This is a genomic window from Sporolactobacillus sp. KGMB 08714 (assembly GCF_036598985.1).
Taxonomy (GTDB): domain Bacteria; phylum Bacillota; class Bacilli; order Bacillales; family Sporolactobacillaceae; genus Sporolactobacillus.
Window position 1 is genome coordinate 1 of sequence record NZ_JAUUBW010000022.1, and the last position, 57,671, is coordinate 57,671.

The 57,671-nt window shown below is 50.5% G+C and carries 61 protein-coding genes and 2 riboswitches; of the genes, 4 read left to right on the plus strand and 57 right to left on the minus strand.

Annotation, left to right across the window (positions count from 1 at the left end; genetic code table 11):
* Window positions 1-91: 91 nt before the first annotated feature.
* The 35 genes from Q6A92_RS10555 to Q6A92_RS10725 form a co-directional block, all read right to left on the minus strand.
* Entirely contained in the window at window positions 92-577 is a 486-nt protein-coding gene (locus Q6A92_RS10555) for a QueT transporter family protein (RefSeq protein ID WP_332238114.1), read from the minus strand.
* 11 nt (window positions 578-588) lie between these two features.
* Window positions 589-637, minus strand: a riboswitch (PreQ1 riboswitch).
* Between the two features lie 112 nt (window positions 638-749).
* Window positions 750-1,433, minus strand: coding sequence for a zinc metallopeptidase (locus Q6A92_RS10560; RefSeq protein ID WP_274399408.1), 684 nt, complete (start codon window positions 1,431-1,433; stop codon window positions 750-752).
* 77 nt (window positions 1,434-1,510) lie between these two features.
* Window positions 1,511-2,293 (minus strand): sporulation protein YpjB, encoded by a 783-nt coding sequence (locus tag Q6A92_RS10565; protein WP_332238115.1) that lies wholly within the window; start codon window positions 2,291-2,293, stop codon window positions 1,511-1,513.
* Between the two features lie 170 nt (window positions 2,294-2,463).
* Entirely contained in the window at window positions 2,464-3,000 is a 537-nt protein-coding gene (locus tag Q6A92_RS10570; RefSeq protein WP_274399406.1) for a YpiB family protein, read from the minus strand.
* 65 nt (window positions 3,001-3,065) lie between these two features.
* Window positions 3,066-4,322: a tetratricopeptide repeat protein gene (locus Q6A92_RS10575; protein WP_274399405.1), complete on the minus strand. Its 1,257-nt coding sequence runs from the start codon at window positions 4,320-4,322 to the stop codon at window positions 3,066-3,068.
* A gap of 145 nt (window positions 4,323-4,467) precedes the next feature.
* Window positions 4,468-5,775, minus strand: a complete 1,308-nt coding sequence (gene aroA, locus Q6A92_RS10580) for a 3-phosphoshikimate 1-carboxyvinyltransferase (protein WP_332238117.1) — start codon at window positions 5,773-5,775, stop codon at window positions 4,468-4,470.
* Window positions 5,776-5,787: 12 nt separating this feature from the next.
* Complete coding sequence (locus Q6A92_RS10585; RefSeq protein WP_332238119.1) at window positions 5,788-6,891, minus strand: prephenate dehydrogenase; 1,104 nt, start codon at window positions 6,889-6,891, stop codon at window positions 5,788-5,790.
* A gap of 282 nt (window positions 6,892-7,173) precedes the next feature.
* Entirely contained in the window at window positions 7,174-8,040 is an 867-nt protein-coding gene (gene trpA / locus Q6A92_RS10590) for a tryptophan synthase subunit alpha (protein ID WP_443029721.1), read from the minus strand.
* Window positions 8,041-8,045: 5 nt separating this feature from the next.
* Window positions 8,046-9,281 (minus strand): tryptophan synthase subunit beta, encoded by a 1,236-nt coding sequence (trpB, locus tag Q6A92_RS10595; protein WP_274399401.1) that lies wholly within the window; start codon window positions 9,279-9,281, stop codon window positions 8,046-8,048.
* The gene (locus Q6A92_RS10600; protein WP_332238121.1) at window positions 9,259-9,921 is read right to left on the minus strand and encodes a phosphoribosylanthranilate isomerase; all 663 of its coding nucleotides are present in this window, start codon (window positions 9,919-9,921) and stop codon (window positions 9,259-9,261) included. The genes trpB and Q6A92_RS10600 overlap by 23 nt, the downstream gene beginning before the upstream one ends.
* Window positions 9,905-10,687, minus strand: coding sequence for an indole-3-glycerol phosphate synthase TrpC (gene trpC / locus Q6A92_RS10605; RefSeq protein ID WP_332238155.1), 783 nt, complete (start codon window positions 10,685-10,687; stop codon window positions 9,905-9,907). The genes Q6A92_RS10600 and trpC overlap by 17 nt, the downstream gene beginning before the upstream one ends.
* A gap of 4 nt (window positions 10,688-10,691) precedes the next feature.
* A complete protein-coding gene (gene trpD / locus Q6A92_RS10610; RefSeq protein ID WP_332238122.1) occupies window positions 10,692-11,717 on the minus strand; it encodes an anthranilate phosphoribosyltransferase in 1,026 nt (341 codons plus the stop codon).
* Between the two features lie 296 nt (window positions 11,718-12,013).
* Complete coding sequence (aroB, locus tag Q6A92_RS10615) at window positions 12,014-13,084, minus strand: 3-dehydroquinate synthase (RefSeq protein ID WP_332238123.1); 1,071 nt, start codon at window positions 13,082-13,084, stop codon at window positions 12,014-12,016.
* Complete coding sequence (gene aroC / locus Q6A92_RS10620; RefSeq protein ID WP_332238124.1) at window positions 13,084-14,250, minus strand: chorismate synthase; 1,167 nt, start codon at window positions 14,248-14,250, stop codon at window positions 13,084-13,086. Before aroC ends, aroB begins: the two co-directional genes overlap by 1 nt.
* A gap of 4 nt (window positions 14,251-14,254) precedes the next feature.
* A complete protein-coding gene (locus tag Q6A92_RS10625) occupies window positions 14,255-15,076 on the minus strand; it encodes a CheR family methyltransferase (RefSeq protein ID WP_443029722.1) in 822 nt (273 codons plus the stop codon).
* Window positions 15,073-15,492 carry a nucleoside-diphosphate kinase gene (gene ndk, locus Q6A92_RS10630; protein WP_274399391.1) on the minus strand — a complete coding sequence of 140 codons (420 nt, stop codon included), beginning with the start codon at window positions 15,490-15,492 and terminating at the stop codon, window positions 15,073-15,075. Before ndk ends, Q6A92_RS10625 begins: the two co-directional genes overlap by 4 nt.
* A 150-nt stretch (window positions 15,493-15,642) precedes the next feature.
* Window positions 15,643-16,611 (minus strand): polyprenyl synthetase family protein, encoded by a 969-nt coding sequence (locus Q6A92_RS10635; protein ID WP_274399390.1) that lies wholly within the window; start codon window positions 16,609-16,611, stop codon window positions 15,643-15,645.
* Window positions 16,612-16,735: 124 nt separating this feature from the next.
* Window positions 16,736-17,464 carry a demethylmenaquinone methyltransferase gene (locus Q6A92_RS10640; RefSeq protein WP_332238157.1) on the minus strand — a complete coding sequence of 243 codons (729 nt, stop codon included), beginning with the start codon at window positions 17,462-17,464 and terminating at the stop codon, window positions 16,736-16,738.
* A 7-nt stretch (window positions 17,465-17,471) separates the two neighbouring features.
* Window positions 17,472-18,260, minus strand: a complete 789-nt coding sequence (locus Q6A92_RS10645) for a heptaprenyl diphosphate synthase component 1 (protein WP_332238127.1) — start codon at window positions 18,258-18,260, stop codon at window positions 17,472-17,474.
* 149 nt (window positions 18,261-18,409) lie between these two features.
* On the minus strand, window positions 18,410-18,640 hold the full coding sequence (mtrB, locus tag Q6A92_RS10650; protein WP_274399388.1) for a trp RNA-binding attenuation protein MtrB: 231 nt from the start codon (window positions 18,638-18,640) through the stop codon (window positions 18,410-18,412).
* A gap of 29 nt (window positions 18,641-18,669) precedes the next feature.
* Window positions 18,670-19,236, minus strand: coding sequence for a GTP cyclohydrolase I FolE (gene folE / locus Q6A92_RS10655; RefSeq protein WP_274399386.1), 567 nt, complete (start codon window positions 19,234-19,236; stop codon window positions 18,670-18,672).
* 193 nt (window positions 19,237-19,429) lie between these two features.
* On the minus strand, window positions 19,430-19,702 hold the full coding sequence (locus Q6A92_RS10660) for an HU family DNA-binding protein (protein WP_188801892.1): 273 nt from the start codon (window positions 19,700-19,702) through the stop codon (window positions 19,430-19,432).
* Between the two features lie 216 nt (window positions 19,703-19,918).
* Entirely contained in the window at window positions 19,919-21,406 is a 1,488-nt protein-coding gene (spoIVA, locus tag Q6A92_RS10665; protein WP_332238131.1) for a stage IV sporulation protein A, read from the minus strand.
* Window positions 21,407-21,746: 340 nt separating this feature from the next.
* Window positions 21,747-22,010, minus strand: coding sequence for a stage VI sporulation protein F (locus Q6A92_RS10670; RefSeq protein ID WP_274399384.1), 264 nt, complete (start codon window positions 22,008-22,010; stop codon window positions 21,747-21,749).
* 66 nt (window positions 22,011-22,076) lie between these two features.
* On the minus strand, window positions 22,077-23,120 hold the full coding sequence (locus Q6A92_RS10675) for an NAD(P)H-dependent glycerol-3-phosphate dehydrogenase (RefSeq protein ID WP_332238132.1): 1,044 nt from the start codon (window positions 23,118-23,120) through the stop codon (window positions 22,077-22,079).
* Window positions 23,121-23,199: 79 nt separating this feature from the next.
* The gene (gene plsY, locus Q6A92_RS10680) at window positions 23,200-23,811 is read right to left on the minus strand and encodes a glycerol-3-phosphate 1-O-acyltransferase PlsY (protein WP_274399381.1); all 612 of its coding nucleotides are present in this window, start codon (window positions 23,809-23,811) and stop codon (window positions 23,200-23,202) included.
* Between the two features lie 6 nt (window positions 23,812-23,817).
* The gene (gene der / locus Q6A92_RS10685) at window positions 23,818-25,134 is read right to left on the minus strand and encodes a ribosome biogenesis GTPase Der (RefSeq protein WP_274399379.1); all 1,317 of its coding nucleotides are present in this window, start codon (window positions 25,132-25,134) and stop codon (window positions 23,818-23,820) included.
* Window positions 25,135-25,472: 338 nt separating this feature from the next.
* Window positions 25,473-26,630, minus strand: a complete 1,158-nt coding sequence (rpsA, locus tag Q6A92_RS10690; RefSeq protein WP_332238134.1) for a 30S ribosomal protein S1 — start codon at window positions 26,628-26,630, stop codon at window positions 25,473-25,475.
* Between the two features lie 104 nt (window positions 26,631-26,734).
* Complete coding sequence (locus tag Q6A92_RS10695; protein ID WP_274399377.1) at window positions 26,735-27,322, minus strand: lysophospholipid acyltransferase family protein; 588 nt, start codon at window positions 27,320-27,322, stop codon at window positions 26,735-26,737.
* Window positions 27,319-27,996 carry a (d)CMP kinase gene (cmk, locus tag Q6A92_RS10700; protein ID WP_332238135.1) on the minus strand — a complete coding sequence of 226 codons (678 nt, stop codon included), beginning with the start codon at window positions 27,994-27,996 and terminating at the stop codon, window positions 27,319-27,321. Before cmk ends, Q6A92_RS10695 begins: the two co-directional genes overlap by 4 nt.
* Window positions 27,997-28,082: 86 nt before the next feature.
* On the minus strand, window positions 28,083-28,769 hold the full coding sequence (locus Q6A92_RS10705) for a flagellar brake protein (RefSeq protein WP_274399374.1): 687 nt from the start codon (window positions 28,767-28,769) through the stop codon (window positions 28,083-28,085).
* Window positions 28,770-28,902: 133 nt separating this feature from the next.
* Window positions 28,903-30,231, minus strand: a complete 1,329-nt coding sequence (gene ypeB, locus Q6A92_RS10710) for a germination protein YpeB (protein ID WP_332238136.1) — start codon at window positions 30,229-30,231, stop codon at window positions 28,903-28,905.
* A 14-nt stretch (window positions 30,232-30,245) separates the two neighbouring features.
* Window positions 30,246-31,088, minus strand: a complete 843-nt coding sequence (sleB, locus tag Q6A92_RS10715) for a spore cortex-lytic enzyme (RefSeq protein ID WP_443029720.1) — start codon at window positions 31,086-31,088, stop codon at window positions 30,246-30,248.
* A 1,443-nt stretch (window positions 31,089-32,531) separates the two neighbouring features.
* Window positions 32,532-33,803 carry a Glu/Leu/Phe/Val family dehydrogenase gene (locus tag Q6A92_RS10720; RefSeq protein WP_274399369.1) on the minus strand — a complete coding sequence of 424 codons (1,272 nt, stop codon included), beginning with the start codon at window positions 33,801-33,803 and terminating at the stop codon, window positions 32,532-32,534.
* Between the two features lie 141 nt (window positions 33,804-33,944).
* A complete protein-coding gene (locus tag Q6A92_RS10725) occupies window positions 33,945-34,571 on the minus strand; it encodes a genetic competence negative regulator (RefSeq protein ID WP_332238137.1) in 627 nt (208 codons plus the stop codon).
* Between the two features lie 493 nt (window positions 34,572-35,064).
* Between Q6A92_RS10725 and Q6A92_RS10730 the strand changes: the two genes are divergently transcribed.
* Genes Q6A92_RS10730 through Q6A92_RS10740 form a run of 3 tightly spaced genes read left to right on the plus strand, consistent with a single transcriptional unit; the run spans window position 35,065 to window position 36,181 of the window.
* A complete protein-coding gene (locus Q6A92_RS10730) occupies window positions 35,065-35,298 on the plus strand; it encodes a spore coat associated protein CotJA (RefSeq protein ID WP_274399367.1) in 234 nt (77 codons plus the stop codon).
* The gene (locus tag Q6A92_RS10735; protein ID WP_274399366.1) at window positions 35,295-35,564 is read left to right on the plus strand and encodes a spore coat protein CotJB; all 270 of its coding nucleotides are present in this window, start codon (window positions 35,295-35,297) and stop codon (window positions 35,562-35,564) included. The genes Q6A92_RS10730 and Q6A92_RS10735 overlap by 4 nt, the downstream gene beginning before the upstream one ends.
* Before the next feature lie 47 nt (window positions 35,565-35,611).
* Window positions 35,612-36,181 carry a manganese catalase family protein gene (locus Q6A92_RS10740; RefSeq protein WP_274399365.1) on the plus strand — a complete coding sequence of 190 codons (570 nt, stop codon included), beginning with the start codon at window positions 35,612-35,614 and terminating at the stop codon, window positions 36,179-36,181.
* Between the two features lie 89 nt (window positions 36,182-36,270).
* Here Q6A92_RS10740 and Q6A92_RS10745 read toward each other — a convergent pair whose 3' ends face one another.
* From Q6A92_RS10745 to Q6A92_RS10755, 3 genes are all read right to left on the minus strand, one after another.
* Complete coding sequence (locus Q6A92_RS10745; protein ID WP_274399364.1) at window positions 36,271-36,717, minus strand: DUF2663 family protein; 447 nt, start codon at window positions 36,715-36,717, stop codon at window positions 36,271-36,273.
* A 164-nt stretch (window positions 36,718-36,881) separates the two neighbouring features.
* Complete coding sequence (locus tag Q6A92_RS10750; protein WP_332238139.1) at window positions 36,882-38,426, minus strand: RecQ family ATP-dependent DNA helicase; 1,545 nt, start codon at window positions 38,424-38,426, stop codon at window positions 36,882-36,884.
* Window positions 38,392-39,492, minus strand: coding sequence for a helix-turn-helix domain-containing protein (locus Q6A92_RS10755; RefSeq protein WP_332238140.1), 1,101 nt, complete (start codon window positions 39,490-39,492; stop codon window positions 38,392-38,394). The genes Q6A92_RS10750 and Q6A92_RS10755 overlap by 35 nt, the downstream gene beginning before the upstream one ends.
* Window positions 39,493-39,667: 175 nt before the next feature.
* Here Q6A92_RS10755 and Q6A92_RS10760 point away from each other — a divergent pair, with 175 nt between their 5' ends.
* Window positions 39,668-39,916 carry a ferredoxin gene (locus Q6A92_RS10760; RefSeq protein ID WP_274399361.1) on the plus strand — a complete coding sequence of 83 codons (249 nt, stop codon included), beginning with the start codon at window positions 39,668-39,670 and terminating at the stop codon, window positions 39,914-39,916.
* An 89-nt stretch (window positions 39,917-40,005) separates the two neighbouring features.
* Here the strand turns inward: Q6A92_RS10760 and Q6A92_RS10765 are convergent, their stop codons facing one another.
* The 19 genes from Q6A92_RS10765 to Q6A92_RS10855 form a co-directional block, all read right to left on the minus strand.
* Entirely contained in the window at window positions 40,006-40,683 is a 678-nt protein-coding gene (locus Q6A92_RS10765; protein ID WP_274399359.1) for a GntR family transcriptional regulator, read from the minus strand.
* Window positions 40,684-41,039: 356 nt separating this feature from the next.
* Window positions 41,040-42,827, minus strand: coding sequence for an ATP-binding protein (locus tag Q6A92_RS10770; RefSeq protein ID WP_332238142.1), 1,788 nt, complete (start codon window positions 42,825-42,827; stop codon window positions 41,040-41,042).
* Window positions 42,824-43,546 (minus strand): response regulator transcription factor, encoded by a 723-nt coding sequence (locus Q6A92_RS10775; RefSeq protein ID WP_274399357.1) that lies wholly within the window; start codon window positions 43,544-43,546, stop codon window positions 42,824-42,826. The genes Q6A92_RS10770 and Q6A92_RS10775 overlap by 4 nt, the downstream gene beginning before the upstream one ends.
* A gap of 383 nt (window positions 43,547-43,929) precedes the next feature.
* Window positions 43,930-44,664: a pseudouridine synthase gene (locus tag Q6A92_RS10780; RefSeq protein ID WP_332238144.1), complete on the minus strand. Its 735-nt coding sequence runs from the start codon at window positions 44,662-44,664 to the stop codon at window positions 43,930-43,932.
* A gap of 84 nt (window positions 44,665-44,748) precedes the next feature.
* Window positions 44,749-45,282: a spore maturation protein gene (locus Q6A92_RS10785; protein ID WP_332238145.1), complete on the minus strand. Its 534-nt coding sequence runs from the start codon at window positions 45,280-45,282 to the stop codon at window positions 44,749-44,751.
* A gap of 1 nt (window position 45,283) precedes the next feature.
* Complete coding sequence (locus tag Q6A92_RS10790; RefSeq protein ID WP_274399354.1) at window positions 45,284-45,880, minus strand: nucleoside recognition domain-containing protein; 597 nt, start codon at window positions 45,878-45,880, stop codon at window positions 45,284-45,286.
* A complete protein-coding gene (locus Q6A92_RS10795) occupies window positions 45,877-47,022 on the minus strand; it encodes a D-alanyl-D-alanine carboxypeptidase family protein (protein WP_332238147.1) in 1,146 nt (381 codons plus the stop codon). Before Q6A92_RS10795 ends, Q6A92_RS10790 begins: the two co-directional genes overlap by 4 nt.
* 214 nt (window positions 47,023-47,236) lie before the next feature.
* Window positions 47,237-47,833, minus strand: coding sequence for an SMC-Scp complex subunit ScpB (gene scpB / locus Q6A92_RS10800; RefSeq protein WP_274399351.1), 597 nt, complete (start codon window positions 47,831-47,833; stop codon window positions 47,237-47,239).
* Complete coding sequence (locus Q6A92_RS10805) at window positions 47,802-48,590, minus strand: segregation/condensation protein A (RefSeq protein ID WP_274399350.1); 789 nt, start codon at window positions 48,588-48,590, stop codon at window positions 47,802-47,804. Before Q6A92_RS10805 ends, scpB begins: the two co-directional genes overlap by 32 nt.
* A 232-nt stretch (window positions 48,591-48,822) precedes the next feature.
* On the minus strand, window positions 48,823-49,197 hold the full coding sequence (locus tag Q6A92_RS10810; RefSeq protein ID WP_274399349.1) for a GNAT family N-acetyltransferase: 375 nt from the start codon (window positions 49,195-49,197) through the stop codon (window positions 48,823-48,825).
* Between the two features lie 147 nt (window positions 49,198-49,344).
* Window positions 49,345-50,673 carry a diaminopimelate decarboxylase gene (gene lysA / locus Q6A92_RS10815; protein ID WP_332238159.1) on the minus strand — a complete coding sequence of 443 codons (1,329 nt, stop codon included), beginning with the start codon at window positions 50,671-50,673 and terminating at the stop codon, window positions 49,345-49,347.
* Between the two features lie 134 nt (window positions 50,674-50,807).
* Window positions 50,808-50,977: riboswitch (Lysine riboswitch) on the minus strand.
* 62 nt (window positions 50,978-51,039) lie between these two features.
* The gene (locus tag Q6A92_RS10820; protein ID WP_332238148.1) at window positions 51,040-52,530 is read right to left on the minus strand and encodes a spore germination protein; all 1,491 of its coding nucleotides are present in this window, start codon (window positions 52,528-52,530) and stop codon (window positions 51,040-51,042) included.
* Between the two features lie 28 nt (window positions 52,531-52,558).
* On the minus strand, window positions 52,559-52,909 hold the full coding sequence (gene spoVAE, locus Q6A92_RS10825) for a stage V sporulation protein AE (protein WP_274399347.1): 351 nt from the start codon (window positions 52,907-52,909) through the stop codon (window positions 52,559-52,561).
* Entirely contained in the window at window positions 52,906-53,925 is a 1,020-nt protein-coding gene (gene spoVAD, locus Q6A92_RS10830; RefSeq protein ID WP_332238150.1) for a stage V sporulation protein AD, read from the minus strand. Before spoVAD ends, spoVAE begins: the two co-directional genes overlap by 4 nt.
* A gap of 16 nt (window positions 53,926-53,941) precedes the next feature.
* Window positions 53,942-54,391: a stage V sporulation protein AC gene (gene spoVAC / locus Q6A92_RS10835; RefSeq protein WP_274399345.1), complete on the minus strand. Its 450-nt coding sequence runs from the start codon at window positions 54,389-54,391 to the stop codon at window positions 53,942-53,944.
* 160 nt (window positions 54,392-54,551) lie between these two features.
* Window positions 54,552-55,310: an RNA polymerase sporulation sigma factor SigF gene (gene sigF / locus Q6A92_RS10840; protein ID WP_274399344.1), complete on the minus strand. Its 759-nt coding sequence runs from the start codon at window positions 55,308-55,310 to the stop codon at window positions 54,552-54,554.
* Between the two features lie 12 nt (window positions 55,311-55,322).
* On the minus strand, window positions 55,323-55,763 hold the full coding sequence (gene spoIIAB, locus Q6A92_RS10845) for an anti-sigma F factor (RefSeq protein ID WP_274399342.1): 441 nt from the start codon (window positions 55,761-55,763) through the stop codon (window positions 55,323-55,325).
* Complete coding sequence (spoIIAA, locus tag Q6A92_RS10850; RefSeq protein ID WP_274399341.1) at window positions 55,764-56,114, minus strand: anti-sigma F factor antagonist; 351 nt, start codon at window positions 56,112-56,114, stop codon at window positions 55,764-55,766.
* 203 nt (window positions 56,115-56,317) lie between these two features.
* Window positions 56,318-57,490: a D-alanyl-D-alanine carboxypeptidase family protein gene (locus Q6A92_RS10855; RefSeq protein WP_332238151.1), complete on the minus strand. Its 1,173-nt coding sequence runs from the start codon at window positions 57,488-57,490 to the stop codon at window positions 56,318-56,320.
* Window positions 57,491-57,671: the final 181 nt, after the last annotated feature.

A 57,671-nucleotide genomic window follows, 5' to 3' on the forward strand; every position in this document is an offset into this window, starting at 1 on the left:
AGAAGAACCGGAGAGAAATTTTTTTACAAATTTTCTCTCCGGTTCTTGAGTTTTAACAGGGCTTTTGAGACAGCCTCGTGTTTCACTCATATCAAATAAATTTGTCAAAATGAACGCGCCGGTTCACTGTATACATAATCACTGCACCGGCCAGCATGACGGTAAATTCGCCCGCTGCCACGGTCAGCCAGGTCCAGAAAAACGGGAGATGGGAAACAAGGTTCAGTTCCCAGTCAATGATGCACATTGTCAGCGTAAAAACGATCGTATTGATCGACAACCGCGCCCATGTATTTTTCACATATTTTGAACAGATGATCGTTGTCAGAAGAGCGATTACCGATTGTCCCGTGCCGAAAACAAGATCATAAGGCAATAATGGCGAAAAAAACAGATTGCCGATAAAAACGCCGCAGACAATACCGAAGAAATATTTTTTGTCAAAGACGACGAGGTGATTCAGCATTTCTGAAATCCGGAACTGGACGGCTGAAAAACTGATCGGCTGAAGAAAAAAGGTCAGGACGATATAAAGGGCCGCCACAATTGCATTCACCGCCAGTGTTCTTAGTTTCATTAGAGAACTTTTCCTCCTTAGTTTTTTGATAGACGTGGGATGATTTCGAACCACGTAAATTCGCTGTATCTGTTTTTAATTAACAATCTTTATTTCAGATAAAATAAAAACTGCCCGGCCTTCTCGAAAGGGCAGGCAGATAATTGTCACAGCTGATTTTCTTATGCGGGTATCAGTTTTCCCTGTTGTTTGAAAGGGCAATCATTAAGATAAAGCGCACCAGTTCCATTGCGGATACGAGCGCCGCAGCAACGTAGGTCATGGCAGCGGCAGACAGTACTTTTCTTGCCTGCTTCTGTTCGCCTTCCTGTACGATGCCGAGATTGACGATTTGTTTCAGAGCGCGTCCGGATGCGTCGAATTCGACAGGCAGCGTCACGATCTGGAACAGAACCGCGGCGGCGAAAAACAGGACACCGAGCGCCGCCAGCTGCATAGCCCCGAAAAGAAAGCCGGCCAGAATCAGAAAATAAGACAGATTCGACCCGATATTGGCTACCGGGACGAGAGCGCTCCTAATGCGCATAAACGTATAATCACTGGCATCCTGAATTGCGTGCCCCACTTCGTGTGCGGCGACGGCCGTTCCGGAAATCGTCGCACTGTTGTAAATACCCGTCGACAGGTTGACCGATTTGTCACGCGGATCATAATGATCGGTGAGCGTCCCTTCCACCTCGCGAATCGAAACATCGTAAAGCCCGTTGTCGTCCAGAATCTTTCTCGCCGTCTGGGCGCCGGTCATTCCGGTTGAATTCTCAACCTGAGCATATTTTCCGTACGTTGATTTAACGCGCATCTGCGCCCAGAGCGGAATCAGCATCAGAATGGCCATGTAAATCAAGAACTGTATCATCCGCATTCCTCCATATCATCTATATAGTCAATTTTAGTCAAATATTGAGCCTTTGTCAAAACCGAAAAATGAAAGAGTCACCTTGTTCCCTTTCTTCGTCTGAAGCGTTCTCCGAAATATTTTCGCAGCGAAACATAAAACAGTGCCAGCAGCACGAAACCGCCGACTGCCGCTATCAAAGGAGACAGGCTGTCAACTGTCGAAGCAGGCGATCTATCGAAAACATCCGTCAGTTCTTTTTCAATGACGGTCAGCTGCTGCAAGCGTGTCTTGTCCTGGACCGTGCTCATGCGATGGTCGGCAAAAGCATTGATACTATTATTCGCAACCCGGACGCCTTCCGGGCTGCCGTCGATCATCAGGGAAGGATAAATGAGCGCGTAACTGTCGAGAAACTGATTCAGATCCGCCTGAAAGGTTGTGTAATCCTGCCTTTTTAAGGCTGTCTGCATGCCCTTTATCGGATCCAGAACCCGGGGCCGCAGTTCTTTCCAGAGCGGGCTGCCGCTGCCGGTCATTGCATCGACGCACAGGCGCAGGGCAATGGCCGCATGGCGGATCTCGCCGGAGTCGCCGCCTGAATTCAATAAAATTTTCAAACGCAGCACAGCCGTGTCGATGATCCGTCCGTCCTCGTCGGAATAGCCCGATTCCGATTGGCTCCAGACGCGGTCAAATTCATTCAGCAGACTTTTCGCAGCATCGGCCCGATCGGCGTCCGCATACTGGAAAATGTGATCAGACAGACTGTTCAACATCTGCTGCTGACTGTCTTTTTCGGATGCCTGGGCATATCCGCCATGAGGAGCTATAAAAAAGAACATGAGGCAGAGTAGAATAGCCGCAAATTCGATTTTCATTGCTTGCCCTCCCTTTCATTCTCAGGGCATTATATGAAAAAAAGGACAAGAATAGACCGGTGTTCGATGAAACACCGGCCGCTATCGACTGCATTCAACTATCCGGAAACTTTTACAACGCACCGTCCTCCGTCTCAAGCATCGAAAGGCCGACACAGGGCACAGAAGGTTCAGCTTTTCAGCGATTTCAACTGCTCGGTCAGTTGATAAAATCGTTCGGCATCGCCTCTGTCGAGCGCGTCATTGATCGCCTCATACAGTTTTTTTTCTGTATACGCTCTTTCGGCAGCTCCTGCGGCATCTTCAGCCGCCCGGCCGTATTTTTTATGCACCGTTTCCTCTATATTCGGGTTTTCCTCGAGAACTGAAAAATACTCGGGATAATAGTGCGCCGATGATAGGGCAACTTTTACATAAACGGCTTCTTCCTGGTTCAGCCTGAGATCGTGAAAGGCTTTTTCCGGATCATTTGTCCGAACCGTCGCCTTTGCATATTCAAAATTTTCCGCACTGTTTTTTCTCTCACAAATCGTCATCGCACGATTACACCCTGCAATGTTATCCACAAAATGGATCAGACCGAGCAGCTTTTCATTGCCCATCATATAATTCAGCAACCAAACCGTTTCGCGATTTCTCAATTCGCGCCGCTCCAACAGCCACTTTAAGAAGGCTTTCTTTTCCACGTTCGACACTATCTGCTCCATTCTATCATCCCCTCTCCGGAATTCAAGAAACGTGTGTCTTTACTCTATATTATCATATTCGCCGCTTAATTTTGATCATCCTGCTTCAATCGTTCAACAAATAAAACTAAATCCTGATTTTCCGGACTGAGACGTGCCGCCTTCTCCAGCACGCTGAGAGCGTCTTTCCTTTTTCCCGTCTCTATCAAATATTCCCCGTATTCCTGAAGAAATTCAGGGTTGTCCTGGAAAGCGGGCCGGCAGGAATCATAATAAGTTCCCGCCTGATCGAGTTGATCCGTACGAAAGTAAGCGGTTGCCAGGAACCAGATCAGCATCGGATCATCCGGTTTGACGGGAGCAAGCAGATCAATGATCGCTTCGTAGTCTTCGTTCTGCGCGTCAAGCTCGGCCATGCGTGTCACAGCTTCTACATTTTCCGGATCATGCTCGTGCCATTTTTTAAAATAATAGGCCGCTTTTTCGGAATGATGAATTTTCAATGCGAGTTTCCCCGCTTCTTCATAAAGCCGGTCATTGTATTCATCAGCTTCCAGTCCCTCTTCAACCGTCTTCAGTGCAAGATCCAGGCTGCCTTCATGCTCGTAGGCATGGGCAAGGACCGGATAGAGGGTGCTGTACCCGGGGTCGAGATCCCGCAGTTCTTCCAGTGCTTTGATGGCTGTCTTAAAATATCCGATCCGCGTCGCCGTCACGGCATAGCCGAATAGTCCATCCAATGTTTTCTCTTTCTTCAGGCCGATCCTGTACGCCTTGACGGACCGTTCAAATTCTCCGCAAAGGCTCAGTGCTTCAGCCAGCTTCAGCTCGACATTCTGATCGGCCAGTTCGCTTTTTCCCTTGGCTGCCTCCAAAAAATCGACCGCTTTTCTTGCCTGCCCGGTTGAAAGATAAAATTCACCAAGCGATAAAAGCAGAACAGGCTCATGGGGAGCTATCTTCAGTGCCCCGAGAAGCTTTTTCTCGGCGACTTCATCAAGCCCCTCCATTTGGTACAAATCTGCCAGCGATACTTGCGCACTCAGGTAGTTCTCATCCAGAGGATGGATCTTTAAAAGATACTCAATCGCGCGATTTTCCTCATTCTTATCAATTAAAAGATCGGAAATCTGGAGTAGAAGCCCGCTGTCGTTCGGGTATCTCCGCAGCAATGTCTCGTAAGCGTGCTCGGCTTCTTCGAGAAAACCGAATTGCTGATAGATTGAAGCCGCCCCGTAAATGGTCTCGTCATCTGCGTCTCTGAGCGTATCCTCAAGCAGCCTCAGCCCTTCGTCCGTTTGTCCGCTCGCCAAAAGCGCATTTGCCGTCTCTAAATGATTCATGATTATTCCCTCCCGGGGCCATGCCGTCCGTCTCATTTTTCTCTTCTACACTCATCTTAGTAAAATTGGAACACCCCTTCAAGAATTAAATCCCGGATACGCAAAAAACCCTGAATGTAACAGACAGGGCCGATGCGCTCTATGCTTAATATAATGACGATTCCTGAATCCGGGCAAGCTGTTCACGGAATGCCGGAAAAGAAACGGCGATGGATTCTGCCCGACGGACAATGACTGCTTCTTTCGATTTCTGGGAGGCAACGGCCAGCATCATACCGATGCGATGATCGCCCGAACTGTCGGCGACGCCTCCTGTAAACAGGCGTTGCGGATGTCCGTGAACAATCATGCCGTCTTCTGTTTCTTCGATATCCGCCCCGATCCGGCTCAGCTCGTTCACCGTGGTCCGTATTCTGTTCGTTTCTTTGACTTTCAGCTCCGAAGCATCGCTGATTACGGTTGTTCCTTCTGCCTCCGTTGCAATAAGCGCCAGTATCGGAATCTCGTCGATCAGTTTCGGGATCAGTCCGCCTCCGACGGCAGCGGCATGGAGCGGCGCGTAATCAACAACGATATCGCAGACCGGCTCGCCGTTCCAAACCCTTTTATTGGTAAAAGCGACTTTGGCTCCCATTTTCTCGAGAACCGGCGCCATTCCCGTTCGCGTCGGATTGACTCCCACGGAATGCAGCACCAGGTGACTGCCCGGCGTCAGCAGAGCCGCGGCAATAAAAAAAGCGGCTGAAGAAAAATCTCCCGGAACGCGTATGTCGGTTCCGGTCAGGACCTGGGGACCGACCAGTTGATGAGTCAGTCCCTCTGTCTGAATCCTGCCTCCGAAGGCTCGGAGCATACGCTCGGTGTGGTCGCGCGAAGCACCGGGCTCCGTCAGCGTCGTTTTTCCTTCTGTCTGCAATCCGGCCAGGATCAAAGCGCTTTTCACCTGAGCGCTGGCCATAGGAAGATGATAGTCAATCGCATGGAGCTTTCTTCCTCGTATGGAGATCGGCGCATACCTGTCTCCGTCCCGTCCCCACAAATCGGCGCCCATTTTCTTTAAAGGACGGATCACCCGGTCCATCGGACGTCCCTGGACGGACGCATCGCCGGCAAGCACCGAGTAAAAAGGCAGAGCGCTCAATAATCCGGAGAGCAGACGGATCGTTGTGCCGGAATTGCCGACATCCAGCACAGTGCCCGGTTCGCTCAGGCCCTCAAAGCCTGTTCCTGTTATAATCAGGCGATCGCCCGATTCATCAATCTTTGCCCCGAGCGCACGCATGCATTGAAGCGTGCTGATGCAGTCGTTGCCGCGCAGGAACCCTTCTACAGTGGTCACTCCATGAGCGATGGCCCCGAAAATGACGGCCCGGTGCGAAATTGATTTATCACCCGGCATTTTCAGTTCCCCTCTCAGAGATCTTCCCCCGCCGTTAAATTGTAAGTCGGTCACCTCTATCACCTGCTAATCGTTCAGATATGTATGGTAGCCCTTCTGCCGCAGAATGGCATGGGCCCTGTCCCGCTGAGACGCTTCCTGGAATGTGAGCCTCATGATGCCCTGATTGTTTTCCCTTGCCTCAATGATCTCGATGTTCGTCAGATTAATTCCGGCACGGCCGATATAACCGGTCACCGTCGATATGGTGTCCGGCCTGTCAGGAATATCGATGAACAGATCATAGTAAGCAGGTATCGCTCCCTTCTCTTTTTTAGGAAAGCCGTCACGGAAAACCTTGGCTTTTCGGAAAAATTCATAGATGGACGGGCCGTTTCCTTTTGCCAGTAAATTTTTCAATTGTTCCATGCTTTGCGTCCACTCTTCCAGCAGTTTGAGCAGGTCGTCGCGGTTGCTCATGACCGTATCCGTCCACATCGTCGGATCCGAGGACGCAATGCGCGTAATGTCGCGGAACCCCCCGGCAGCCAGAAGACGGAGATTAATCCCTTCGATCGGATGGTTCTCCAGATGATGGACGAGCGCAGAAGCAATCAAATGAGGAAAGTGGCTGATCAATCCAACGATCTGATCATGAGTTTCCGGAGTTACGCGAAAAAATTTTGCATGGGTCCCGGACAGCAGATGCTCCAGTTTCTCTATAGGCGCCGGCTCCTGATTTTCCTCGGCGATTAAAAAGTAATAGGCATTTTCAAATAAATTGGCGCGTGCCGCAGACACACCGCTCTTGTGAGAACCGGCCATCGGATGCCCGCCGATGAAATGGCAGCGCCCTTTTAAAGAGTTATCCGCCTGGAGCTCAATCAGCCGTTTTGTACTCCCGACATCCGTCACAATTGCACCGGGCCTCAGTTCTGTTTTCTCCAGTTCCTTAATCATTGAAAGGATTACAGACACCGGGGCGGCGAGTATGATAACATCGGCTGCGGACGCGCCCTTTCCGAAGTTCTCGGCGGATTCGTCAATGATTTGCCGGCGGAGGCCCTCCTCTGTTGCTTTTCTATTTTGATCAAAACCGATGATTTTTACGTTGGGGTGAGCGGAACGTATCGATGCGGCGATCGATCCGCCGATCAGGCCCAGCCCGGCAATCAGAACACTTGTTTGCATGAGACGCGATCCTTCGTTTTATAATAGCGGCATTCTGCTCTTTCGTGCCGCTTATGCTTCGTATCGAGCCGTTTCCAGAGATCAGGCAGTCGGCCAGGCCAAGTCGGCGGTTCAGAAAACGGCTGGTTCTCCCGCCGGATCGGCGGCAGTCCGCCCGGATAGACCGTTCATTCGCCGGGAATATTTGCGGCTGCCCTTGCTTCGGGGACTGCCCCCGAAGAGGTTTCATCCGGCGCCGGTTTATCTGTTTTATTCGGTCCGTTTTCTCTCCTCCGTACTTTGTCAGCCCGTTTTCCCGCTTGATAGGCCTTCAGCCTGCTGAGCGGCGCCTTCATGATCCTTAATTGCCTGATGCTTGCCGAGCAATGTATCCAGCAAGTAACGGCGTATCTCTTCCACAGCGGACGGGCGGCAATCCGGCTGCTGAAGCCGATCCGCTCTCTTTTCAACTTGCGAAACAATGGCGCTTCCGACAATAAAACCGTCCGCATATCCGCGCAGTGCATCCACCTGCTCGCTCGACGAAATGCCGAATCCCACGGCAATCGGCAGCTCGCACGCCTCCCGGACACGTTTGAGAAAAGGAAAAACGTCCGGATGGAACTGCTTGCGGACGCCGGTCACGCCAAGCGAGGAGACGCAGTACAGGAAACCTTGCGCCGAAGCTCCGATTGCCTTCAGCCTGGAGTCCGATGTAGTCGGTGCGACAAGTGAAATCAGACTGATCTCCTGCCCGGAACACCGTGCTGCAAGATCCCTGCTCTCTTCGAACGGCAGATCGGGAACGAGCAGTCCGTCGGCCCCGTTGTCTTTTGCTTCCCGGAAAAATGTATCTTCACCTAATTGTAACAGAAGGTTGCAGTATGTAAATATGATAATCGGGATTTTCACCCCTCTCAACCTTATTTTTTTTACGAGCCGCAGAGCACCGAGCAGCGACATGCCCTTAGAAAGCGCCCGTTTGGAAGCTCTCTGAATGACCGGCCCGTCGGCGAGCGGATCAGAATAGGGAATGCCCAGTTCAAGTGCGCTGGCCCCGGCGGATTGCAGCATAAAAGCCAGTTCTACCGTTGCTTCCTCAGACGGATCCCCCGCTGTTATGAATGGAATAAACATCATCGGCCGTTTCTTATTGACAAAATCACTCATGCGGCTCATCTCTTTTTGCCTCCTTCATCTGTTTTTGCTTTGTCCAGAACGTGCAGGATCGTATGGACATCCTTGTCTCCGCGGCCGGAAAGACAAACGAGTATCGATTGATCCGGCCGCATTGTTTTTGCTTTTTTCATGGCAAGCGCAAGACCGTGCGCGCTCTCAAGCGCCGGCAGGATGCCTTCCGTTTTACACAGTACCATTAATGCATCGACGGCCTCCCGGTCTGTGATCGCTTCATAACGGGCCCGGCCCGATTCGGCGAGATAGGCGTGTTCGGGTCCGATTCCCGGATAGTCCAGCCCGGCGGAAATCGAATAGGGTTCAATGATCTGTCCGTTCGGATCCTGAAGCAGATAAGTCATCGCGCCGTGGATGACGCCCGGACGCCCCTTAGTCAGCGTTGCGGCATGCTCCGCCGTTTCTGTCCCTTTTCCTCCGGCTTCGGCTCCGTAGAGAGCGACCGGGTCCTTAAGAAAAGCGGTAAACAGTCCCATCGCGTTGCTTCCGCCGCCGACGCAGGCGCAAGCGGCGTCCGGCAGTTTTCCTGTCTTCTCGATCATCTGTCTGCGTCCTTCATCGCCGATGATCCGCTGAAAATCACGGACAATCATCGGATAGGGATGCGGCCCGACAACGGATCCGTTCACATACGCCGTGTCTCCGACATTCGCCGCCCAGTATCGCAGCGCTTCGTTGATCGCGTCTTTCAAAGTTCCGTTTCCGGCTGAAACCGGAACAACTTCCGCTCCGAGAAGCCGCATCCGGAACACATTGAGCGCCTGCCGTTCAACGTCCGTCGCCCCCATGAACACTTTGCAAGGCATGCCGAAGTAAGCCGCCACCGTTGCCGTCGCGACGCCGTGCTGGCCGGCGCCTGTTTCGGCGATCATCCGCTTCTTCCCCATTCGCCGTGCAAGCAGTGCCTGACCGACCGCATTATTTATTTTGTGAGCGCCGGTATGATTCAGATCTTCGCGTTTCAGATAGATCTGAGCCCCGCCGACCATTTGGCTGAGCCTTTTGCAATGTGTTACCGGAGTCGGCCGGCCGGAATATTCCCGGAGGATCTGATGGTATTCATCGAGAAACGAGGAATCATGAATTGCCTCATTAAACCCCTCCTCAAGTTCAAGCAGGGCATGCATCAGCGTTTCGGGCACATATTGCCCTCCGAACGGGCCGTAGCGCCCTTTTCTTTTTGTGTTTATATTTTCAGTCTGCGGTTGTCTGATCATTTTGCCTCTCCACCCTTTCTTCAATTTTCCGGATCAGTCTGCCGTCTTTTTGAAAGTTCGTTTCTATACCCGATGCAATATCGATACCGATCGGGTGACGGCTCAGCAGTTTGTCTATATTATCAGGCGATATGCCGCCGGCAATCAGACACGGCGTGTGCAGGCGGGCAGATTCCGCCATGTAGCCGGGTACGCTGTCCCAGTCGAACGAGACGCCTGTCCCGCCGATAGCGCCTTTAACTTTCGTATCGATGATATATCCATCGACAATGCCTGCATAGCGGCGCATCGCTTCAAGGGTATTCTTTCCATGGCGAAGCGCCTTCCAAACCGTTCTTCCCGTCTTCGACCTGACCCTCTCCACATAGGGCGGCTGTTCCGCACCATGAAGCTGTATCACCTGAAGAGGAACCGTCTGCAGCACTTTTTCGATCCGTTCGACGGAATCATCCGCAAAGACGCCGACCAGCTTTTTCCCCTTTACTTCGGTCCTTTTCAGCCATTCCGCGACCTGATCGGCTCTCACGGTCCGTTTGCTTTTCCGCGTAAAAATAAAACCGAGATAATCGGCACGGCTGGCCGCCGTTATTTTAACGTCGGAAAGCGAATGATTGCCGCAGTATTTAAGCACGGGGCGCATGCGCGTTCACTTCCTCGCCGAACAAGGCGCGCACTTTGTCTTTCGGCGAATGGGCGCGGATCAATGCTTCGCCGACGAGTGCGGCATCCGCACCGTGATTTTTCAGATACATCACATCTGCTGCCGACTGAACACCCGACTCACTGACTAAAAGTGCATTGCCGGGGATGATCCTTTCGAGTTCCGCAGTCACTTCCAGTTTCGTTTCAAATGTTTTCAGATTACGATTGTTCACACCGATTATTTCAGGTGTAAATTTAGAAAGAACCGCTTCGGCCTCCTCGGCCCGGTGCACTTCCACGAGTGATTCCAGCCCTCTCTCCTGTGCCGCCAAATAAAGCTCATGCAATTGGTCGGGATCCAGCGCGGCGGCGATCAGCAGGACCGCATCCGCTCCGATTCGGAAAGCCTCTTCAATCTGCCGTTCTTCAATGATAAAATCTTTTCGAAGCACAGGGAGGCCGACAGATTTTTTGACCTTGATCAGGTTCCCGGCCGATCCGTGAAAATAAGTCCGGTCCGTCAGGACGCTGATTGCATCGGCACCGCCGTCTTCATAGGCTTCGGCAATAGCCGCCGCATTGATCTTTTCGCGAAACAGGCCTTTTGACGGAGAAGCCTGCTTGATTTCAGCAATCAGACCGAGTGCATGATGCGGCCGGGCGAGCGCCTTTTTGAGCGAGCGGCGCTCGATGGCCGGGATCGGCTCCGGCATCCGGAAATGCTCCAGTTCCTCTTTTTTCGTCTGTAAAATGCGATCAAGAATCGTCTTATACATGAGAAACTTCCTCCGTCTGTGTCCGGAGTAGGTTCAGCTGTTCCAGTGCCTTTCCGTTTTCAATGGCCCGATTCGCCTCGTGGATGCCTTCAGCAATGGAATCCATCCTTCCGGCAACGTACAACCCTGCGCCGGCATTCAGAAGCACCGCATTCATAGCGCTGCGGTTTTGCGTTTTTCCGGAGAATATCGCTTCGATCAAGGCGGCGCTCTCGGCAGGGGTTTTCACCTGAATGTCTTCCAGCCTGCCGGCGCTCAGCCCGACGTCTTCAGGCATGAGCGAAAAAGAATGGATTCTTTGATCTTCAATGAGATACGCCCGGGTCCGGCCGGTAATGGTCAGTTCATCCATTCCGTCATCGCCGGTGACGACAAGCGCCCTGCGCGTACCCAGTTTCACAATGGCATTCGCATAGGCTTCCGCGGCTTTTCTGCTATAAACGCCCAGAAGCTGACGCTCTGCACCCGCCGGATTGGTCAGAGGGCCGAGCATATTGAAAATTGTCCTGAACCCGAGTGCTTTGCGCGGTTCAATTGCATATTTCATTGAAGCGTGATACAGCGGAGCGAATAAAAAGCACATGTGTGTCTGTTCGAGGAGGGACGCCGCCTGTTCCGGAGTCGTCCGGATCGAAATTCCGAGCGCTTCGAGCACATCGGCGGCACCGCTGGTCGATGAAACCGAGCGATTGCCGTGTTTGGCAACGTTGACACCGAGGCCCGACAGCAGAATGGCGCTGGCGGTTGAGATGTTGAACGTTGCCGTGCCGTCGCCGCCCGTTCCGACGATATCCAGCAGCTCTTTATCATAGTGGACCGGCTTCGCGTGCGCTCTCATGCTGCGGACGCATCCCGCCAGTTCATCGGCCGTTTCCCCCCTCATACTGAGAAGCGACAGGAAACCGGCAATCTGGCACGGGTCTGCCCGTCCCTCCATAATTTCATCCATCAATTCTGCGGCTTCCTGTTCCGTTAAAGTCTTGCCTTTGACCAATTCTTTCAACTTTTTCTGAAACATTTTTCCCCACTCCTCTTTTCTGAGGAATGAGCACAGCGAGGTTAAGAGAGGGAAGCGACGCTCCGTGCTGCGCAGGGAGTCCGTCCGAAGTTAGCAAAAACCCGCGGGCGAAGTGCGGCCAGCGGGTTTATTCTCAGTTTTAATCTTTCAACCCTCAGCTCTTCTCAACTCGGCTCATTCTGTTTTCTCAGCTCTCAGTCTCTGCCGATCCCGTCCTCCGACACGATCCGGCTGAATCTCCGGCAGTAAATTTCTGCGAAGATGTAGTTTAATCATAGCCAACTCATTTAAATCTGTCAATCATTCATGAACGAAAGCAGCGTCTCCCTGACCAGTTTTTCCGGAACCGGCTTTGTCTCCGGCTTTCCGATCGATTTCAAGAGAACGAAATGATAATGTCCGTTTCTGTTCTTCTTGTCATACTTCATTTGTTCGATCAGTCCGTCTGCCGTCGGACCACAGGGCACTTTTGTCGGCAGCCCAAGCTCCGTGTACCAATCCGTTATGTCCTTAACCGGCAATGAGCAGCCGTAATAGGCTTCGCTCAGCTTCAGCGCAAACAGCGACCCGACGGCAACGCCTTCTCCGTGAGTCAGTACGCCGAAGCCGAGTTCCTTCTCGAGTGCATGGCCGAGCGTGTGGCCGAAATTAAGGAATTGGCGCGGCCCGCTTTCATGCTCGTCAAGCTCGACAATTCCCGCCTTCACGGATATGCCGCGTATAAGAAACGCACCTGCTGACGCCGGTGTCAGTTCTGAACGGCCGGGTATCGCTTCTTTCAGTTCCTGATAAAAATCGGGAGAACTGATCAGGCTGTGTTTGATCAGTTCGGCAAAACCGGACTGCAGTTCCCTGAACGGCAATGTTTCAAGGGTTGCCGTATCGTAAATAACCGCTGCCGGCGGATAGAAAGCACCGATCAGATTCTTTCCCAGAGCGTGGTCAATGCCCACTTTTCCTCCGACGCTGCTGTCATGGGCGAGCAGCGTTGTCGGCATCTGCAGGAAAGCGACGCCTCTCAGATAAGTCGCAGCCACGAAACCGGCAAGATCACCGACGACTCCGCCGCCGAGAGCGATGACGCCGGCGTTTCTGTCCAGTTTTTTCTCGAGCATGTCGGTAATAATCCGATGGTACTCACTAAGATTTTTAGACTGCTCCCCGGCTTCGACAATATAATGGAAAACCTTTCTGTTCCGCAGCGTCTGCTCCAGTTTGTTGAGGTACATCGGCGCGACATGGCTGTCGGTAACAATATAACAGGCTGAATAGACGTCTTTTATCAGTTCATCCGCCTTCGTCAAAAGTCCTCTTCCGACAAAAATCGGATAACGGCCTGTCTTCGTCCCGATCATCAGCTTTTCCATCAGAAAGACCTCACACGTTTTTGATAGGCGGCCCACGCGGCCGTCATATCGGTCAGGCAATCTCCGCCGAATTTTTCACTAACTGCCTTTGCCAGTTCCCAGGCAACGACGGCTTCACAGACAACACTCGCGGCCGGCACCGCACAATTATCCGATCGTTCGATGCTGGCGCTGAACGGCTCCTTCGTGTTGATGTCGATGCTCTGAAGCGGTTTATACAGTGTAGGAATCGGCTTCATGACGCCGCGCACGATGATCGGCATACCGTTCGTCATACCGCCTTCGAATCCGCCGAGCCGATTGGTCCGCCGCGTATAACCCTGCTCTTCCGACCAAAGGATCTCGTCCTGAACCTGACTGCCGGGACGGTGCGCCATGTCGAAACCGATGCCGAATTCGACTCCCTTAAAGGCATTAATGCTGAGCACCGCTCCTGCAATCCGCGCGTCAAGCTTCCGGTCGTAGTGGACATGGCTTCCAAGTCCGATCGGCGCTCCTGTTGCCACGACTTCAACGATTCCTCCCAGCGAATCGCCGTTTTCCTTCGCACGGTCGATTGCCTCAATCATTTTGCGGGCTGCTTCCGGATCAAGACAGCGCACCGGTGAATTCTCCGATGCCTTTTTCATTTCTTCAATGGTGTCCGGCAGCGGCGTTCCGTCGGCGACGCCGCCGATTTCCGTGACCCGGCCGGCGATATCGATGCCGAATGGTTTCAGAAACTGCTTTGCCACAGCGCCGATTGCCACACGAATCGCTGTTTCGCGGGCCGATGAACGTTCAAGAACATTGCGCATATCCCTGTGATTGTACTTAATGCCCCCGTTCAGATCGGCATGGCCCGGCCGCGGCCTGGTTACCTGTTTTTTTATTCTTTCCGGATCGTCCGGGACCTGGACGCCCATGATATCCTTCCAGTGCGTCCAGTCGCGGTTTTCAATGACCAGGGCCATCGGCGCTCCCGTCGTTTTTCCGTGGCGCACGCCGGAAAGAATCTGCACCTGATCCGATTCGATGGTCATACGGCGGCCGCGGCCGTAGCCGCCCTGCCGCCTTTTCAGTTCACGGTCGATTTCGGAAATGTCGATGTCCACCTCTGAAGGAAGTCCCTCGATAATGGCCGTCAATTGCGGGCCATGTGATTCTCCAGCAGTCAAAAATCTCATGTGATTACCCCTCAATACCCGATTTTTCATAGAAAAAAGTTTCCGCCGATCGCAATTGGTACGTTTCCGGATGAAAGATTTGTTCTGTGCTTCCTACAAACAGAATTCCATCTTCTCTTAATGAATCGCTTAATTTATGATAAATCTTTTTCTTGCCTTCCTCAGTAAAATAGATAAGAACGTTTCTGCAGACAACCACGTCAAATTTTCCCGGTGCAGGATCATGAAGCAAATCATGGCGGATAAAGCGGATGGATTGTTTCAGTTTGTCATCCATGCAGTAGAAAAGTCCGTCTCTGCTAAAATAGCGGATTCGCTCCTCAGAAGTGAGCGATTCGACAGCACTTTCAAGGTAACGGCCTTCCCTGGCCTTCTCCAGAACCGTTTGATCGATGTCACTCGCAATTATAGAAAAGCGGCCGGCCGGCAGAATCCGGTCGAGGATCATGGCCAGCGAATAGGGCTCCTCGCCTGTCGAACAGGCGGCGCTCCAGACCGACAGAGACCTTCCGCCGCCGCTGCAATAGTGCTGAATCTTCTTTTCAAGAACATTCCATCTTTGCCGATTGCGAAAAAATTCCGTCACATTAATGGTCATCCTGTCGAGAAATTCCTTGAGCAACGGTTCGGACTTCTTCATCTCGTAAAAAAAAGAGACAAAGGAGGGCATCCCCCTGCGGATTCTCAGCGTGTTGAGACGGCGCTTCATCTGTTCTTCTTTATAAAGAGACAGATTAATGCCTGTGAACTGAAAGAGCAGATTTTTAAACTGTTCGTAATCCTGATCCGCCAGCTTAAGGTTTTCTCCCTGTTCCAAAGCGATCAGCCCTTGACAAATTCATTTTCATTGAAAAAAAGATGAATTTCCCGTTCCGCACTTTCAGGGGAATCGGATCCATGGATAACATTACGGTTGACAAGCGTCGCAAAATCGCCGCGGATTGTACCCGGCAGCGCTTTTTTAGGGTCGGTTGATCCCATCATCATTCGTGACAGCTCAATAATGTCATTGCCCTCCCAGACCATGGCAAAGACAGGTCCCGATGTCATAAAAGAAATCAGATCCGGATAAAAGGGCTTTCCTTCATGTTCACTGTAATGTTTCCCGGCCAGTTCTTCGGGAATGACCATCAGCTTGCCCGCAATCATACGGAATCCCTTTTCTTCAAATCGCGACACAATCCGGCCGATCAGGCCCCTCCTAACGGCATCCGGTTTAACCATCAAAAATGTTTGCTGCATCACTTTACCTCCTCAGAACTAAATCTGTATATCCTGTTTTTCTGAAACAATCAAACTTTCTACGGCCTGTCCAGCTATGTATGCAACCGGCTCTGTACCGCTTCATTCATTCCCGCTGCCGCGGGAAAATAATCATTGCGGCGTCCTGTCTCAGTACCGCCTCTTTCCGATATATTCGGCAATTTCCCTGAGTGAATGTGTGGCCTTGGCAGCGGGCAGTTGATCCAATATGTCTTTTGCTTTCTGAAGATAGCGGTCGCTCAGTCTCTCCGATGCCTCAATGGCGCCGGAATCCCTGATCAGGTCGATGACTGCATTCCAGTCATTTTCGGATGGATTCTCAGATTCCAGTATAGCGACAATCCGATTGTGAAGATCCTGTTTCTGCAATGCGTAATAAGTAGGCAACGTTATGTTTCCATTTCTCAGATCGCTGCCTGCAGGCTTTCCCAACTGCTTGTCGGTGCCGACAAAATCCAGAATATCATCGGTAATCTGATAACTCATGCCGAGAAAATAGCCATAATAATAGAGCCTGCGCGCGACAGCCGCGTCGCTCCCCGAAGAAAGCGCGCCCAGCTGGCAGCTGAGCGCCATTAGAATGGCCGTTTTACGTTTGATTCTCAATAAATAACAGCGCAGATTTTGTTTCCAATTGTAAAGATCTTTAATCTGATCGATTTCTCCGAGACTGAGATCGCGGATCACTCGGGAAAGGAGCCGATGGGCTTCCGGGCTTTTGAAACCGGAAATAATTTCAATGGCTCTGGCAAAAATAAAATCACCGGTGTACATGGCTACCCGATTGTCCCATTGAGCCTTGACGGTGGGTTTGCCGCGGCGCAGATCGGAATCATCAATGACATCGTCATGAACGAGGGACGCCATATGGATCAGTTCGAGAGTCGCCGCCGAATCAATAATCTCCGGCCGCGTCGGATCGCCGTACTGAGCTGAAATGAGCGCAAGCAACGGACGGATCCTTTTTCCCCCCGCTCTGAGCAGATTCATGGAAGCTTCGCTAAGAATCGGATGCGGCGCTTCCAGAGCTTTTTCAAGCCTGTTCTCAATCGCTTTCATATTATTTTTCTGTTCTGCATAAATACTCGCCAGTGCCATTCAATTCACCCTTCATTGCAGTCCTGTGCATTCATTTCATGACTTATGGATGTCTCTGCCGGTCTGCACATCCGCGCATCGCCCGCCTGAGGTACGGGGCGGAAGATACCCGTTCCGGCCGTTTTCAGTCCGCTGCTTCTTCAAGAGGTTTGTCCGCCTGATGAATGGCTGCGATGCCCCCCATAAATGAATGAACCGCTACTTTTTCGAAGCCGGCCGCTTGAAAAAGCCGGACCAGTTTTTTCCGGTTGGGGAACTTGCGCGTAGATTCGTTCAGCCAGGCATACTCTCTGTAACTTCCGGCAAACAGTTTCCCCAGCAGCGGCATGATAAAACGGAAATAAAAGAAATAAAGCTGTTTGTAGACGGGAATCTCGGGCTGGGATGTTTCGAGACAGACGATTCTGCCGCCCGGCTTGAGCACGCGGAACATTTCTTTCAGGACTGTCAAATAGTCGGGCACATTGCGCAGGCCGAATCCGATCGTCACCCGGTCAAATGTTGCCTCGCCGAACGGAATGTTCATCGCATCATCGTTAACCAATACGACATTTTTCAGCGGCGTCATCTCGAGCTTGGCCCTGGCGACTTTCAGCATATTCTCGCTGAAATCCAGTCCGACGACTTTGCCGGAGGGCCCGGCAGCCCCGGCAAGGGACAGCGTCCAGTCCCCCGTTCCGCAGCAAACGTCAAGTATCTGCTCGCCCTCCCTGGCATCGACCATTTCGTCGGCCTTTCGACGCCAGGCTTTATGGCGATTAAAGCTAATCAGCGAGTTCATTGCATCGTATTTTTTATAGATCGACTGAAAAACCTGATGCACTTTCTCGTGTTTCTCTTCCAGTTCGTTCATTTCCAATTTATCCTTCCTCCACTGTGAAGCGGCAGAAAGCGTTCATTTTTTCAGTCAGATAAGGGAGAAGACGGGAAAGCACACCGGAGTTCTTCTCAACTTTCTTTATACTGTCAAAAAAGCGCTCTTTTGCATGCTTTATTTCTTCTTCCAGGCGTTCTCTGAACGGAACCGAAGCATGGGGCAGACTGTCGATCAGATAATTGCACAGAAAAGAATGTGAACCGCCGTTTGTCTGCAATTCATATTCATAAACCAGTTTCTTCGTTAAAAAAAAGGCATTAAGTGAGGGCACCCAGTCTTCAAATCCGAGCTTGGCGGCAATTTTGGCCACAAGGGCACTTTCAATCGACTCCAGCGCCGTTACTGCCTGAGTCCAGTTTAATGTATGATTCGGATAGAACAGCAGACATTTGTTCACGTTAAAGGTCTGAATGGCTTCGGCAATCCATTTTACCACTTCAATATCCGGTTTTCGGGAAAGGTAGTAATAGTACAGCGCGCTGTAAAAATCTCCGGATAAGGCGGTCAGCTGCCTTATCTTAATCTCATTTTTTCCGTTAAGCCGTTCCGTTGTCATGGATTCATGTGCGGTAAGCCCGATTTCGGCAGCCATCAGACTTTCCACGTAAACGCCCGTTCCGCCATCTTCCGATCTCTTCTGAAATAAATAATAATAGACGAGCAGTTTATCTTTATCGATTTCAGGAAACGGCAAATATTTATTAACGTACGGATGACTCAGGTCGTGCCTGATCTTCGCGTAAATATTTTCGATCTCTTCTCTTACTGTCATGGCAGCGCTCCTAAACATTGCTATTTTTCTTAATTCCGGAGCTGAAGGCAAAAATGATCAGTGAACCGCAGAAATTCCTGCTCGGATCGCCTCCCGGGATTTTGTTCTATTATATCACACCGGCCATGCCGGCAGGCGGTCCCACTCCCTTATCCGGATACGATTGTTCCGTGTTTCGTCTGAATGGTCGCCTTGCCGTGTACCTTGATTGCTGAAGTATGTTCTGTAAACTGAGCAATCATCACTTCGCCCTTATCGAGCTTCTCCGTATGAAAAAAACGTGTTTCCGCGCCGCGCGTCAGGCCGATGACGTTCACCCCGTCCTCTTCGGCTCTGACGACAAAATAGTCGCCCAGCACTTCTTCGTTTTTCGGTTCCACTTTAACCAACCTGCTTTCCAAGCCTAAAATTATTGACGATTGATCAGCGAGAGCGCTTCTGCCCTTGCCGCCCGATCCGTCTGAAAAATTCCGCGCACGGCGGATGTCAGCGTCTTCGCTCCCGGTTTCTTGATACCGCGCATGGTCATGCACATGTGTTCCGCTTCAATAACAACAATGACTCCGTAAGGACGAAGGGTCTCGACGATGCTGTCAGCAACCGTGGTTGTCAGACGTTCCTGAAGCTGCGGCCGCCTGGCCACGGCTTCCACTGCCCGGGCCAGTTTGCTGAGTCCGGTCACCCGTCCCCCTCTCGGTATGTAGCCGACGTGTGCTTTTCCAAAAAAAGGAATTAAATGATGTTCGCACATAGAATAAAAGGGAATATCCTTGACGAGAACCAATTCTTCATGAGCCTCGTCAAATGTTTTCGACAAAAACGTCTTCGGATCCTGCCTCATTCCCTGGAAAATCTCTTCATACATTCTAGCGACTCTTGCCGGTGTTTCTACCAATCCCCGGCGTTCCGGATCTTCGCCGATCGCTTCCAGAATCATCCGGACCGCCCGTTCTATTTTCTCATGATCCACGTTCAAAGCCGAGCCTCCAATTTAAGCAAGCCGGAGAAAAAAACTTGTTTCGCTGTAAGAATTCTAGCATAGAAAAACACTGAAAGTAAAGAAAACAAAGAAGAGAGACCTCTTTGATGATTGAAAAGGATTCATTTCTACCAAAAAAGAGCCATCGCATGGATGGCTCTCACTTTCATACGTCCTATGTATCCATTGATCATTGGACGGCTTCTTTTAATGCTTTACCGGGCTTGAAAGCCGGAACTTTGCTTGCCTGGATTTCAATTTCCTCGCCGGTTTGCGGATTGCGGCCCTTGCGAGCAGAGCGCTCACGCACCTCAAAATTTCCGAAACCGATTAATTGGACTTTGCTTCCGCTTTTCAACGCGTCAGCAATCGTTGAAAGGACGGAATCAACCGCCTTTGTAGCATCCTTTTTTGACAGTTCAGCAGATTCTGCAACTGCAGTAATCAATTCAGTCTTATTCAACACTTTCACCTCCTTAAAAAGGAATTCCTCCTTTTTGCGCTGGAAGAAACATTAACAACGCTTATAATATACGATGTGATGGAAGAATTCAACAGCTTTGATAAAAATATTGCCAATTTCGCTCTTTTTAAACCCTGTTATTCCAAAAAAAACACTTAAAAATTTGATTCCATAAAAAAAGACCCCGGCGGAGTCCTTTCGGAGTGCCTGAAGCCTCTAGAGAATGATTGCAATTAAGCCGCCGGAACCTTCGTTAATAATCCGTTCAAGCGTTTCTTTAAGCTTGTAACGGGCATTCTCGGGCATGAGCGCCAGTTTTGCGGAAATGCCTTCTCTGACAATTGAATTGAGCGAACGGCCGAAAATATCGGAATTCCAGATCGACAGCGGGTCGTCTTCGAAATCCTGCATCAGATAGCGGACCAGTTCCTCACTCTGTTTTTCTGTTCCGATAATCGGCGCGAATTCCGATTCGACATCGACTTTGATCATGTGTATGGACGGAGCAACCGCTTTAAGCCGGACACCGAATCGCGATCCCTGGCGGATAATTTCCGGTTCGTCAAGACTCATGTCGTTGATGGTCGGCGCAGCAATGCCGTAACCGGTCTGTTTGACCATTTTCAATGCTTCTTCGACCTGATCATATTCTCTTTTCGCATGAGCAAAATCCTGCATCAGCTGCAGAAGATGATCCTTGCCTCTGATTTCAACGCCGACCACTTCCTTCAGGATCTGATCGTACAGGTTATCCGGCGCATGCAGATCGATTTCCGCTGTGCCTTTTCCCATTTCGATCCCTGAAAGCTGTGCGTTCTCAATAAAATCATATTCGCCGAATGTGCCGACCACACGGTCTACGTCCCGCAGCCGTTTGATGTCTTTCACCGTCTCCTTAACCGCTTCTTCATAGCTTTTTCTCAGCCAGTGATCTTCCTTCAGGACCATCACCCAGCTCGGCAGATTGACGTTGACTTCCAGCACGGGAAATTCATACAGCGTTTCACGCAGAATATTATTAATGTCATGCTCTGTCATATTCTCAACGCTCTGCGTCAAAACGGGAATGTCGTATTTATCCGCGAGTTCTTTTCTGAGTGCTTCTGTTTCCGGATGATACGGATGCGATGAATTAATGATCAGAATAAAAGGCTTGCCGACCTCTTTCAATTCGTCGACAATCCGTTCCTCCGCTTCTACATAGTCTTCCCGGCCGATTTCGCCGATCGACCCGTCGGTCGTGATGACGACGCCCAGAGTAGAATGCTCCTGAATCACTTTGCGCGTCCCGATCTCCGCAGCTTCCTGAAACGGAATCGGCTCGTCGTACCAGGGAGTATGAACCATCCGCGGGCCGTTCTCATCCTCGAAGCCCTTGGCCCCCTTGACGGCGTAGCCGACGCAATCCACGACGCGGATATTGACTTCCAGCCCTTCCTCTACGGTCACCGTGACTGCGTGATTCGGAACGAACTTTGGTTCTGTGGTCATAATCTGTCTGCCGGCGGCACTCTGAGGAAGCTCATCCTGGGCCCGGGCCCGATCGGCTTCGTTATCGATATTGGGCAAGACGATCAATTCCATGAATTTTTTTATAAACGTCGATTTTCCGGTACGAACGGCCCCGACCACACCCAGATAAATATCCCCGCCTGTTCTTTCCGCAATGTCTTTAAAAATGTCCACTCGCTCAAGTTTTTCCAAAGTTTGCACCCTCCCGCTCCTCCATTCTATCGATGACGCTCGGTGATATTTCTATGCATATGACTTTGTCCATTGAATATGCCAATGAATTGGCGCTTTCCGGCATATCGTCCGACGGCTTGAGACGCGGCAGCCGGAAATTGGCCGGCCCTTCCTATTTAAAAATATTGTCCGAATTTTGTTTTATGCCTGTTTGCAGATAAAAAAAAGCGGGAGAAAACGATTTGTTTTCTCCCGGCATGACTAAATCCTTCCACGCCATTCAGCTCTTGCAGAATGATTGACGCACGCTATAACGTATGCTATTCCCATCCGTTTTGCCGCTGACGCCGGCCCATTGTTACTTCTTTGGGCCGAACATTTTCGAAAGAGAGGAAAAATTACTGGGCACATTGCCGGACGTGATGGCTTTGACAATAGCCTCTTCCTTCTCTCTAGACACCGGAACGCCGGCTGTCCTTCCAATTCGGGCGACGAGTTTCCTGACTACTTCGGGATTGCTGAAATCAGCATGCGACACAGACTCAGCAATGGCAAAAATGTCCTCTTTCTTCACATTCGTCTTCTTCTCGATGTTATCAAAAAAAGGATTTCTTGAATCCAATGAACGTCCTCCTTTTCCCTGCATTCCTTACATCCTATGCGGGAAAAAGATCGGCGTGCTAATGGATCAGTCACGAGAAAAAGGATTAGAAAGGTTTTCCGATAATGCGGCGATTTCATCCTTTTTGTCCCGCCCCATCAATTCATCAACCGCTTCTTTTGGGTTTTTATTTTCAAACAGCACCTGATAGATCGCGGCCGTAATCGGCATCTCGACTTTTTCACGCTTCGCCAGAGCATAGGCCGCCTCAGCCGTCCGCACGCCTTCAACGACCATCCCCATTTCACCGAGGACTTCGCTGAGTTTCCGGCCTTTGCCGAGAAGATTTCCCGCCCGCCAGTTCCGGCTGTGGACGCTCGTGCACGTGACAATCAAATCGCCTACGCCGGTGAGCCCGATGAACGTCAGCGGGCGGGCGCCCAGTTTTGTCCCGAACCGTGAGATTTCCGCCAGCCCGCGCGTAATCAGAGCGGCCTTGGCATTATCGCCGTATCCGAGGCCGTCGGAAATGCCGGCTCCCAGTGCGATAATGTTTTTCAAGGCGCCGCCGATTTCGACGCCGACGATATCTTCATTGGTATAGACACGAAAGTAGTGATTAAAGAATAGATCCTGCACTTTTTTTGCAGCCGCTGCCTGAACGGACGCGACGGCCACCGTCGTCGGATGGCGCAGGGAAACCTCTTCCGCGTGGCTCGGGCCCGACAGAACAACCACGGCTTTTCTGAATTTCTTTGGAATTTCTTCTTCGATGACTTCCGACATCCGTTTAAATGTTCCCGGTTCGATACCTTTCACTCCGTGAATAAAAAGGAGCGGGACGGTCAAATGTCTGCGGATCCTGCCCAGCACGTCTCTCATTGCCTTTGCAGGAACGACAAGAAGTACAGCGTCTGTCCCTTCAAGTGCCGCCGCAAGGTCATGAGTTCCTGCCACCTCTTCGGGAAGCTTTATACCCGGAAGATACTTCTCGTTTGTATGTTTCTCGTTTATCTCGCTGGCCTGTTCCTGACGATGGCTCCACAGGCGGACCGAACAGCCGTTATCCGCCAGAACCATTGAAAGGGCCGTACCCCAGCTCCCGGCACCGATTACAGTCATTTTTTTCATTTCAGTTTGCCTCCCTGTTTCAACTCCGATCCGTTCACTCCGTTCCGCTGTTTTCAATCATTTTCTCTGCACAAAGCCGCTAGGCCTGCGATTTTTTCCCGCCGATCTTATTTTCTTTACCGTGCAGAAGACGGATGATATTTTCTCTGTGCTGGTAATATCCGAGCAAAGTAATCAGAAAGACCGCGACCAGAACAGCGGGTGAATAACCGGCAAGGATGTATCCGAGTACAGGCGTAACAAGCAGGAAGAAAAGCGAACCGACGGACACGAAACGGCTGATCGCGATAATCACAATCGCAAGAATCCCGGCGATCAGTGCCTCAAGCGGCATCATCATAAAAAATACGCCGATGGTCGTGGCAACGCCCTTGCCCCCTTTAAATCCGAAGTATACGGGAAAGTCGTGGCCGACAATAGCCAACAGCCCTGAGAGAGCCACTGCCCAGTCGGCAAGGCCGAATGATCTCGCTATCAGGACCGCGGCAACCCCTTTCAATACGTCCAGAACAAGAACGCCGATCGCGGGTCCCACACCGAGAACGCGCAATGTATTGGTCGCCCCCGCATTGCCGCTTCCCGTCTTCCTAATATCGATTTTTTTAATCTTCTTTGTAATTAAATAACTGAAACTGATGGATCCGATGAGATAAGAAACGATAAACGACACGGCCGTTAACACTGGATGCATCCCTCTCTATTGTTCGTTTTTTTTGCGCGGCAGAATCTTAATCGGCGTCCCAGCGAAACCGAATGTTTCTCTGATCTGATTTTCGATATGACGGGCATATGAAAAATGAAGCAGATCCGGGTCGTTCACAAACAAAACGAAGACCGGAGGCTTGACGGCCACCTGGGCGCCATAATAAATTTTCAGGCGCCTGCCCTTGTCGGAAGGCGGCGGCGTCATCGCAACTGTATCCATGATGCAGTCATTCAGAAGACTGGTCTGTACGCGAAGGCTATGATTTTCGGCCACCTGCTGAATCATCGGCAAAAGCTGCGGAAGACGCTGCCTGGTCAATGCGGACAGGAAGACGACAGGTGCGTAGTTTATAAATTGGAATTCATCGCGGATTTTTTTCCGGAACCTGTCCATTGTTTTATCCTCTTTATCCACAGCGTCCCATTTATTGACGACGATAATCGCCGCACGTCCTGCGTCGTGCGCCATGCCCGCTATTTTTTTATCCTGTTCGATAATGCCTTCTTTCCCGTCGATCAGGATCAGAACGACATCCGATTCTTCAATCGCATGCAGTGCCCGCAGCACGCTGTATTTTTCCGTCTTTTCATAAATCTTTCCGCGACGGCGGATACCTGCCGTGTCGACAATGACATAAGTCTGACCGTCCCGGGAAAAAGGGGTGTCGATCGCATCGCGCGTCGTCCCGGCAAGATCGCTGACAATCACGCGTTCCCTGCCGAGAATCGCGTTGACAAGAGAGGATTTTCCGACATTCGGACGGCCGATCAGCGTAAAGCGGATGGCGTTTTCGTCTTCCTTTTCTTCTCCGTCGCCGGGAAAATTCTTGACAACCTGATCGAGCAGATCGCCGATTCCGAGCCCGTGTGCTCCGGAAATGCTGTAAGGGTCGCCCAGTCCGAGCGAATAAAATTCGTACTTTTGATCCCTTTGCCGGATATTGTCCAGTTTATTGACAGCGAGTACAACAGGCTTTCGGGATCGTCTTAAGAGACGGGCTACTTCTTCATCGGCTTCGTTCAGGCCCGACTGGCCGTCCACGATAAAAAGAATGACATCCGACTCCTCAATAGCGATTTCAGCCTGTGCCCGCATTTGCGTGAGCAAAGGTTCATCACTGATATCTATACCGCCCGTATCGATCACATGAAATTCGTAATTCAGCCACGTTCCGTTGCCGTATAGCCGGTCACGTGTCACGCCGGGCCTGTCTTCAACAATAGCCGTCCGTCCGCCGACGATGCGGTTGAATATCGTTGATTTTCCGACATTCGGGCGTCCGACTATGGCCACAGTTGGTTTTGACATGAATTTTCTCCTTCCGAAATACACTTTACTTTTTCATCATGGGCCCTTTTCTCTTAAAGTTAAAGAGGAGGGCTCTGTTTTGTCCGTACGGTCCGCCGCCGAAAAGGCGGGGACAGGCGGGCGCCTCGCCCGGATAACCGAAAAGCCGCACGTTCATCCAGGCTGTCCGTGTCTCATTCGCTCATTTATCTTATCAAAAAAAAAGACGGCACTCAATGTGAACCGTTTGAAATTGTGAGACATTGCAGCGGGTCCGGCCATCAAAAATGCCGCAAAAAAGCGGAAAAAGAAGGAAAGATGCCGGCTCCCTCTTTTTCCGCTTTTTATTTTTCGGGATATTATTTATATTTCTTAAGCTGATCGCCGATCATATCGCCGAGCGAAAAACCGGACGTCGATTCTTCAATATCTTTCGAGCCTTCCTGACGCGTCTCATGATGCTCCGCAACCGCTTCGTTTTCAAGAGCCTTGATACTGAGCGACACACGCTGGTCGGCAAAATTAACATCAAGCACCTTGACTTTGATGGTCTCACCTTCGGACAATACCTCATCCGGCGTCCCGATATGGGTATGCGAAATTTCGGAAATATGCACAAGGCCTTCCACTCCCGGAATGAGTTCAACAAAAGCGCCGAACGGAACAAGACGTTTCACCTTGCCTTCCAGCACATCGCCCGTATGGATTTTATCTTTCGCCGTCTCCCACGGTCCCGGCTGAGTCGCCTTGATGGATAAGGAAATACGCTCGTTTTCAGGATCTACCGAAAGTACTTTAACCTTGACTTTGTCCCCTTCGGAAACAACCTCGGACGGCGTTTCGACCCGATGGTGTGCCAGCTGCGAGATATGAACCAGCCCATCGACGCCGCCTATATCGACAAACGCGCCGAAATCCGTTAAACGTTGAACGGTTCCTTCAATGACATCGCCTTCTTTAATGCTTGCAAGCGTCTCTTCCTTTTTTTTATCCGCTTCTTCGTCGAGAACGGCACGGTGCGATAAAATAACCTTTCTTTTTTCGCGGTCAAGTTCAACGATCTTTACATCGAGCGGCTTGCCCTTATAATCGCTGAAGTCCTCAACAAAGTGGCGCTCAACGAGTGAAGCGGGAATAAAACCGCGCACACCCAGATCTACGACAAGCCCGCCCTTAACAACATCCGCGATCTCAACGGAAAAAGTTGTCTTGTCCTGATATTTTTGTTCAAGATCGCCCCAGGCGTTGTCGGCATCGACTTCCCGCTTTGAAAGAACGAGTTCGTCATCTTCAAGCTTTGTTACTTTAACGGTCACTTCATCCCCTTCATGAAGCAGATCCGTCACTTTTTCCACATGCAGGCTGGACAACTCACTGATTGGCAAAATGCCGTCGACTTTATATCCAACATCTATTAATGCATGTTTTTCTTCTACTTTTGTAACTTTACCGCTTACTACGTCTCCGACTTTCAATGCGTCAAAAGACGCCATTTCATTATTAACTTCCTCGACCATCCTCAGGGACCTCCTTTAATCCTTTAATTAACAAAACGCGATATCCTACTCTTAACTTCTTACAAATAGACTGTTTTGTCAAGCAGATGTACTTGCGGAAACCGTCACTTTCCGTATTGATCCAGCAGCCTCCGGATATGTTCCATAATGACGGCGGTGACCTCCGACGATTTCGGTTTCCCGGATTTTATGGAAGCCGTATCGATCGGAGGGCCGAATACGACTTTCAGCTGATGCCGAAACTTATACTCGCCGATGATCGCACAAGGGACAACGACCGCATCGGTTTTAAGAGTGAAAAAACCCGCACCGGACATCCCCTTTAGCAAACGGCTGCTGCTTCTGTTTCGCTTCCCTTCAGGAAAAACGAGAAGCACATGCCCTTCTTCGAGCAGCCGGATCGCAAGGCGAAGCGCGCCGCGGTCGCCCTTCCCCCGCCGAATCGGAAAAGCATGGAGCCTCCTGAGCAGCCTGCCGAATAAAGGAATTTTGAACAGCTCTTCCTTTGCAAGAAAACTTAATTCACGGGCCATTGAAGTGCCGATGAGCGGAGGATCCAAGTCGGACCTGTGATTACAGCAGATCAGCACGCCGCCGCTCTGGGGAACATGATTCTGCCCTTCTACGGAGATTCGAAAAAAAAGATGATAAAAAAACTTGACAAGTGGCTTGCCGAATGAATAAGTGCTCAATGCCGAATCTTCTCCTCTGCAATCTTGAGAATCTGATCAACAACCTCATCAATGGAAAGGGACGTTGTATCCAGTTCAATGGCATCCGCAGATTTGACAAGCGGAGAAACCGCGCGTTCCATATCTTTCTTGTCTCTGAGCGCAATGGCTTCTCTCAGAGCCTGAATCGACGGGTGCAGGCCCTTCTGCTCCTCTTCTTTGAAACGGCGGTTCGCCCGCTCTTCTACGGAAGCCTTCAGAAATATTTTGACCTGGGCGCCGGGAAGGACATGTGTCCCGATATCCCGGCCGTCCATCACGACATTGCTGTGCTCCGCCAGTTTTCTTTGGCGCCGGACCATCTCTGTACGGACTTCCCCGAACGAAGAAACGAGCGAAACCTGTGCCGTCACATCGGGATAGCGAATCCTTTCGCTGACATCTTCTCCGTCAACGAAAACTCTCTGCCCGTCCTCGTTATGCTTCAGAACGATCTCCGTATCGTCCAGCAGTCTCTTTAATTTAAGACCGCTTTTCAGATCGGTACCCTTTTTCAGTGCTTTGAACGTCAACGACCGATACATGGCACCCGTATCGATGTACACAAAACCCATAGTTTTCGCCACAATTTTGGCGACCGTGCTCTTTCCTGCGGCGGCAGGACCGTCAATTGCGATTTGAAATAGCCTCTCCATGACCAAACTGGCTCCAATCTCTCTGATCTGCTGCATTTTAATGCTGCCGACTGTAATACGGTTATGAATAAAATCTGCCGCTTCAATTAACCATGCGGATGATTCATCTCCCAGTCGATCAATTTTTTTCTTTCCTCCAGCTGTTTTTCAAAACAAAAACGGATAATCGGCTGACGCTCCCTGTCCCCGGAAAATTTAAATTGAATCGAAGCCCTTTCCGTCCGGGTTTTCTTGTCGGTAAAAATACGGACAACTTTTCCTTCGAGCTTCTGGTATATATTTTCTCCGGATGCCATCGGAAGACATAGCCATATGTCAACTTCGTCTTCTTCATGGATTTCATGATGCTCCGGCACATTGATCAGTGTGCCGCCGCCGCCGATGTCGCTCGTGAGCGTGGAAAAAGGCCGGAATCCGCCATTGACGGAATGGACGGCAATATCCAGATTCGCCTCGACACGGACGAAATTTCTGCGCTGGATTTTTTCTATGCTGTCTGCTCCTCCGTACTTTAAAAGCATCATCGGTATTTTACCCGCCACTCTGTGGAGAAAAACCGTTTTGAAGCAATAAGCGCCGCCGTTCTCGACATAGTTCGCTGTAAACGGCGTTCCGTTCATAAATACAGGCGTTCTGTCGTCTTTTTCATCGACAGGATAATCAATTGTCACAGCATCCGGCGCCACATCCATGATTCTACACCTATAGCGTCTGACCTGCCCGGAGCGTTCCTTCTGTTCCAAGATTAAAGTTGCCCCTGCCTTTAATTCCAACTCCGTCTCCTCCCCGCTGTTTACAGTGCAGGCCGCGTGCCAAAAGATGCAGCCGAGCGTTCCGATCAAACATTTTCTACGCATTATTATACATGAAAAAGAGACAAGAAAAAATCTTGTCTCCCTGTTCTTTTTAATTTCTCAGCAATTCAACTTTTTCCTGGTCTCCGTTTTCAGCATTCAGCAGCACACGGTAAGTGTCCTGTCCCCGCGTAGCCAGAAATTCATAGCAGAGAACATTTTTTAGAAGAGGGTTCTGAAAGACAACAAGGTGAGACTCGCGGACAACCAGCTTCGAATTCAGCTGTTTCAGTGCGTCCTTTGCTGATAATCTGGGCTGCAGCGGCATCTGATCATATTTATTGAATAAATAGTCTGTCTCATCAAAAGCGATCACATCGCCATGATCAAGGGTGACTTTAAGCCGCAGCGATGCGGGATAGATGCGGATATTCTTCTTTTTCAGAACATACGTAAAAATAGCGGTCTGATCATAACGTTCTTTTTTTGTCAGCTCCATTTCGCTGAAGCCGTGTTTTTGCAAATAGGCTCCGGCCTTTCCGGCGGCTTCATAAAGACTGATTTTTTCTTTTCCGATAGGACGGTCGATAAGAAACCAGACAATATATCCCCCCTTTTTGGTCACCGATGCTTCGATCGGAACAGGATTTTTATCCTGCAATGTGATTTCGAAGGCATCCATATTCGAGCCCTTTCCCGTCTCACTGATTTTCAAGACCCTGGCATTGGGGAGGCCCATCCATTTCTTCAGAACCGCAGCTGCCTGTTTTGCATCGATGACCGGACCTGCAAGCTGTTTTAAATTTTTTTTCTCAAATACCGTATTGCGCGGATTTTCCGGACTGAAGCTCTGAGTGTAATCGGTTGCCTGGCCGTCAACCTGTTTCAGGCCGTCAATGACCTGGTTATCCTGATTCTGTCCCTTCGTTTTAAGCGCCAGCTCAACGTTCATCCAGCGCAGACGCTGCGCCATCACTTTCTCCTGAATATCCCTGAGGCCCTGAGAAATGTTCATCGATTCCCTGTAAAGTTTCTGCAGGCTCGCGTATTCCTTATCGGAAAGCGGCCGGTCGTTCGTCGCCTTTACTCCTGTCGTGTAGCTGAATTCCCCGACATGGGCCAGAAATTCATTGGTTCTGTTAAAGGGCAGAAGCGTCAGCGGAAGCTGATTGGCGGCCCCGTGTGCCAGCGTGCTCAATCGCCAGGTTTCGACAAGCTGCGGCCTCATCGTTTCACGGGTCTGCATTGCCAGCGACATGCCCAGAGACTTTTCAAGCGAATCGACATAATAAGCTAATTCATGAAAAGACTGCTGATATTGATTTTCTGCCTGAATCATCACCGCATCTTTAGCCGTGCGCTCCCGGTAGCCCCAGACTGCGAAGGCGATCATCGCCGCTGCAAATACAGAACTGAGGATGATCCAGAATCGATATTTCATAAGAGTCCCCCCTTTTATTTGCAGAAGATATGTTTTCCGATTTTTTCAATCTGCGGCCGGCTCCAGATCCACGCGGAAGTTGCCGTTTCGGGGTTAAAATAATAAAGCGCTCCGTGAGTCGGATCCCAGCCGTTAATCGCGTCGAGGACCGCCCGTTTGGCCGTTTCATTGGGTGTCAGCCAGATCTGCCCGTCGGAAACGGCTGTAAAAGCTCCCGGCTGGAAGATGACATCGGCAATGTTGTTGGGAAATCGCGGATCGGCCACCCGATTGAGAATGACGGCAGAAACGGCGACCTGTCCGATATACGGTTCACCGCGGGCCTCGCCGTAGACGGCATTCGCCATCAGGTCAATATCGGCTTTCGAATAACCTTGGGGCAGGTTGTCCATCGTATATTTTCCTTGCTGCGCGCTGGTTTTGCCTGCCGCATTCGAGGAACCTGCTTTTTTCTTCACCTGCTGATTCAACGGTACGCCGCCGAAATAAGTGAATTTATTGCCTGCCTTAAGATTCTGATGAACGAAAGCGGTATCGAACTTCGACGCCTTGACCAGTTTCTGTTTCGTTGCATTTCCGGCCTGACCGTCGATTTTAAGGCCGTATTTCTGCTGGAAATTCCGAAGTGCCCAATAGGTGCCGTACCCGAATTGTCCATCTATTTTCCCTTGAAAAAAACCGATATACTGCAGGCGTGCCTGGAGTTCAATGACGTCATCTCCCGATTCGCCTTGCATGATCACCCGATTGGAAAAAGCGGCCACCCGGCCTTCAATTGGAAGAATGCCGGTCAAAACAAGAACTGCTGCCAGAACTACCGGAGTCAGAACTTTTTTCAATTGCCTATTCCTCCTCATAAAAATAGAGCATTAAAGGCAGGGATTTGAGACCGTGCCAGATAAACTTCATGAATCATTCTTAGATTTCCAAGAAAACGTTTATTTATGCGGACATTGGATTCTGGCTGAGCACAACAAAAAAGAGGGTGTCTCAAAAGTCAATTTTTTTGACTCTGAGACACCCTCTTTAAGGATACAAACCCCTGATTCATCAACCGTTTTAAATCGTGGAACTGTCTGCGGATATTCTATTGGAACAGCCTCGCGGTAAAATCCATTATTTGAAAAATCCCGTTTTAAGAAGAAATGAATATCTCTTTAGCTCATTTTCCTGCCGGGTCGTCAGATGATGATCGACTTTTCCTGAGACCGTCAATCTCTCGAAAGACGGAGAGCGTTTCCGCGATCCATAAACTTCAGCGAGGGTCGATAAACTCACGGTCGTTAAAACCGGACGCGACGACCGATGAACAGCTGCTGACGGTCGATAATGGACTGGAATCCAATCCATACAGCCAGGACACCGACCCGTATCGGTCCGTCAAGAGTATATCGCCCTGAAAAAAGAAGGAATCGCCTTAAAGCAGCGAGCTATCGCCCGAAAATGGCCTCGATTCGCCCTGTTCCGGCGAAGTATCGCCCCCTCAAGAGTTTATCGCCCTGAAAAAAGAAGGAATCGCCCTAAAGCAGCGAGCTATCGCCCGAAAATGGCCTCGATTCGCCCTGTTCCGGCGAAGTATCGGTCCGTCAAGAGTATATCGCCCTGAAAAAAGAAGGAATCGCCTTAAAACAATGAACTATCGCCCGAAAATGGCCTCGATTCGCCCTGTTCCGGCGAAGTATCGCCCCGTAAGAGTAAACAGAAAACAATGACCGGTAAACCCGCAGTTGATCCATCCATCAGGGACAATTTTTCTGTCCCGATTATTCGCATTCATTGATTCCAATCCGCTTTCTGCCTATTCTCCGCACGTTACTGATATGAACGAAACTGTCAATAGCCCCCACTGACCTTTTGGGAATCGTCCTTTTTAGGTAACTTTAACCGGAGGGGTGTTTTTCGTCCCTTTTGCTTCCCAAATTCCTTTTTTCTGTCAGACAATGAGCAATGGCTTTCCCTTTTTTCCTGAGGATGGGGGCGCCCGGACAGCTCGTTACTTTCTATTTTGTTTTTTTAACTGTTGATACGCCAGCATTTCCCGGCGATTTTAGCCACGATTTACAGGAATCCGCGGCGGGCCGAAGAAAAAAATCAAACGATTCCGCCAGTAACGCCTGTCCGCGCAAGATATCCCTCTTTTTCAGAGGAATCAACCGCCGTTCGCGTGAACCTTCAAAAGAATTGGCTGCGCCCGTCCCAACCGATTGCTTTCCGGAAGACATCGATGGCGTTTTTGCGCCGCGGCCCGATTGGATACATGAGCTGAGGGGATATCTATTTAAGAGAAAATGTACGCTTGATTAAACCCACCCTCGATAGCGAACGGATTCGGCCACTTTTTGCACGCCGACTAAATAAGCAGCCGTCCTCATCGTTGTCTTTCTGTCTTCGGCCATTGCGTGAACCCGTTCAAAAGCCGAACGGAGCACTTCCCGCAGCCGTTCGCTCACTTCTTTCTCCGTCCAGGCGATTCCCTGGATGTTCTGCACCCATTCAAAATATGAAACAGCGACATCGGCCGCACATGACAGAATTTCCGGGACAAAAAGAGTGCCTCTCTCTGTCAAAATGACCGCCGCCTGATCCGAAACCGCATTTTCCGCTGCTTCAATCACAACTTTTGCACGAATATCGGCTGCATTATTCTCCGTTATCTGATTGTCAATCGCTGTGAGGACTAAAATATCGCAGGGCTTTTCGAGAAGTTCCTTGTTCGTCAGTGTATGCTGAAAAAGTTTTGTTACCGTGCCGAAGCTGTCACGGCAATCCAGCAGCTCTTCCACATCAAGACCTGAGGGATTATAAAGTGCGCCGTAGGCGTCGGAAATACCGACGACTCTCGCTCCGGACTCATGCAAAGATTTGGCGACGTAACTTCCGGCGCCGCCGAAACCCTGGATAATCGTCCGTGAACCGCCCGGCTCAATCCCTCTGCCTGCGGCCGCTTTACGGACAAACTCCGTTATGCCGCGGGCCGCGGCATCTTCCTTTCCTTGCAGCCCTCCCAGTACGTTCGGTTTTCCGGTAATTAACCCGGCCGATTCGCTGCCTGCATAGCGGCCGTACTCGTCCATCATCCAGGCCGTCATCTGCGTATTTGTAAAGATGTCATGGGCAAGTATATCTCTGCGCGGACCGATGATTGAACGGATTGCACGAATGTAGCCTCTGCTCAGCCCCTCCAGTTCCCGGTAAGACAGTTCCCGGGGGTCGCAGACCACGCCGCCTTTTGCTCCGCCGCACGGCAGGTCCAGTATGGCCGACTTGATGCCGATCAGGACCGACAGTGCTTTGATTTGTTCCGGACTGACATCCGGATGAAAAAGGACCCCGCCCTTTGTCGGACCGACCGCATCGCTGTGCTGAGCGCGATAGCCCGTAAAAATCCTGACTTTTCCGGTATCCATTCGAACCGGAATTTTCACTTCCAGAGTACGCTGCGGTTCTTTCAGAAGGTCAAACATTTCCTCCGAATAACCCAGTTCCTCCAGTGCGTTCCGCACGACGGACTGAATAGAATGAAGAAGAAGCTGCTTCTCGCCGCGGCTTCGGGATCCATGATTGACGACCACTCTTCTGACCTCTCCTTCTTTTTTTACGCCTTTATTGATGGAGCCGCATTCAAAGCGACGTGAAATTTTATGATAAATCCAATCATGAACGTTCCCGTCCGGACATAAATAATAACGACGGACAATGCAAAGCTCCGGACGCTAAGCGTGCGGAGCTTTGATGAAATACTTGTAAATAACGGCAACGGCTTCGCCGTCAATCAGCCGTTTGCCGTACTCGTCAAGGCGATGAATCGTAATCGTCGAGGTGTCGCCGAACTCGGCGAGAACCGCCACAAGCGTTTCCAGATCCACTTCCGAATCGAGCTGATCTTCGTCAAAATGCAAATAATATTTATTTTCGAATAGATACAGGCTTCCTTTTGTGACACCCATGTCATGCAGCGTCTTTGACAATATTATGACATCTTCAAACTGGTCAAACTGATAAAGAACATCCTGGCTTTCATCAAGCGTGACCTGCATCTGAATAAAATCTTCTTCTTCGTCTTCATCGAAATCCTGGCGATCTTCGTCGTCATCATCGGTTCTTCCCTTGGAGACGATTACAACCATTCCCTGGGCAGGGAGGGAAAACACTTCAACGTCAATTGGACCGTTCGGTTCGAAGCCAAGCTCATCATCTGCCTCAAGCATCATATCCCGAAAAAGCTGTTCTACTCTCGGCAGGTCGTGCCACATGTCTTCTTTTGTAATGCCCCGCTCCTTGAGGTCGTCAAAAGTCAGGAAAATTTTTATCCTGTCGCCATTCAAACGCTCCAATCGCATCGCAAACATCCTCCTTGCCGTCCAGCCAATTCTCTCTGCGCCGCAGACCTTTTTCTTTTATAATATGTTCGCGGCGCTTTTTCGGTGTCTCAAACGGGTTGCAGCCAAAGTCTTCTTCCCGTGAAGGCGAAACCTTCAAACATTTTTTCAGTCGCCCATGTACGGATGACTTGAGTGTAGTATACAACGCCGATCGAAAAATGTACATGCTTTTTGTTTCTGTTCCGGCCGGTTCGTTCTTTTACGAAAGCGGTGCGGCGTTTCCTCCCGGTTTTCAGAACGGCCGGTGCCGGCAGTAAAGCGAAAAACAACCGCCGCAGGCCCTGCGTTTTCTTGTCCTTCATTAAATATTTCTGCAGGACGATGCGGGAATCCTCCTGACTCAGGACGAAACATAACCGGGTTCCGATAAAAGATAACGGTCTATTGACAAGCCCGCCCTGCATATAAGAGTAACGGCGCAATCTTTATACAGTGAAAGGAGGTTTTTGCTTTGCCGACCTACAGAAAATGGTTCCAGCCTTATGTCAGCCCTTACGATCCCTGCCCGCCGCTGGGGCCCGTCGCTTATGAAACGCCCGTTCAGCTGTATCTCGGATTCCAGCCTGCCGGTATGGAACAGTATTCCCCTCTTCAGGCACTTTCTTACGGCACGCTCTGGCCGGGCCTTTACACACCCTATACAAATCCATTCAGCCCGGTGAATAAAGGGGGCCGGTCATCATGATCAAGCCGAATCGTCCTCCGGAAAATTACCAGGCGGATTTGCAGGTGCTTCAGGCAATTGATTTCTCGCTTGTCGAACTTACCCTCTATTTAGACACGCACCCCGATGACCTGGAGGCGCTCAGACAATTTAATGCGACAGCCAAAAAAAGCGAGGAGCTGCGCGCATCGTTTGAAAAAAAATACGGGCCGCTCAGACAATTCGGACACAGCTACTCGTCCTTCCCGTGGCAATGGAGCCGTTCACCCTGGCCGTGGCAGGTATGAATCGGCGGCGGGAAACATGAGGGTCGAAGAAGGGGGGAAGAAAACAAATGTGGTATTACGAAAAAAAGCTTCAGTATCCCGTGCGCGTCAGTACGTGCAATCCAACACTCGCTAAATTTCTTACCGAGCAATACGGAGGCGCCGACGGCGAGCTTGCTGCCGCCCTCCGTTATCTGAACCAGCGTTATACGATTCCCGAACGTGTGATCGGGCTGCTGAACGACATCGGCACTGAAGAATTCGCTCATCTTGAGATGATCGCAACCATGGTCTATAAGCTGACAAAAGACGCGACACCCGATCAGCTGAAAGCGGCGGGACTCGGCCCGCATTATGTGAATCACGGAAAATCGCTCTATTATGCAAATGCCGGAGGCGAAAGCTTTACCGTCGCCCACATTCAGTCAAAAGGCGACCCGATTGCCGATCTGTATGAAGATATCGCCGCAGAAGAGAAGGCGCGGGCCACCTATCAATGGATCATCAATGTCTCGGATGATCCCGGATTGAACGACTCCCTCGGCTTCCTGCGCGAACGTGAAATTGTCCATTCACAGCGCTTTCGCGAAGCGGTGGAACTGATTAAAGAGGAACAGGGCCAGAAAAAAACTTACTGAACGAAAAGAACGGCTGCTTCCGCACATTTAACGACGGAGCGGCTTTTTTGATAACGGCAAATTCGCTGAATTCAGGATCGGATAAAATTTTACTTATAAAAAAGATTGATTTCCTTTTTTTTAAGAAGAAACTGTATCACCGCATAGCGCGTCGACCCGTCCGCTTCCTTCGGCCACAATTCCTCTCCGCGGTCGATCACTTCCTTTCTCAGTTCATCGAAATCATCCTCGGCACTTTCTGCTTCATGATGCGTCCTCAGAAAGATGAAGGCTGTAACCAGACAGGCACCGCCAAGCATCCAGAAAACCGGATCATTGAGAAACCGGATCAGGCCGGGTAGCGATTCGATCCGGTTTTTCTGAAAAAAAAGCAGAAACAGAATCAATCCGCTGAAACTGAGAATCAGGCAGAGGCCGTACAGGGACTCTCGTTTTTTCCATATTTTTTCTTTTTCCTTCCGTTCTATTAGCTCGATAAGAATCTCATAGGTTGTACCGGAAAGTGAACCGATCTCCCGAAATTTTTCAAGTGTCAAAACAGATCCCCCTCTCACATACTCAACCTATGAGAGGAGAAAGCAACTTAGGACATTTCCGCTCGGTTTGCTTTTCCAGCTGTTCCCTTAAAGGTCTTGCCGCGCGCCGTCAGCGAAGAAAGATAAGAAGAAGCCCCCGAACTTATCCGCCCGCAGACTTTCCTTCAATCTTCCTTTCTGACAAGCAGTCTGCGCAGGCGCTTCTCCCAGTGGAGTTCCGGTCCGCCGGAACGCGCTTCGGACGGATCGCGGCGGAAGTCGTCAATGTCAGCGCCGCAGCGGTCGCAGCACAGAGCCGGCTTTTCCGGGGGTTCTTCGCCGAAGAACCGCAGACAGGATCTGCGGCGGCACTCTTTGCTGAAAATCCAGCGGCGCATTTTATCAAGGTCTCTGAGCTGTTCCGTCCGCCGCAGGTGAATCAGCTTCATGCACGGATCCATCAGAGACAGATAAGCCGCCCCTTCCTGTTTTGTCCTAATCTGCTCCAGAACAAAACGGGACGCCGTTTCACCGGCCCCCGCACTTTTCATTATTTCCATAAAACGTTCTTCATCGCCGGGCCGCAGACATTCGCGGTCCATCCGCTCCAGAACGGCGCGGAGCAAAGCGGCGGACGGATAATTGCTGTCGATAAAGGCAGCGGGAAGACGGTCGTCTTCTTTGCAATAATACAGAACGGCCAGCCCCTGCCCGCCGTCGCGCGCCGCTCGGCCGATTTCCTGAAGATAGGCATTGAGACTGCGCGGATAATGGAAATGAACAACCAGACGGACGTCCGGCTTATTGATTCCCATGCCGAACGCATTGGTACAGCATAAGACATCCAGTTCATGATTAAGAAACTGATTCTGAATGCTGCGCCGATCTTCCGCCGTCATGCCTCCGTGGTAAAATGCTGCGCGCAGATTCAGCTTCGTCCGGACGACTTCCGCGATTTTTTCGGTCCAGTCCCGGCTTGAGCAGTAAACAATACCCGGCAGTCTGACTGTTGCAATCAATTGCAGCAGTTGTTCTATTTTTTCCCGGCTGTCCGCGACTTGCCGGACAATCAGGGCAATGTTCCGGCGATCGACACTCTGCAGCAGCCGTTCGCCTTGATCAAGATGGAGATGGCGGATAATATCCTGTCTGACCTTGAAGTCTGCGGTTGCCGTCAGAGCGAGGCAGACAGGCGATCCGAGCCTTGTCCGGACATCCGCCAGGTGAAGGTAATCGGGACGGAACTCGTGTCCCCACTGGGAGATGCAGTGGGCTTCGTCCACCACAAACAGCGAAACAGGCACCCGCTCAAGAGCGGAAAGAACGGCAGGACGTCTCAGCATCTCCGGCGAGATAAAGAGAAAGCGAAGTTCGTTCAAATGCCTGAGTATAGACCTTTTTTCCCCGGAATGAAGCATGCTGTTTAAGGCACGCACCTTTTTTTCTCCGATCCGGCGCAGTGAATCGACCTGATCCTCCATTAAAGAAAGAAGAGGGGACACAACGAGTACCATCCCGGGCAAGATGTAGCCGGGCAACTGATAACAGAGTGACTTGCCGCCTCCGGTCGGCATCATGGCAAAAACATCGCGGCGGTCAAGCAATGCCTGTATCACTCGCTTTTGCCCCGGACGAAAGCGCGTATAGCCGAAAATTCTGTACAGCACATCCCGTGCCCGGCGCATCATGTCTGTATCAGTCTCCGTTTGTCCGGATTCTGCTTTTTCCATCGGCAGCTTCCTCCTCTTTGGCTGCCCCCCGCGCCAGTGCCAGCCGTATCTGAAAATAACTGGCCCTGTCATGCAGAAGTTCCTTGATCGTTTTCAGCTGCCGCGTTTTAGTCCGCAAAACAGCTTCCTGAATCAGACTGTCGACCGGCTGCGGAAGATAGCGGACAATGCTGAAACCCGGGACCTTAAGCGCAATCTCAACGATATGATCCTCAATCGTTCCGGGAGACAAATTTCTTTTTGCCGCAACCGCTTCGGCCGGAAGCCCTTCGTTTAAGTAACGGAGAGTCTTTCCCGCCGTGGCGGAAAGCGTGCTGCGACTTGTGTTCTGCAGGCGGCAGAGCAGGGGAAAGTCTTCCGGACATTCAGCCAGACGGTGCAAAAGGCGCCGCAGGGCCGATTTGGATAAAAGCCGGCATTCAAAAACGTCCCGTTTAAGAGCAGCGGAAAGCTGATCGACCGTCAGCCCGGCCATACCGAATCCTGACATTTGACTGACCATTATGTCCGCCTCCTCATCCGGTATTTCCGATAAAAAGCCGTGCAATTCCTTAAATACGCGATCGGCGAGCATACATCGGTCCATAGAAACGTTTTTCAGAAAACGGCGGACGCTTTCGGTCACGGCTTCCCGGCGGGTGACGGGAAGAAAAGCAGACTGCCGGTGGATCAGCTCGGACAGAGTCTGGACGACGAGCTGAATTTTCAGCCAAAAGTCGCTTTCACTGTTTATATTTTCCGTGAATGAGAGGCCGGAAGGAAATGAACCATTTTTTTCAAAATGCGCCAGTGCCAAAAGCCCTTCCGAAGTCGGCGCATACTGATCGCGGCTGTCTTTCACGGAGGCGATCCACCCTTTTTGTTTACTTTCTGCGGCCAGCCGATCAAAAACCCGGCGGTCCAGATGATCGATAGCATGGAAAAAAGGTCCGACATGAAAGAGAAAACTGTCCTGAATGGTCTGAGACGACTTTTTCCCCCGCAACAAGTGAAAAATAGCGGATAACGTCCTTTCACCATTGAACTGCTGAATCAGATAAAGAAACAGATAATAGCGGTATGACAAAGGCTTTCCCCCGTTTCCGGCCATCGCGTCAGGCGTTCCTTTTTTCTTAATTTTATTCCTTTTTCTTTCTGTTTTCGACAATCGTTCAAAAGATTCACGCACCTGTCTATTGAAAAAAAGCGTTCTCTTCCTTACAATATAGGCTGTATTGAATGCAGGAAAGGATGTTTTACAAGTGGCAAAATATACGATGGTGGACAGAGATACGTGCATTTCCTGCGGAGCGTGCGGAGCATCGGCGCCCGACATATTCGATTACGATGACGACGGGATTGCTTTTTCACTTTTAGATAAGAACAAAGGAGAACTTTCTGTACCCGATGAACTGCTCGATGATCTCGCTGACGCCTGTGAAGGGTGCCCGACCGAGTCGATCCGGGTTTCGGATCATCCGTTCACTTTGGAAAAGAGCAAAAAAGCTTAAAAAACGATTTCCATCCGTCCGTTAAAGGAAACGGTATGTGAAAAAAGTCTCAAAAGCAGCCGCGGCTGCTTTTGAGACTTTTCCATATTTTATTTGCCAGGAAAAGTTTTATCCAGCGTCTGTTTTGAATCAAAAAAGTACTCCTGAACCGATTTTTCAATAACTGTCCTTTGCTTTGTCCGCAATGCTTTGATAATCTTGCGATGTTTGTCGATCACCCATTCGACGTGATCATGCCCGTGGGAAAACACTTCTTCCGTCGTGACAAGAATGACCGCCATCACAAGATGCCGGAGGCTGTTCCAAAGATTCAGTATTCTCATATGATCGGCATTGATAATAATTGTTTCATGGAATGTCAGATCCTGATAGGCAAATTCACTTTGATTCTGATACTTAAGCGCCAGTTCCATCTGATCGACAATCTGATTCAGCGTCTGCACGAGTTTATCCAGATTCTGCTCGGGAATTCGCTGCTGGGCGAAGCTTTCAATCAGGTAGCGTACATCGTACAGTTCTTGCAGATCTTTCAAATTAAGGCCTAATACGACTGCCCCCATCCGTTCCAGATTGATCAATCGGTCGGCAGACAGTGCTTTCAGCGCATCGCGGACCGGCGAACGGCTTGTCCCAAAGTCTTTGGCGATCCTGTTTTCAGACAGTACACTGCCCGGTTTAATTTCACCGCTGACAATCTTCAGCCGAAGCACATTGGCGATGCGCTCTCCCAGAGAGGCGCCTTTCATCCATAGCGGGGGAAATTGCATGATCAGGTCTCCTATTTCAGACAGATTCAAAAGAATGTTCAGCGGGAAGCGAAACAGCTTCTGCATAAGATTTACTAGTGAAAACGATGTTTCGCCGGCCCGCATTTGAAAGTACACATTTAATCATACAGTATCCTGCACATAATGTAAGCATTTTCGTTAAAAACTTCACTTATTCTTCGGAAAAACGATTGAAAAAGATGAAGCACGGAAACATTCGGGATAAGAAGGAGAAGGGCCGGATGCCGCCCGCTTCTCCTTGAGAAAACCTGGATCTGAAAGCGCCTTTCTCCGGCAGCCGTCAAACGGCCGCTGCTTCCGTGAATGAATGCAGCTTTGCAGCAGCTGAATCGACATTAGGAAATATCTGCAGCAGGCAGTGTAAAACGGAAAGTCGTCCCTTCGCCCTTCCTGCTGTTGACGCCGATTTCGCCTCCGTGCGCTTCGACAATATGTTTCGCAATCGAAAGCCCCAGTCCGGTTCCGGACGTTCCTCTTGTCCGTGCCTTATCTTCTTTATAAAAACGTTCAAAGACAAAAGGAAGATCCTTTGCAGAAATGCCTGTGCCTGTATCCGTTACCTGGACAACGACCTGATCCCTTGAGAGGCCGACAGCGACATTAACCGCCCCGCCCTTTGGCGTATGGCGGATCGCGTTATCGATTAAGTTGGTCATCACTTGTTCAATACGGTCCGGATCGAGACTGAAACGTACGCTTTCGCTGACAGTCGACTTCACATACAGGCTGATTCCCGCTTCTTTCGCCAGGTTGCTGAATTTATTCACTGCGCGGCTGAAGAAATCGGCGAGCGGAACTTCTTTCTTATCAAGCTGAAAATGCCCGGCTTCGAGTTTGGCAAGATCCAGAAGCTCGTTGACAAGTCGTCCCATTCGTTTAGATTCATCGAGGATGATCCGGGCCATATCCTTTTTTTCCTGTTCCGTCTGAGCAATATCATCGATAATTGCTTCGCTGTACCCCTGCATCATCGAGATCGGCGTGCGCAGTTCGTGACTGACGTTCGCGACGAACCCTTTTTTCATTTGATCAATGTGGCGCTCTTCCGTCATGTCGCGCAATACGGCAACTGCCCCGCGCACCCTTTTCTGGTCGTAAAGCGGCGTCATAATCACAACCCAGAAAGATCCCTGCGTGCTGACCTCACGGATTTTCTGCCTGCCTTCTGCGGCCACTTCCCGAAATAAGCCGTCCAGAAAAGCCGGCGCCTGCGATGCGTCGGCCGGTGCGGCCTTCTGTTCGAAGTTTAATGAGCGGAGAAAGCGGCCGGCCGGCGGATTGTTCGTTAACATTCTGCCGTGATCGTCAAGCATCAGCACGCCGTCGGCCATATTATTCAGAATTCCGGACAGCTGCTCTTTCTCCTGACTGAGAGCCGTCATATTTGCCTTCAGCTTTTTCCTCATATTATTGAAAGCAACGGCCAGTTCGCCGACCTCATCGCGCGTCACGACCGGGACACTCATGTCGAAGTTCCCGAGCGCGACCTGGACAGCCGCTGTCCGCATTTTTCTAAGCGGTGCGCCGATCCGCGTTGAAAGGAAGAAAGCAAAAAAAGTCGTCAGAATAATAGCAATGCCGACGCTGATATAAATCAATTTATCCGATTGATTCATGGTGCTCTGAGCGACCCGCAGCGGCTGAAAAACGTAGACTGCCCCGCGGATTCCGGACTTCATCCGCAGCGGAACGCCGATAATCATCATCCGCTCGCTTGTTTCACGGCCGTTCACTTTAACTGTAAAGCTGCCCTGTTTGGACACAGGCCGGCCGCCGTCAAGTGCCTTTTTGAGCGAAGGATCCGATTCGAAAAAAACACGGTTCAGATTCGGAAGGCCGTCCGTTCCGGAAGAATACCAATAACTGCTGCCGGATATGACTACGCTCCCTGCCGAATAAACATCGACAATGTCCGAAATTGAAGTCCGCGCCGCTGAATTGCCGTCAGATGTCTCCATAATCTGTACAACTTTATTTCCGATTTTCTGCAATTGAAGCTCAGTCTGCATCATATTGTTATTTTCAAAGAGCTGAAGCAGAAGAATCGTTAGAAAAAGCAGGACAATGGTTACAAGCGCAATAATTGTCGCCCATAATTTGCCAATAATGCTTCGCCAGATCATCCCTCCGTCTCTGCCTCAATTTTATAACCGACGCCCCACACCGTGACAATCATGTTGGCCGCTTCCTCGGATATACGGTTGAGTTTTTCCCGCAATCGTTTGACGTGGGTATCGACGGTTCGCAAATCTCCGAAAAACTCATAATTCCAGACATCCTTAAGCAGCTGTTCCCGCGAGAAGACTTTATCGGGATTTTGCGCCAGATAGTATAAAAGTTCGTACTCCTTAGGCGTCAGATTGACCTCCTGATTGTCAACCTTTACCCGATGCGCATCGTGATCGATCATCAGGTGCGGAAAAACGATAATATTTTTTGCCGTTGTGTCCGTCTCCAGAAATTTGGTCTTCGATGAACGCCGCAGAAGAGCCTTGACTCTGAGTACGACTTCCCGGGGGCTGAAAGGCTTCACAATATAGTCATCGGAACCCACTTCGAAGCCTTGAACGCGATTGGCTTCTTCACCCTTAGCGGTGAGCATGATCACCGGTGTGGCCTTGGATTCACGCAGTTTTTCGCAAACCTCGATGCCGTCCATCCCCGGCAGCATCAGGTCAAGAATAATCAGATCATAATCTTTATCCAGGGCCAATTTCAGTGCCAGTTCACCGTCGCCGGCTTCATCAATCTGATAGCCTTCTCTTTCAAGGTACATCTTTAAAAGCTTGCGTATTCTTTCCTCATCATCAACGACCAGAATCGCCGCTTTCTTCTCTTCCATCCCATGATCCTCCCTTATTCCGTCAACCGTGCTCTCAGTCTCTATATTGCTTCAGCCGCCAAAAGTCCCTGAGTCAAAAGAGCCGTTTGCCGCATCTCTCTGATTCTGCCTGTGTATCGGACAAGCATCAAAATCAATAAGACTATGCCAGTCAAATCGCCGCCTTTTCAGCGAATCAGCGCTTGAGATATCGCTCCTGAAATCAGAAAAAATTGTGTGCCTTTCAATATGTGTCAATCCTATGTCTTATTTTAAACAATTTCATTAAAAAAAACAGCCTTCCCAAACAAATAGTTGTTTTCAATGCTTATTATTCTTTTTAAACCGGGCTGAAAAAAAGGCCCCGCCCTCCGGGAAAGATGAAAAAACAGCCGCCGGACATGTTACAGAGGCTGGCGCTTGCTATCGGCCAGATGGTACAGCATTTTAATTTCGTGCGGTTTCAGCGCCCTTCCCTCCCCGAGGTGAAGGCCGTCCAAATTCAAAAATCCGTAACGTTCCCTTTTTAACTTTCCGACTGTGATATCCAGTGCGGAAAACATCCGGCGGATCTGACGATTGCGTCCCTCATGGATTGTCAGCCGCACGGAAGCCGCTTTTTTTTCTCTGCCGTCTGCAATTTTTTCTACTTTGGCTTTTGCCGTCATACCGTCCTCAAGAAGGATGCCGGCAGCCAGAAGACGCAGTTGTTCGGCTGTTGGGACCGGACTGACTCTTGCTATGTACGTCTTGTTTATTTCAAAGCTGGGATGCATCAGCTTGTTGGCCAGCGTCCCGTCGTTTGTCAGCAGGATCGCACCGGACGTATCATAGTCCAGACGTCCGACAGGAAACAGCCGCTGCGGCACCTGTTTAAAGAAGTCAACGACCGTGGGTCTGTTCCGGTCGTCTTTAACACTTGATATAACACCTGTCGGTTTGTAAAACAGGAAATAGACGGGTTCCTCTTTATTAATGGGAACCTCGTCTAATGTAATAACATCGCCGGCCGCTACTTTTGTTCCGAGCACTGTTACGGTCTGCCCGTTGACCTTGATGCGGCCGTCTTTGATCAGCTCTTCTGCCTTTCTTCTTGATGCAGCGCCTGACTGGGCAATGACTTTCTGCAATCGTTCCATCTTTCCACCTCAGAAATATCATAACGCCGGCGGAAACTTTTCTCAAGTTTCAATCTTTATTCACTCCCGCGTTGCGAATATCGTTCACTTTCCGAAGGCGAGAGTGACAATCAGGACCGCACAGATTACGCCGACTGCATCGGCCAGCAGGCCGACTTTAAGGGCATCGCCGATCTTTTGAATGCCCACGGCGCCGAAATAAACCGTGACGACATAAAATGTCGTATCCGTACTTCCCTGCATAACCGAGGCCAGCCGCCCGATAAAAGAATCCGGCCCGTGCGTTTTAATCAGATCGCTCATCAGGCCGAGCGCTCCCGTTCCCGAAATCGGGCGCAGGATCGCCAGCGGAACGACTTCGGGCGGTATGCCGACGGCCGCGAGCAGCGGTTCAATAAAATGGATCAGGGCATCCATCGCCCCGGATGCCCGGAATACGGCGATCGCGGTCAGCATGCCGACAAGAAACGGCATGATGGAGACGGCAAGCGAAAAGCCTTCTTTTCCTCCTTCCACAAAAGCTTCGTATGAAGGAATGCGCTTATATGTCCCGTATAAGAGAATGATCCCGATAAGAGACGGGATCAGCCAGACAGAAAGTGCGGTCACGGTCGTCAATTTATTTTTTCCTCTCCTTTCGTTTGCGGCGGTAATAAAAGAAACGGTCAATCAGAATGGCCGATAGGGTCGTACACAAGGTGGCCAGCAGAGTCGGCCCGACAATATCTGTCGGGGAGGAAGACCCGTACTTGATCCGGATGGCAATGACGGTTGTCGGAACGAGGGTCAGGCCGGATGTATTCAACGCCAGCAGCGTAATCATCGACCGGCTCGGTTTCTTGCTTCCCCCGTTCAGTTTTTTCAGCTCTTCCATGGCTTTAATCCCCATCGGTGTAGCTGCATTCCCAAGTCCGAACAAATTAGCGATCGTGTTCGATAAAATATAGCCCATTGCCGGGTGATCGGCGGGCACCTCGGGGAAAAGCAGTCTCATGACCGGCTTGAATAAGCGGCTCACTTTTTCCAGCAGTCCCGATTTCTCCGCAATTTTCATTAATCCGAGCCAGAAAATAAGCACACTGATCAGGCCGATACAGATAGCTACCGCGTCTGAAGCCGATTGAAAAACGGCCTGACTGACAAGATTCATTGTCCCGTGAAACGCCGCATACGCCAGGCCCGCGATGAATAAAGCCACCCATATGATATTAATCATGGCAGTTCATTTCCCGAAACGGCCGCATTCAAAAAATCCGTGAATAGGGTCCAGAATCCCCCGCTTTTCTTTTTTTCCTGTTCGTAGAAAAGAGGAATTTCGCCAATTTCCCGGCCGTCGAGCAGAATTTTAACGCGCCCTGCCGGTGACGGAGGCACCCAATTTTTAGTCTGCAGCGGCGGCTTGATCAGGATCAGTTTTTTTGTAAAGCTTCTTTGTTCGTCTTTGGAAAGCGGAAGAAAAAGCGACCTGGAAGCATAAAGATGTCCGCGATAGAAGGGATCCGTATTAGCTCTGATTTCCCCCTTTCTCACCACTTCTGTCTGCTGATATTCAGAAAACGCCCATTCAAACAGATTTCTGTGATCCAGCCAGTCGTTGCCGTCATTGAGCGTGACCGCAATCAGATTCAGATGATTTTTTGAAGCAGTGGAAATCAGCGTGCGCCCGGCCGTTTTGGTGAATCCCGTTTTTCCGCCTGTCGAGAAAGAATATTGAGTGAGCATCTTATTTTTATTCCGCCAGACACGCATGCCCTCCTTATTGGTTGCCGCTGCCTTGTAAACTTTTGTTTGAACAATTTTTTGGAAAAGGGAGTGACTCATCGCGTACTGGGTGAGAATGGCCATATCTTCCGCTGTCGAATAATGATCGGGATTATCGAGCCCGTTCGAATTCGTAAAATGTGTATGCGTCATCCCGAGCAGCCGGGCTTTCTCATTCATCCTAAAGACAAATCCGGCCTCGCTTTGCCCCACTGCTTCGGCTATGGCTACTGCAGCATCGTTCCCGGAGCGGAGCATCAGACCGTAGACCAGATCCGCCAGCCTGATTTTTTCCCCTGGCTTAAGATAGATTGAGGACCCTTCGGTTTTGACGGCCTGGGGGCTTATCGTCACCATTCGGTTCATTTTGCCCGACTCGATGGCCAGGACGGCGGTCATTACCTTGGTTATACTGGCAATCGGAAGTTCTTCCGTACCGTTTTTCTCATATAAAATACGGCCTGATGAACGATCCATTAATACGGCTGCCTGTGCCGAGACCCCCGGTCCCGCACCGAGGGCCTGTCCGGGAAGAAAAGAAAAACAGATTGCCGTACAAAAGAAAATGCAGGCCGCTTTTTTTAACGTGACCCTCATGACACCCATCCCCTGTCCTGACGTTAATACAAACTTATGCTTGGACAGGCGGATTATGAGTATGAGTGAATCTTTTTCGTCGCGTTTTGAGAAACAGGGAATAGACAGGGGAGCAGGAAAAGAACGGGGCTGACCGCGCACGGCCCGGGCAGCGGGAGATCGATGCAGTCATAAACAAACGATCTCCCGATTTGTTTTCGAAAGGAGCGGAACGTTATAAATCTTTTATTGTTTCTTTATATTTATCGTAGAAAAGATCAAAAGCGTCAAGCTGCTCGTTCGGGTGGATCGTCTCATTCAACAGCGGCGGCAGGTCGTCGATCGTGTGCAGTCCGAAATAATCCAGAAAAACGGATGTGATTCCATAAAGAATCGCCCGTCCCGTTCCCTCGGCCCGACCGACTTCTTTAATCAGGCCCTTTGCCATCAGTGTATGGAGTGCTCTCTCCGACTTGACCCCTCGCACTTCTTCGACGGCTACCCGGGAAATGGGCTGCTTGTAAGCGATGATCGCAACCGTTTCCAGTGCAGCCTGCGAAAGCGGGGCCGTTTGGGGAATGGCCGTGAATTTTTCAGCGTATGCTGCCATAGAAGGCTTCGTCGTCATCCGGTAACCGTCCGGCAGGTCGACGATCATCAGGCCGGAAGCCTTGTTTTCCAGCCTGTCCTTTTTCAGTTTCTCAACCGTGTTTCTGATTTCTTTTTCGGAACAGTCCGGAATGACCCCTTTGATTTGATCCATCGTCAGGCCTTCTTCGCCGGTCAGATAGAGAAGGCCCTCAATAATTGAACACATCTGTTCCTGATTCAAACTGATCAGCTCCTTTTTCAAGCCCGACCACAATATCGGCAAAATTTGTTTCCTGCACACAATAGATTGCATTTTTTTTCATAAGTTCCAATAAGGCCAGAAAGGTAACGATCACGCTGGTCCGATCCGGACGGCGAAAAAAGGAATCGAAACGGATCGGGCGCCCGGCGCGCTTCAGAGCGTTGAGCATTTCGTTCATTTGATGTCCGATCGGAAGCGGCTGCCGGTTAATTTTTGTGTCAAGGGGCTCTTCCAGCCTTTTGCGGATCATCATCCGCTGAACGGCCTTCAGCATATCGTGAATCGTCGCCCGCCCGGATACGGGAATCGGCGCTGCGTCCCGGTTTGTATAACAGCTCAGATCGCTTGGAAGTTTTGAGAAAAGCTGCAGCCGTTCCGTCTCGTTTGTTCTCAGTGCCTCGGCCGCTTCCTTATAACGCCGGTAGTCGATCAGCTGCTGCATGAGCGCCTCACGGCTTTCCTCCGGATCCTCGTAGGATTCGTCCGCTTCTTCATCAGGCAGTGCAGGTTTCGGAAGCAGCATCCGGCTTTTCATAGCAACGAGCGTTGCAGCCATCACCAGATACTCGCTGGCTACATCCAGATTAAGTTTTTGCATCTGATGGATAAAATCCAGATATTGGTCGGTGATTTCCGCAACCGGAATATCGTAAATATCGATTTCCAGTCTCTTGATTAAATGCAGAAGCAAATCAAGAGGCCCCTCGAAAGCATCAATTTTCACTGTGTACTCCAAACTTCATCCCTCTGATTCATGCCTGACGGCAATATCAACGCCTAAGCGTATGTATCCGTGCATCTGCTCCCAGCCAGTGCCGCCGGGTTCGCAGGGCCCGCCGGACATGGCCTGCTTTCTTTTATTCCGGTCCGTCCGTCCGGGGGAGACTTTCCCGCCCTCCGTAAAGTCCTGCCGCATGCAATCTGAGAGAGCAGATGGCTTCCCCCTGCTGAAATGAAAAAAGAAACCCTTACTCCTTGGTTTCTTTTTCTTCTTCACGGAAGCAGTTATCAAAATAAGATTTTATTGCGGCCGACGGCATCACCTGAACATTTTCACCGAGCGCCCCGCCCAGGGCAAGAATAATCGCCTTGCCGATGCCCTGGGCCCGATACGACGGGTTGACGCTGATATGTTCGATTTCCGCCTCATGGTCGTCCTTAAAATGGATACCGATCACACCGATGATGTCGTCCCCGTCTTTCCATAAAAACAACTGCCATTTTTCGTCTTCTTCGTACTTTTTTATCGTCTGCAGAAGCGCCTTTATCTCTTTCTCCGACGGGACAAAAGACAGCAAACCCATTGCTATCTTTTCATAACTCTTTTTGTAACGAATCAGCATTTTTTGACCCCTCATTACCACGAGATAATGAATTTTGCGCACGTGAACCTTCTTCTAAAATAGATCACGCTCTATATTATAACCAAAAGCGGTGAAAAGTGCATCTATAGAATCGGGGAGCCGGTTTCACGCCGCCTGAAGATGGAATCATTGGCGCGACGAGAAGGTTCGCAGCGGTACATCGTTCCGGATCAGATCCTCATAAGTCTCTCTGCGCACGACAATGGATGCCTCTCCGTCTTCTACAAAAACGACCGCCGGATTCGGCAGCCTGTTGTAGTGGCTGGCCATCGAATATCCGTAGGCTCCGGTACAGAAAACAGCCAGAATATCGCCCATTTTGCACGATTCGGGAACAAAAGCATCCTTAATCAGGACGTCGCCGGTTTCACAGCATTTTCCGGCAATCGTTACTTTTTTTTCCGCCGGTTCATCGGCACGGTTCGCACAGATGGCTTCATAATTTGCCTGATACAGAGCCGGACGGATATTATCGGTCATTCCTCCGTCGATGGAGATGAATTCCCGGATACCCGGAATAGTTTTTGACGAACCGAGCGTGTAAAGTGTCGTTCCTGCTTCGCCGACGATCGAGCGGCCCGGCTCAATCCAGACCTCGGGTATACGGAGGGAATGGCGTGCACACTCATCCTCAATCGTGTCGGCAATCACGTCAATGAAGCGGCCGATCGGAAGCGGATGGTCCTTGCTGGTGTACTTGATTCCGAATCCGCCGCCGACATTCAGTACCTTCATGCGAAAATGCATGTGGTGTTCCCACTCGTTCATATGGCTGAAGAGTGCCCGGATGGCTCTGATAAATCCCTCCGTCTCGAAAATCTGTGAACCGATATGACAATGGAGGCCCTTCAGAATAAGATGCTCAGAATGGAGAGCCAGGAAGACGGCCCTTTCGGCCATTCCGTTGTCCAGATTAAATCCGAACTTGGTATCGTCATGCCCGGTCATAATAAATTCATGTGTATGTGCTTCAACCCCCGGTGTGATCCTGAGCAGAATCTCTATTTTCTGTCCTCTTGCGGCACACATCTGCTCAAGCATGCTCAATTCCGAAAAATTATCAACGATGACCGTGCCTATTTTGGCATCCAGGGCCCGGGCCAGCTCATCCGCCGATTTGTTATTGCCGTGAAAGTGGATACGTTCCGGCGGGAATCCCGCTTTCAGAGCGGTATAGAGTTCGCCGCCTGAAACGACATCGAGCGAAAGGCCGAAATCACCCGCGAGCTGAATCATCGCGAGCGTTGAAAAAGCCTTGCTGGCATAGGCAATCTGCCAGTTCAGGGCGCTGTGTCTGGAAAAGGCCTCCTGAAACAGCCTGATTTTCTGTTTTATCAGTGCCGTATCATAAACATAAAGCGGCGTTCCGAACTTTTCCGCAAGCCGTACGGCATCCGATCCGCCGATATAAAGATGACCGTTTTTCCCAATCGTTTGTGTCCCGTGCAAAGAAATCTCCTCCCTCCGTCATGCCGATACACATTCGCCCGATTTCCGTTTCATCGCTTCGTCGATTCAGAGGATGCCCGGGGCGATAGCACAAATAAGACCTGTATAGCGAAGTGTATACAGGCCCTGTCGTATCTGTTCGCCCGAAAAGTGCTCCACCGCTTCATCATTTATCGGCAGTGAGACCGACGGCAGCCCGGCAGCCTGCTCCTGGGAAAAAAGACGTTCCGGCAAGTTGATCTTTCCGGAATGATGTCTGCTTCCCGGGCTCCCATTCCGTACTCATTTGCCTTGCTCCTCATATCTATTGAAAGGATGATCGTGTGTGAAATTTAGTGTCAGTGTACCATGATCGGGAGATAAAGACAAGTTTTAATTCGGTTTGCTTTTCGGCGGCTGCCGATATTTATCAAGCGGACGGACAATACTGGGGCGGAGCACAGATGTCGGCATCGCCCGGCGCATCAGTATATTGTAGAGGCCGGTCGGGTTAAAGGGGATAAACGGCCATAGATAGGGTGTATTCAGATTTTTCACATGCGAAAGATAGATGATGGTTAAAGTGATTACAATCATGAAACCGGGTACATGAAAAAAAGCGACCGTCAGGATCAGCAGGATCCGGATAATTTTATTGGCCAGCTGCAGATCATAGCTCGGCGTCGCGAATCCGCCGACCGCGGAAACGGAAGTATAGAGAATCACTTCCGGTACGAAGACGCCTGCTTCGATGGCAATCTGTCCGATCAGGACGGCGGCAATCAGGCCGAGTGCCGTCGAGAGCGGCGTCGGCACATGGATCGCAGCCATCCGCAAGGTTTCGATACCGACCTCCGCAATCAGGATTTGAACGACCAGCGGAATATGAAAGTCTTTTTTGTCCGGTCCGATGAAACTCAGCTGTGACGGGAGCAAATGATCCTGCACGAGCAAAAGCCAGAGAGGCACGAGAAAAATAGAGCCGAATATAGCAATAAAACGCACCCACCGTTCAAATGCGCCCGATATGGTGACCTGCCGGTATTCTTCGGCATGCTGTATATGATGAAACAATGTGGTCGGCAGAATCATGGCACTGGGAGAAGTGTCCGTAATCATAACGATGTGGCCCTCCAGGATGTGTGCGGCCGCTACATCCGGACGTCCGGTGTAGCGTGCGAGCGGAAACGGATTCCATCCCTGTTTAAGAATAAATTCCTCCACAGCGTTGTCCGCCATCGGAATTCCGTCGATTTTGATAGACTGAAGTTCTTTTTTTATTGTTTTAATCAGGCCCGGGTTGGCCACATCCTTTAAATAGCACAGGCTCACATCGGTTTTCGACCGCAAACCGACCTGGATTAAGTCGCTGCGAAAGCGCGGATCGCGAATCCGGCGGCGGATCAGGCCGGAATTTTCAATAATATTTTCTGTAAATCCGTCTTTTGATCCGCGGACGACTTTCTCGACCTCAGGTTCTTCCGGCTGGCGTCCGGGATAATGGCGCAGATCGATGCTGAAACCGCTCGTCTCGCCGTCAACCAATACGATCATCCGTCCGGTGAGCAGCCGGTCGACCGCGTCATCGATCGTCTGTATCTCCTCGACCTGTTCGTGAACAAGATGCTGCTTAATTTCCTGAAAAACATCGGAAACGTGCTCATTACGGTTGGAGAGGCGCATAAACTCGCGCATCATAACGACTAAAATGCTCGTATCCATCAGACTGTTCGTATAATAAATCTTGCTTTCCCGCCCGAGTATCTTAATGCTGCGCTCGCCCATGTCAAAATTGGCCGGACCGAAATCAAAGATCCGATACATTGTTTGGGAATTTTCGCTGATATCGGCACTGATCGGTGTCTTTTCATCCTGCTTTTGCATAGCCTCTGACTCCCCTTTGACTTTTCGCCTATCCTCTCGGTTTGAAGAAAAGTGCGATAAGAAATCCGAACAAAATAGCCGAAGTGATACCGGAAGAGGTCAGCTTAAAAATTCCGATTGCAATTCCGAGATAACCGTGTTTATGCCCCTCCGACATCGCACCGTGCAGGAGAGAATGGCCGAAACTGGTGATCGGAACCGTCGCCCCGGCCCCGGCAAATTCAATCAGTTTATCGTAGAGACCGAATGCGTCGAGCACCGCACCGAGAACGACAAATGAGACAACAACATGAACGGGTGTGAGCTTGAAAACGTCTAAAAGCAGCTGCCCGATTACGCATATAGCACCACCGATAAGAAAAGCATAGAGAAAAATCATTCTGCTCCCACCTTTGCCGTTTCAAGAACAACCCCGTGGGCAATGCACGGAATGGTATCTTTCTGTTTCGCCGTTGCATTATTGAGAAGCGCTCCCGTAGCCACGACCAAAACCCGCTTCAGGGAGCCTTCGGCCAGTCTTTTGTACAAATAACCGTAGGTCACCACTGCGGAACAGGCGCATCCGCTTCCTCCCGCACCGACAGGCTGGTCCGGGCTGTAGATCATCAGTCCGCAATCCTGATGTACATCCGTAATATCCAGTCCCTTTTCAATCAGCAGTTCCCTCAGGATCGGAACGCCGACACTTGAAAGGTCGCCCGTCACAATCAGATCGTAATCTTCGGGCACCCGGCCTGTGTCCTGAAAATGAGCCCAGATGGTGTCCGCGGCTGCAGGGGCCATGGCCGACCCCAGATTGTTCGGATCCCCGATTCCCCAGTCAATGACTCTGCCGATTGTCGCCTCGCTCACCCGGACTTTACCCGGTTCTTTTGTCACGATTGTCGCACCCGCTCCGGTCACCGTGAACGTTTGGGTTAAATTGGAAGGCCCTCCGTATTCTGTCGGATTTCGGAATTGGCGCTCGGCCGTCGCATTATGACTGCTGACCGCGCAGAGGACATTGTCCGCAAACCCGCTGTCGACCAGCTGTGCCCCGGCCGCCAGCGTTTCCATTGACGTTGAGCAGGCTCCGAACATGCCGAAAAAAGGAACCCGGTTTTCCCGTGCAATAAAATTGGAAGTCACCGTCTGGTCCATAAGATCTCCTGCCAGAAACAAATCCATGTCCCCTTCTATTTTTCCCGCTTTGGCAAGACAGTAAGAGATCGCCCGCCGCATCAAAGTTTTCTCTGCTTCGATCCAATCCTTTTCTCCGCAGTTCAGCGATTCATAGGCTTTGTCAAAATTTCCCGAAAGCGGACCGCGCGACTCGAGCGGTCCGACCGTTGTTCCGGTTGCGGCAAGAAAAATCGGGTGATCAAACCGCCATGTTTGTTTTCTCAGCTTGCTCACTGGCGTTTCCTCCTCTCTAGAAAATCTGCTCAATAAATAGACGGATGATGCCGAGGACGGCTGCAGAAACGACTCCGAAGACGATCACGGCCCCGGCCAGCGAAAATAAATTGGTTGCGATGCCGAGGACGATCCCTTCATTTTTGTGTTCCAGAGCCGCACTGGTTATCGAATTGGCAAATCCGGTAACCGGAACGATTGAACCCGCTCCGGCAAATCGGGCAATTTTATCATAGAAGCCGAATCCGGTCATTAATGCCGAAATAAGAATCAGTGTTGCGGCGGTCGGATCGCCTGCCGATTGTTTTGTAAAATGAAAAAAGTAGATATAGCCGGTCTGGATACACTGGCCGGCGAGACAAATCAGGCCCCCGACGAAAAAGGCTTTCAGGCAGTTCATGAAATACGGAACTCTCGGTTGAAAGGGTTTAATATTCTTGCTGTAATTTTTCGGGTCATTTAGCATCGTGATCAAGCTCCCTTCTGAAATTTTATTATCTGCCGGATGGTGAAAAATATGCAGGCCTCCGATTCACAGTCAGGCGAACCGTTGCCTTTTTTAATCCGGTACCGTTCAAAAAAAATGATCCGGCTCTGCGGAAAGAGCGGATCATTTTTTTTGAAGGCTATTCAGCCATCTGGCTTTTAATTTCTTCCAGTATTTTTTTTTCAAGCCGGGAAACCTGAACCTGGGAAATTCCCAGACGTGAGGCGACTTCGGTCTGTGTCTGGTCTTTATAATAACGAAGATAGACAATCAGCTTTTCCCGTTCATCAAGATGCTCCACAGCTTCCCGGACGACCATCTTATCAAACCATTTGCCGCTTTCCCCATCTGAAATCTGGTCCAGGATTGTGATCGGATCGCCGTCATTTTCAAAGACCGTTTCATGAATGGATGACGGTGCCCGGATCGCCTCCTGAGAAAGCACAATATCTTCAGGAGATAGATCGAGCGCATCGGAGAGCTCGCCGATCGTTGGATTACGTCCGAGCTTCTTCGACAGCTCATCGCGTTTCTTCCTGACTCTGATCCCGGTTTCCTTTAATGAACGGCTGACCTTGACCGCACCGTCGTCCCTGATGAAACGCTGAATTTCCCCGATAATCATCGGTACGGCGTACGTCGAGAATTTGACATCAAAAGAAAGATCGAATTTGTCAACCGACTTCAGCAGCCCGATACAGCCGATCTGAAACAGATCGTCCGGTTCATAGCCCCGGTTGATAAACCGCTGAACGACCGACCAGACGAGTCTCATATTCTTCTTCACCAGCTGATCGCGTGCTTCATGATCTCCTGACTGACTGCGCTTAATCAGTGCCTTGACTTCTCCGTCGTCCAGCAGCGGTTCCTTGGCTCCGATTTTCCGATCAAGCTCCATACACATATCTCCCTACTTGCAGACCGCTCTGTTATGAATCATTTCCTTTGTCATGATCACGGTCGTTCCTTTGCCTTCCTCTGTTTCCACCGTCACATGATCCATGAAATTTTCCATAATCGTAAAGCCCATTCCCGATCGTTCCAGTTCCGGTTTCGTCGTAAAGAGCGGCTGCTTCGCCTGCTCAACATCTTTTATCCCGACTCCGTCATCATGAACGCTTAAACTGACGGTTCCGTCTTCAAGCGAAACCGTGATTCTGACCCGGCCTTTTCCGCTGTTTTCATAGCCGTGAATGATGCAATTTGTAACGGCTTCGGATACAACCGTCTTTATTTCCGTCAGCTCGTCCAAGGTCGGATCAAGCTGAGCTACGAAAGCCGCCACCGCGACACGGGCAAACGATTCATTTTCGCTGACTGCCGAAAAAGAAAGCGACATCTCATTTTTCATTCAGGCCACCCCCAGAGTGTGCAGGGCATATTCTTCATCCGCTTCAAAACGGATGATTTTAAACATTCCGCTCAGCTCAAACAGCCGGCGGACGGACGGCGATATCGAGCAGACAACCATTTCGCCGCCAAGGCCGACAATCTTCTTGTAGCGGCCAAGAATTACACCAAGGCCCGAACTGTCCATAAATGTCAGATTTCCAAGATTCAGCAGAATATGATGAACCATTTCTTCTTCCATCACCGCATTAACTTTTTCCCGCAGTTCATCCGCTGTATGATGATCCAGTTCCCCGGCGAGCCGGATGCAAAGCACGCCGTTTTTCACTTCCAAATCGATTTGCAGACTCAATCTGACTCTCTCCTCTCCCGGTTAAAGCCTTTTTTAAGCGTCGGCTCCTTCGCTGTTTCAGGATAAAGGGGCGGATATGCCGACAGGCCGCAGATATCAACCTGCCGTGAATCCGTCTTGTATGTGTTCTTTTCGCCGCCCTTTTCCTGTGTTCCTGCCTGCCGACAGAACTAGTGCTTAATCAGCAAATCTCGCGTTTTTGCTTAATGGGTCAGGATCGATCCGGCGCTTCGCTTAAAAAGCTGCCACCAGGACGCCCGTTTAATATTTTCATTCACGACCAAAGGCGTCCGCGAAATAACCTGATGATTCTTGCTGATCGTGTAATAGCCGACAACGGTTCCCGCCTTGATTGGTGCCTGAAGCGAGTGCGGTATGTCGACCTTTTTCTGAAGCCCGTTCGCGTCCTCCCCTTTCTTCAGGAGCAGGACGGCAGGATTTCCGGTAACAACGGGGACTTGCCCGCGACTCCCCTTGTTCACTTTAGCTGAAGCGACCGTCGCGTTTTTCCCAAGGATCTGCTTGGTCGTGTAATTGGCAAAAGCTTCGTCCATCAGCGCCGCTACTTCCTTATTTCTTTCTTTTGGAGAAGGGGCGCCCATGACAACGGCAATCACCCTCATACTGCCCCGTTTTGCCGTCGCCGTCAGGCAGTATTTGGCCTCATTCGTAAAACCTGTTTTCAATCCGTCCGCGCCCGGGTAAGTTTTGATCAGTTTATTGGTGTTGACCAGCCAGAACTTCTTATCTGTGTTCTGGCGCAAGTAGTCCTCATATTTGGAGGTATAGTTAAAAACCTGATCATATCGGGCAAGTTCGCGGGCCATGACGGCCATATCGTGTGCGCTCGAGTAATGGTCCTGTACAGGAAGGCCCGTCGGATTCTGGAATTTCGTGTGTGTTAATCCAAGTGATTTCGCTTCCTGATTCATTTGCTGTACAAACGCTTTCTCAGATCCGGCGATATATTCAGCCATAGCCATCGATGCATCGTTCCCGGAGGCAATGGCGATCGCTTTGAGCATCTCGTTGACAGTCATGGTCTCCCCCGGTTCAAGAAAAACCTGCGAGCCTCCCATCGACGCGGCATGCTCGCTGACCGTTACCTTATCATTCAGCGAAATCTGATGCCGGCTCAGCGCCTTAAAAATTAGTAAAAGCGTCATTATTTTCGTCATGCTTGCAGGCGGCAGTTCCTTGTCTGCGTTCATCTGATAGAGCACTTTCCCCGTTCCCTCTTCGATGACGATGGCCGACTTCACCTGCTGCGCCTTCCCGGCCGGTGTGCCGGCCGTCTGCGCGGAAGCTGCCGCCGCCGGCACAAGTGTCGCGAAAAGCAGCAGCGTACAGAGCAGAAATGCTGAAAAAGCCTTCATGATTCTACCTCCTCCTATAATCTTCTCTATTTTTTCCAGAATCGGATCTTTTATACTGAATAAAGGCGAGAAAAAAAGATCCCGCCGAAGCAGGATCTTAACCTGATGAAGAATGCCCAAAGGAATCGTACGGCGGAGGAGAACTGTCCTTTACACAAGAAAAACCGGAGAAAAATTTTCT

Bases quoted from the DNA above. Each gene is read 5' to 3' on its own strand.
- cmk (WP_332238135.1), bottom strand. From the start codon at position 27,996: ATGGAGAGGCTATTTCAAATCGCAATTGACGGTCCTGCCGCCGCAGGA.
- Q6A92_RS10740 (WP_274399365.1), top strand. From the start codon at position 35,612: ATGTGGTATTACGAAAAAAAGCTTCAGTATCCCGTGCGCGTCAGTACG.
- Q6A92_RS10780 (WP_332238144.1), bottom strand. From the start codon at position 44,664: ATGGAACGATTGCAGAAAGTCATTGCCCAGTCAGGCGCTGCATCAAGA.
- Q6A92_RS10640 (WP_332238157.1), bottom strand. From the start codon at position 17,464: ATGAACGAACTGGAAGAGAAACACGAGAAAGTGCATCAGGTTTTTCAG.
- trpA (WP_443029721.1), bottom strand. From the start codon at position 8,040: ATGAGTGATTTTGTCAATAAGAAACGGCCGATGATGTTTATTCCATTC.
- aroB (WP_332238123.1), bottom strand. From the start codon at position 13,084: ATGGAAAAGCTGATGATCGGGACGAAGACAGGCCGTTATCCGATTTTT.
- Q6A92_RS10735 (WP_274399366.1), top strand. From the start codon at position 35,295: ATGATCAAGCCGAATCGTCCTCCGGAAAATTACCAGGCGGATTTGCAG.
- Q6A92_RS10775 (WP_274399357.1), bottom strand. From the start codon at position 43,546: ATGGAAGAGAAGAAAGCGGCGATTCTGGTCGTTGATGATGAGGAAAGA.
- sleB (WP_443029720.1), bottom strand. From the start codon at position 31,088: ATGAGGAGGAATAGGCAATTGAAAAAAGTTCTGACTCCGGTAGTTCTG.
- Q6A92_RS10765 (WP_274399359.1), bottom strand. From the start codon at position 40,683: ATGCAATTTCCCCCGCTATGGATGAAAGGCGCCTCTCTGGGAGAGCGC.
- Q6A92_RS10675 (WP_332238132.1), bottom strand. From the start codon at position 23,120: ATGAAAAAAATGACTGTAATCGGTGCCGGGAGCTGGGGTACGGCCCTT.
- Q6A92_RS10565 (WP_332238115.1), bottom strand. From the start codon at position 2,293: ATGAAAATCGAATTTGCGGCTATTCTACTCTGCCTCATGTTCTTTTTT.
- Q6A92_RS10750 (WP_332238139.1), bottom strand. From the start codon at position 38,426: ATGGAAAAAGCAGAATCCGGACAAACGGAGACTGATACAGACATGATG.
- Q6A92_RS10635 (WP_274399390.1), bottom strand. From the start codon at position 16,611: ATGGCACTGGCGAGTATTTATGCAGAACAGAAAAATAATATGAAAGCG.
- Q6A92_RS10560 (WP_274399408.1), bottom strand. From the start codon at position 1,433: ATGATACAGTTCTTGATTTACATGGCCATTCTGATGCTGATTCCGCTC.
- Q6A92_RS10555 (WP_332238114.1), bottom strand. From the start codon at position 577: ATGAAACTAAGAACACTGGCGGTGAATGCAATTGTGGCGGCCCTTTAT.
- trpB (WP_274399401.1), bottom strand. From the start codon at position 9,281: ATGATCAGACAACCGCAGACTGAAAATATAAACACAAAAAGAAAAGGG.
- ndk (WP_274399391.1), bottom strand. From the start codon at position 15,492: ATGCAGCAAACATTTTTGATGGTTAAACCGGATGCCGTTAGGAGGGGC.
- aroC (WP_332238124.1), bottom strand. From the start codon at position 14,250: ATGAGATTTTTGACTGCTGGAGAATCACATGGCCCGCAATTGACGGCC.
- ypeB (WP_332238136.1), bottom strand. From the start codon at position 30,231: ATGAAATATCGATTCTGGATCATCCTCAGTTCTGTATTTGCAGCGGCG.
- spoVAE (WP_274399347.1), bottom strand. From the start codon at position 52,909: ATGATTTTTCTCTATGCTTTTCTTATCGGTGGTGCTATATGCGTAATC.
- Q6A92_RS10585 (WP_332238119.1), bottom strand. From the start codon at position 6,891: ATGCAAACAAGTGTTCTGATTGCCGGGCTGGGCCTGATCGGCGGATCG.
- Q6A92_RS10770 (WP_332238142.1), bottom strand. From the start codon at position 42,827: ATGATCTGGCGAAGCATTATTGGCAAATTATGGGCGACAATTATTGCG.
- sigF (WP_274399344.1), bottom strand. From the start codon at position 55,310: ATGGAGCTTGATCGGAAAATCGGAGCCAAGGAACCGCTGCTGGACGAC.
- Q6A92_RS10820 (WP_332238148.1), bottom strand. From the start codon at position 52,530: ATGCAAAAGCAGGATGAAAAGACACCGATCAGTGCCGATATCAGCGAA.
- Q6A92_RS10855 (WP_332238151.1), bottom strand. From the start codon at position 57,490: ATGAAGGCTTTTTCAGCATTTCTGCTCTGTACGCTGCTGCTTTTCGCG.
- Q6A92_RS10600 (WP_332238121.1), bottom strand. From the start codon at position 9,921: ATGCGCCCCGTGCTTAAATACTGCGGCAATCATTCGCTTTCCGACGTT.
- spoVAC (WP_274399345.1), bottom strand. From the start codon at position 54,391: ATGCTAAATGACCCGAAAAATTACAGCAAGAATATTAAACCCTTTCAA.
- Q6A92_RS10645 (WP_332238127.1), bottom strand. From the start codon at position 18,260: ATGACAGTAAGAGAAGAGATCGAAAATATTTACGCGAAGATCAGGCAC.
- Q6A92_RS10570 (WP_274399406.1), bottom strand. From the start codon at position 3,000: ATGGAGCAGATAGTGTCGAACGTGGAAAAGAAAGCCTTCTTAAAGTGG.
- Q6A92_RS10795 (WP_332238147.1), bottom strand. From the start codon at position 47,022: ATGAGGGTCACGTTAAAAAAAGCGGCCTGCATTTTCTTTTGTACGGCA.
- spoIIAB (WP_274399342.1), bottom strand. From the start codon at position 55,763: ATGAAAAATGAGATGTCGCTTTCTTTTTCGGCAGTCAGCGAAAATGAA.
- Q6A92_RS10790 (WP_274399354.1), bottom strand. From the start codon at position 45,880: ATGATTAATATCATATGGGTGGCTTTATTCATCGCGGGCCTGGCGTAT.
- rpsA (WP_332238134.1), bottom strand. From the start codon at position 26,630: ATGGTCGAGGAAGTTAATAATGAAATGGCGTCTTTTGACGCATTGAAA.
- Q6A92_RS10725 (WP_332238137.1), bottom strand. From the start codon at position 34,571: ATGCGATTGGAGCGTTTGAATGGCGACAGGATAAAAATTTTCCTGACT.
- der (WP_274399379.1), bottom strand. From the start codon at position 25,134: ATGTCAAAACCAACTGTGGCCATAGTCGGACGCCCGAATGTCGGAAAA.
- plsY (WP_274399381.1), bottom strand. From the start codon at position 23,811: ATGCATCCAGTGTTAACGGCCGTGTCGTTTATCGTTTCTTATCTCATC.
- Q6A92_RS10810 (WP_274399349.1), bottom strand. From the start codon at position 49,197: ATGCTGATTCGTTACAAAAAGAGTTATGAAAAGATAGCAATGGGTTTG.
- trpD (WP_332238122.1), bottom strand. From the start codon at position 11,717: ATGTTTCAGAAAAAGTTGAAAGAATTGGTCAAAGGCAAGACTTTAACG.
- Q6A92_RS10575 (WP_274399405.1), bottom strand. From the start codon at position 4,322: ATGAATCATTTAGAGACGGCAAATGCGCTTTTGGCGAGCGGACAAACG.